We start from the raw sequence: 57,671 nt of genomic DNA, 5'->3' as shown, positions 1-57,671 counted from the left end.
TTGTAAGCGCTTTACAAAAGCTTATTATATTGGTTCGTACATGTCAATCTCTTATTTTATCAACCTTTAATTTGTACGAACCAATTAACACAAATTAAAACCCTCTGACAAATAAGCCAGAGGGTTTATGATTATGAATGAATATTGGCATTTTTAAATTCCTGCGTCAGAAGCGGAACCACTTCGAACAAATCGCCGACAATTCCGTAGTCCGCTATTTTAAATATTTCCGCTTCCGGGTCTTTGTTAATGGCAACAATGACCTTACTGTTTGACATGCCCGCCAAGTGCTGAATCGCTCCGGAAATGCCGCAGGCGATATACAAATCCGGCGTGACGACTTTTCCCGTCTGGCCGATTTGAAGAGAATAATCGCAATAGTCCGCGTCACACGCGCCGCGTGAAGCGCCCACCGCTGCTCCGAGCACCTCGGCAAGTTCTTTTAACGGTTCAAATCCATCTTTGCTTTTTACACCGCGGCCGCCTGCTACGATAATTTTCGCTTCTGATAAATCCACGCCGTCCGCCGTTTTTTTGACTACTTCTTCAATGACCGTCCGCAAATCTGCCGGAGGCGCCGCAAGCTCTTCGATATCACCCGTCCGGCTCGCGTCTTTTTCTAATGCCTGAATATTATTCGGACGAATCGTCGCCAAAATGAACGGATCAGTTGAAATCACCTGTTCAAAGGCTTTGCCGGAATAGATCGGTCTTGTAAAAACGATGTTGTCTCCGGTAACGCTTACATCCGTGCTGTCTGAAATCAGCCCCGTTTCAAACCGGGCCGCAAGCTTAGGTGACAAATCTTTTCCCATAGAAGTGTGGCCGAAAATGACCGCATCAGGCTTTTCATTTTCGATCAAATCCCCGAGAACCGCGGCATATCCGTCCGCCGTATACTGAGAAAGCCCCGGCGAATCGGCCGTAAATACTTTGTCGGCGCCGTACTGAATGAGTTCTGGTGCTGCATCAGCTGCGCCTTTTCCCATCAGCACGCCGATGACATCTCCTCCGCCGGAAATGGTTTTGCCTGCGGCTATGGCTTCAAAGGTGACGTTCCGTAAGGCGCCGTCACGAATTTCTCCGAGTACGATCACTTTTTTTCCCATTCTGACATCCCCCAGTTTCTTTAATATCGGTTTATACGACTTTGGCTTCTTTTCTCAGCAGTGACACAAGCTCTTTCGCCTGCTCAGCGGCTTCTCCTTCGATCAGTCTGCCCGCTTCTTTTTGCGGCGGCAGAAAACGTTCGATCGTTTTGAGCTTCGGTGCGGCATCATCTTCATCAATGTCGAGATCATCGAGCTCAAGTTCTTCCAGCGGTTTTTTCTTCGCCTTCATAATGCCCGGAAGCGACGGATAGCGCGGCTCGTTTAAGCCTTGCTGTGCCGTGATGACTAAAGGAAGTGAGGTTTTAATGATTTCGGTATCCCCTTCATTGTCTTTCTCTGCCACAGCTTCATCGCCGCTGATTGTCAGTTTTGTGATCGTTGTGACGCAAGGAATGTTCAGCAGTTCGGCAAGCCTTGGAGCCACTTGGCCTGAACCGCCGTCAATCGCGACATTTCCGCCGAGAATCAGATCATATTCCCGGTCCTTGAAATAATGATATAAGATAGTTGAAATGGAGTATTGGTCAGGATCGCTCAGATCATCTTCAATATTGATTAACACCGCCTGGTCACAGCCCATCGCAAGGGCGGTTCTCAGTTCTTTCTCCGCATCTTCTCCGCCGACGGTTACGGCGGTAACGCTTCCGCCGTGCTCTTCCTTCAGCTGAATGGCTTCTTCAATGGCGTATTCATCATACGGATTAATGATAAATTCGGCCCCGTCCTCCTGAATCTTTCCTGCTTCAATGACGATTTTCTCTTCTGTGTCAAACGTCCGTTTCATCAGTACAAATAGATTCATATTTTTATCCCCTTTATCTTCGCCCACCGAATTGAGGCTTTCTTTTTTCGAGAAATGCCTGAATGCCTTCTTTTGCGTCATCTGATGCAAATGCTTCCCCAAAGCGCTTTGCTTCAAGCTTTAAGCCGCCGTCATAAGAATAGATCTTATTTGAATAAAGGAGCTCAAGCAGATAAGCCATCGACTGCGGGCTTTTTTCCGCAAACTTGCCCGCGAGCGTTTTCGCCTTTTTCAGCAGCTCTTCCTCATGTTCGGCGCCTATCGTGACAAGACCGAGGCTGAGCGCTTCTTCTCCGGACACAGGTTCTGAAGTGCCGATCATTTCAAGCGCTTTCGCCGTACCGACGTACCGGGGAAGCCGCTGCGTCCCGGCAAAGCCCGGAATAATGCCGAGATTCAGCTCGGGCAGGCCTAGCTTTGCATCCAATGTAGCGATTCTGATATGGCAGGCCATGGCTAGCTCAAGGCCGCCTCCGAGCGCAGCGCCGTGAATCGCTGCGATCACGGGCTTCGGAAACCCTTCAATTCTTTCCATCAGCTGCTGGCCTTTATCCGCCATGGCAGAAGATTGCTCAAGATTTTCAAGCGACGTAAATTCCTTTATATCGGCGCCCGCCGAGAAAAATTTCCCCTCACCGCGAATGATGATGCTTCTGACGCTGTCATCTGTTTCACATCGGTCGAACAGACCGGACAACTCATCTAAAACCGCACCGGATAGCGCGTTGGCCGGCTGATGATTAATGGTAATCACCGCAACAGATTGTTCTACCGCCATCGAAAGGCTGTTCATCCGTCAACCCCCTTTAGTTTTGATGAATCCCTGACACCAACAGCTCCAATACCTTGTCTGACAAATCCGGAAGATCATATTTCTGATCGTTCATCACCCATGTTGTCACTGTTTCATCTATCGTCCCGAATATCATCTGCCGGGCGAGGCGGACGTCGAGATTGTCTTTCCATTCCCCCGACTTGATTCCTTCGGTCAAAATGGTGTCCAGCATGTTTAAATAACCTTTTAAAATATCATTGATTTTCAGGCGCAGCTTGATATTTGACTGTCTGAGCTCAAGCTGGGTCACAATCGCGAGGTGGCGGTCATTGCCGAGCAGTGTGAAATGCTGCTTAATAACGAGGGCGAGTTTTTCTTTTGCCGTCGTTTTTTCTTTCACTTCTTCTTCCATGCGTTCAATGAACTGGCCCATCTTTTCTTTAAAAAGAGAAATGAGTATATCCTCTTTGTTTTTGAAATATAAATAGATGGTGCCGTCCGCAACGCCGGCCTGCTTGGCGATTTTGGACACCTGTGATTGGTGATAGCCGTTTTCCGCTATGACTTCTACTGCTGCATCAATAATCTGCATATACTTTGGCCGTTTTTGGTTCAATGTCATCGTTCCTTCCTTCGATAAATGAATGACTATTCATTCATAACTTCATGATAAAAAGGAATCCGGATTTTGTCAAGTTTTTCTTTTAAGGCACCTTGTTTTCACGGGAAGCATCTTCTTCTTCGACTAAACGCCTTCTTAATATTTTTCCGACGGCCGTTTTCGGAAGCTCTTTTCTGAATTCGTAAAGCTTCGGGACTTTGTACGGCGCAAGCCGCTCTCTTGCAAACGCATCAAGCTCATCGGCATCTGCCTCGGCGCCTTTTTTCAAAACGATAAATGCTTTCACCGTTTCCCCTCTGTAGGAATCAGGGACGCCCGCTACGACGATTTCCTGAACGGCTTCATGCTCATAAAGCGCCTCCTCCACCTCCCGGGGGTAAATGTTGTATCCGCCGGCAATGATGATGTCTTTTTTCCTGTCGGCGATGTAGAAAAATCCTTCCTCATCCATATATCCCATATCTCCGGTAAACAGCCAGCCGTCTCTGATGACACGCGCCGTCTCCTCCTGCTTATTCCAGTATCCTTTCATGACCTGAGGGCCTTTTACGATCAGCTCGCCGTGTTCATACGGCCCCGCAAGCCCGCCTTTTTCTTCTGAATAGATTCCGGCGTCGGTATTGGGCCAGGGACAGCCGATGCTGCCGGGTTTATTTTTTCCCCAAATGAAGTTTGAATGGGTAACCGGTGATGCTTCGGATAATCCGTAGCCTTCCACAAGCTTTCCTCCGGTCACTTTTTCAAATTTCTGTTTGACCTCAACCGGCAGCGCCGCTGAACCGCTCGGACAGCTTTCAATGGAGGACAAATCATACTTATTCAGCTCCGGGTGATGCAACAGCCCGATGTAAATCGTCGGTGCCCCGGGAAAAACCGTCGGCTTCAGCCTGTCGATTGTTTTCAGGGTATCCAAAGGATTAAATTTAGGAAGAAGGATCATTTCACATCCCTGCATAATGGAAAAATTGAGCACGGCGGTCAATCCGTACACATGAAAAAAAGGCACGATGCCGAGCACCTTTTCGGCTCCCTTTTTCATTTTGTACATCCAGGCGGCGCACATTTCTGTATTGGCCTGAATGTTCCGGTGTGTGAGCATGACGCCTTTCGGATAGCCGGTTGTTCCGCCCGTGTATTGAAGCACGGCGATGTCATGCGCAGGGTCAATATCAAATGGCTCTGCCTCCTCCGCGCTTTCGTTTTTTAAAATATCCGCTAATTTGTGAATTTGTTCGCAGCCGTCATAATCAATATGCACCTGTTGTTTTTGCGTGAGCGTATACAGCATATTTTTCGGAAACGGCAAAAAGTCTTTTATACTTGTTGTAATAATGCGTTCGACGATTGATAACGTTTTCATTTTTATCACCTTCGGAAACAGCATATCAAGGGTGATGATCACGCGCGGCGCACTGTCTTTCAGCTGATACTCAAGCTCGTGTTCCGTGTAGAGAGGATTGGTCTGAACGACAATGCCCCCGGCAAACAATACGCCGTAAAAAGCGATGACCGACTGCGGACAATTGGGCAGCATAATGGCGGCTCTGTCACCTTTTTTCAGGCCTGTTTTGCGTAAAAAAGCGGCTAGCTTTAACGAATCTGTGAGAACGTCTTGAAATGTGAGTTTTTTTCCGAGAAAATAAATGGCGGTATGGTTCGGGAATTGAGCTGCGGAGTTTGTCAGATTGGATGGCAGGGTTTGATCGGTAAATTCAAGCTCATGCGGAATCTCTTCGGGATATTGAGAAAGCCATGGCTTTTCAGACTGCATAATACCTCTCCCTTCTGTTTTCCTATACGCTATTATTATAGCAGAAGGGTGATTGGAATGGGAAAGCGTTTCATGTGAAATTTCGAGTTTCAGGAGGTGTTGAGCTTGCTGGAAACGCTGCATTTTGAAGAAGGAGTTCCTATCCTGCGCCAGCTGCCGAAGCCGTTTACGTCGGCCGCCTTTTTGCTTCATCCCTTTGTCCGGATGCCTGATGGGTGGGAAGAGCAAAAGCGCAAACGGCCTTATGAACATATATATCCGAGTGATGAGGAGATCATCGCGATGGGCAGACCCGTTTCCTGGAAATCCGTCATGACCGTTTGCGGATTGCGCTCTGAAAAAGAGACGGCGCTTGCGCTTATGAGCGCTGTCATGGCACTTCGGGATGAATATGCACATCCTGAATCCGCCGAGCTGTTAAATCGGCTTCATCATCCCGATCTGTACTTGCCGAGCGATGATGTCACTTCGCCATTTTTGATACCGGGACTTTTGGATGTGTTCCGTTCAAAAGGCATAAAGCGCTGCACTTATTATGAGCCGGTCGAAGAGAAAGGCATATTTTCACTCAATCAAACGGCGGCTTCGGATGTATGCGGATTGCTGCGGGCTGACATGATCATTGCCGACGAAAAACGGCGCGCCGCTTTTATGAGCATATATGATTCTTTTACGACACTCTTTCTCATGGAAGATCAAGACATGCCGTCTGTCATCCGCGCCATGAGTTGGGAAGCCGTCATTTGCTCTGATACGGCCTGCATAAACTGGTATTCTCAATAAAAAAGGCCGCCGATTCTAGTTCGGCAGCCTTTTTTCAGTATTAAGATGTCATGACCAGATAAATAAGTCCGATGAACAGAAAAATTCCCGCTGCCGACAGCAGCACTTTCGCAAGCTTCTCCATTTTTCCCCGTCCCCTTAAATCCCGGCGGCCACCACGAATGACAGGCCGACTGAGATGACAAATGAAATAAAGCCGACAGCTCTGTTATCTTTTTCAATTTCTTTATCAATTTTAAACCGGGGCGTCAGAAATTCAAAGATAAAATAGCTGATTAAAAGCATAATAAATCCGTATACGCCCCAGCCGATCATTTGCAAAAGCGAATTATGCTGGGCGATGCTGTGCTGAAAGACATTTGCGATACCGAGAATTTTCCCTCCGGTCGCCATTGCCACCGCAAGATTGCCTTTTTGGATTTCCACCCAGTTTTTATAGGATGTCACCAATTCAAACACGGTCAGAAAAATGACGAGACACAAGACGGCTACACTGTAATAAGCCGCGATTTCAACAAGCTCATTTTCCCAAAAAGCATTCATGACGTTTACTCCCTTTTTATTTTAGTTCGACAATCGTTACGCCTGATCCTCCTTCTCCCGCTTCCCCGAACCGCGAGCTTTTCACGCTGCGGTGGTTTTTCAGAAGATCCTGCACCCCTTTTCGGAGGGCGCCCGTGCCTTTTCCGTGAATGATGGACACTCTCGGATAGCCGGCAAGCACCGCGTCATCTAAATATTTTTCGACGCGGCTGAGGGCGTTTTCGTAACGCTCTCCCCTGAGATCAAGTTCAAGGGATACGTGATAATCCTTCCCTTTTACGGCGGTGATTGCTTTTTCTTTTTTCGGTTCAGGAGCCGATTTGAGAAACTCAAGATCTTTTTCCTTCACCTTCATTTTGAGGATGCCGATTTGGACGTTCCATTCTTTCTCGCCGGTTTTCTCAAGCAGCGCCCCTTTTTGTCCGAATGTGAGCACCTTTACTTCGTCGCCCGGCTTCAGCTCGCGTTTTTTCTCTGTCTTTCTTTCCGGCTGCTTTGATTTTTCAAAAGCCGGCATCGCGTCTCCGAGACGTTTTTTGGCGTCAATCAGCTCGTGTTCCTTAAAGGATCTGTGTTCTTGCTTGATGGACCTGAGCTCGCGGATGATCTGTTCGGCTTCATTTGCGGCGGCTTCCAGTTTTTCCGCAGCTTTCTGCTCGGCTTCTTCCATCATTTTATCTTTTTGGGCGTTTAGCTCAATGATTTGCTGCTGAAGTTCTTTGTGCAGTTTTTCTGCTTCTTTTCTGATTGATTCGGTTTCAGAAAGCTCTTCATCCGCTCTTTTTTTGCTTTTTTCAAGCGATGCGATCATCAGATCGACTTCGTTATGTTCGGCGGTCATTTCTGACTTCGCCTGGCCGATGATATGCTCCGGAAGCCCAAGGCGTCTTGAGATTTCAAATGCGTTGCTTCGGCCCGGCACTCCGATCAGAAGCTTATAGGTAGGCGAAAGCGTTTCAATGTCAAATTCAACGCTGGCATTCATGACGCCTTGTCTGTTATATCCGTATGCTTTCAGTTCCGGATAATGGGTTGTCGCAAGCACTCTGGCGTTTGTCCGGTGAACTTCGTCAAGGATGCTCATGGCAAGCGCCGCTCCTTCCTGCGGATCTGTTCCGGCACCGAGTTCATCAAACAGCACAAGACTGTTTTCAGACACGTCTTTTAAAATATTGACGATATTGACCATGTGGGATGAGAACGTACTCAGACTTTGTTCGATCGACTGTTCATCGCCGATATCGGCAAACACATTGTCAAATACGGCTGCTTCCGATCCCTCATCAGCCGGTATGTGCAATCCTGCCTGCGCCATTATCGTCAGCAGCCCGAGTGTTTTTAACGTAACGGTTTTACCGCCCGTATTCGGTCCCGTGATAACGATCGTTGAGTAATCTCCGCCCAGTTCAATATCGTTGGCCACGACTTGATCTTGGGGCAGCAGCGGATGGCGTGCTTTTTTAAGACGGATAAAACCGTCTCCGTTCATGAGTGGTTTTGTCGCCTTCATCGCTTTTGCGTATCTCGCTTTAGCGAAAATGAAATCCAGTGTCTGCAGCACTTCCACATTTTGAGCGATTTCTTGTGTGTGTTCAGCCGTATGCTCCGTCAGCATCCGGAGAATCCGTTCGATTTCCTGTTTTTCTTTTACTTTCGCCTGCTGAAGCGAGTTGTTCATATCTACGATCGCCTGCGGTTCAATAAACAGTGTCGCACCGGATGAAGATGTATCGTGGACAATTCCGCCGTAGCTTGATCTGTATTCCTGTTTGACCGGGATGACAAAGCGGTCATTCCGAATCGTAACGATGGTGTCAGACAGCATTTTAGAAGCGGAAGATGAACGCAGCATCGATTCAAGCCGGTCTCTGACTCTTGATTCAAGCGTCCTGAGCTGCGTGCGGATTCCCCTTAAAGCAGGAGACGCATGATCAAGCACTTCACCATGGTCATCAATGCAGGAGTTAATCTCCCTTTCCAAATCGCCTAATGTAATCAGTTCTTCTGCATGGGCCTGTATCAGCGGAATGCCGACGCCGTCTTCTGTCATTTGGCTGATAAAATGCTTCATTTGGTTAACGGCATACAGCAGCCCGGACAATTCGGTGAATTCCGCCGGCGTCAGCACACTGCCGATTTCCGCCCGCCGTAAAGCGGATCTTATGTCGGTCAGACCGCCGAACGGAGCATGGCCTCTCAAGCGCATGACCGCGGATGCTTCTTCGACTTCATCCAGCTGTTTTTGGATGTCTGAGAGATCCGTCAAAGGTTTCAGCTGCAGAAGCTTCTCCCGGCCGAGCGATGAGGCGGCATGTGCGGTAATCTGTTCTTTTACTTTATGAAATTCAAGTGATGATAACACTTTTTGCTGCACGGTTTTGTGATCCTCCTTACTTAATCATTGCGCGTCAGAAATGCTTTGACCTCGTGTAGCGGCCGGGCGTTTAACACATGTTTTGTCTCCGTCCACCCTTTGCGCGCTGCGGTCACGCCCGTTTTCATATCATCGAGCATCTCGATATTATGGGCATCGGTATTAATGACCAAAGTCACGCCTTTTTCATTTGCTTTGATCAGATGCTCAGTCCGTAAATCAAGGCGCGCGGGGTTTGCATTCAGTTCAAGCGCCGTATTTGTTTTGGCGGCGAGTTCAATCAGCATGTCGATGTCGACTTCATAGCCGGCCCGTCTGCCGATCAGGCGTCCCGTCGGGTGGGCGATAATGTCCACGTGCTTATTCGTCAGCGCCTGTTCAAGCCGTTTCATAATGACATGCTCCGGCTGGCTGAAGCTTGAATGAATAGACGCGATGACAAGATCCATTTCCGACAGAACACTGTCATCATAATCAAGCGAACCGTCGGGGAGAATGTCCATTTCTACGCCTTTAAAAATATGAAAATTTTCAAATTCAGCATTTAACGCGTCAATTTCTTCCGCCTGTTTTTTGAGCCGTTCGGCCGTTAACCCGTTGGCTACCTTTAAATATTGGGAATGGTCGGTGATCGCCATGTACTGATAGCCTTTTGCCATACACGCTTCTGCCATTTCTCTGATGGAAAAAGCGCCGTCACTCCAGGCTGAGTGCATGTGGAGATCGCCTTTTATCGCTTTATGCTCCACAAGATCCGTTTCTTCCCGGTACGTGTCGACCTCCTGCCCGCTTTCTCTGAGCTCAGGAGGAATAAACGGCAGACCGAAGTGGGCGTAAAACGCTTCTTCGCTCGGGAATGTTTTGACGTCTCCCGTTTCCATGGTTTCTACTCCGTATTCACTGATCCGTTCACCGCGCTCTTTCGCCAGCTGGCGCATTTTAATGTTGTGATCTTTAGAACCGGTAAAATGATGCAGTGTGGTGGCAAACTGTTCCTCTGTCACAAGCCGGAAATCCACACTCGTCTCATATTCAAAGGTCAGGATGACTGATACTTTTGTATCCCCGCTCGCTATCACGTCTTTTACGTTCGGGAGGGAAAGAAGCTGTTCTCTGACAGCCTCCGGATGATCTGTAGCGATAATGTAATCGAGATCTTTTACGGTTTCCCGCGCTCTTCTGAGACTGCCGGCCCGGGAATATTTCTGAATATCCGTCAGCCGGGCCAAATGTTCTTCAATTACTGAAGCAATGCTGAGCGCATAGCCGATCGGAAACCGTTCCGGCTGTTTTCCGGCTTCTCCGAGAGCCTGGAGGATTTTCTCCTCCGTTTTTTTGCCGAAACCGGCGAGCCCCTGTACTTTTTGCTGCTCGCATGCTTCTTTCAGCGATTCCGCGTCATGAACGCCCAGTTCCTGATACAGCTTGGCGATTTTTTTGCCGCCGAGGCCCGGAAGCTTCAAAAGAGGAACCAAGCCTTCCGGAACTTCTTTCTGCAATTGGAGAAGCGTGCCGGACACACCTTCCTGCATATATTCACGAATGACGCCGTAGGTGCCTTTTCCGATTCCGGATAAAGACATCATGTCGTCGATTTCCGACAGGCTGCGGTCATCCTGCTCAAGCGCCGCTGCCGCTTTTCGGAAGGCTGATATTTTAAACGGGTTGTCCCCTTTCAGTTCCATATAGACCGCAATCGTTTCAAGCAGCCTGATGATATCTTTTTTATGCATACTGTTAACCCCCAGTCGTTTCCTGCTTCTCATCATACAAATTTTTCTCCTCCGGCACAACTGACGCAGAGCTTGAAAAAAACTTCTCCGGTCAAGAGAAGTTTTTTATGCCCCGTACTGGGCCCACAGTTCTTGCAGGAGCCCTGACAGATACGGCGTATGATGTGTGATGATATTTGCAAGCGTCGATTGTGCGAGCATATCCTGAAGCGCGCTTACCGGCAGTACGGATGCGACGTATAACAGGATAAACGCAAATAAATAGACTTCCAGAAATCCGAGCACCCCGCCCAGCAGTTTATTGATCTGTTTAATGACCGGAATGCCGGCGATAATATTAAGCGCCGCTCCGATAATCCGAAGCAGAATCTTTGCGATGATAAACAAAATGACAAACGCGATCGCGTTGTAATAAGCCGTCTCTACGTTTCCTTTAATAAAAGACAGAGCCGCCTGCCCGCCGGAAAAATCAGGCGCGGGTATAAAGCTCAGATGCGGGGCCAGGTTTTTGTAAAAAAGCGCCGCAAACGCAATCGAGAGGATGAAACTCGTTAAATATATAAATTGGAGGATAAATCCTCTTTTTAATCCAAGCAATGTGCCCATTAAGAGCAGAACTAAGATGATGATATCTATCATATGGTGTTCATTCCTTTTCTTTAAGCTGCCGCTCCAGTATTTCATATTTTTCTTGCAGTTTCATATAATCATGCACGACATTGACCGCAGTCAATACAGCGAGCTTATTTATATCAAGATATGGATTTTTCTCGTTGATTTCTCTCATTTTATCATCAACCACTCCGGCCACATGGCGCATATGCGCTTTGCTTTCTTCCCCGATAATGGTGAAGTGCTGGCCGTAAATGTTTACTGTCGTTTTGGTTTTTTTGCCGTCAGACAACGTTTCTCCTCCATTCCGCGAGAATCCTAGTTCCTATCATACCACGATTATCGTTTGAATGGAAAGACGAGCCTCGGGCTGTTATGATACACTGGTATATACAGTGAAAAGTGCCAAAAAAGGAGATTATATCGTGTCCCATTCTGTTATAAAAGTATCCGCTTCCGCTATGGAACAAATGAAACAATCCTATGCCGGCTCCCTTACTCCCGCCGTTCCGAAGGGCGCCGTCTTCCAGGCTAAGCCTCCGGGCTGTACCATTACAGCCTACCGCTCGGGCAAGGTTCTCTTTCAAGGAAAAAACGCCGGCACAGAAGCGGCCCGCTGGGGAACGGCTGAGGCGCCGAAAGCAAAGAAAACCGTCAAAAAAGCGGCCGACCCGCTCTACGCTCCCCCGGCGGGCATTGCCTCCATGTCAGTGATCGGCTCTGATGAAGTCGGAACAGGCGATTACTTCGGGCCGATAACGGTTGCCTGCGCTTACGCCGACAAATCAAAGCTTTCTTTAATGAAAGAACTCGGTGTGAAGGATTCGAAGGATTTAAAAGATCCGCAGATTATTGAAATCGCCAAACTGTTAATTAAAACCATTCCTTACAGCCTGCTTGTGTTAAAAAACGAAAAATACAATCAGATGCAGGAAAAAGGCATGAGCCAAGGAAAAATGAAGGCGCTCCTTCATAATCAGGCGATTTCCAATCTGCTGAGAAAAATGAACGGCGTTAAACCGGAAGCGATTCTGATTGACCAATTCGCAGAGCCCGGCATTTATTTTAAGCATCTTTCCGGACGGGATATCGTAAAAGAAAAAACGTTTTTCAGCACGAAAGCGGAAAGCATACATCTTTCCGTCGCCGCAGCCTCTATCATTGCGCGATATTCTTTCTTAATTGAAATGGATAAGCTTTCCCGTGAGGCTGGGATGACGATTCCGAAAGGCGCGGGGCCGCATGTCGATGAAGCTGCCGCCAAGCTGATCATCAATAAGGGAGAAGGTGCGCTCAGAACGTTCACCAAACTTCATTTTGCCAATACGCAAAAAGCGAAACGCCTTGTTGAACGGAAGCGGTCATAATAAAAAAGCTTGCAGAGTGATCTGCAAGCTTTTTCTTTATCCTCTTAATACGGCCTGATACGTTTCTTCCAGCGCTTTCAGCACGTTTTCATGAACTTTTGTCACTTCTTCTTCTGTCAATGTTTGTTCAGGGTTAACATATTGGAGCGAGAAGGCGACGGATTTTTTGCCTTCTTCCATATGCTCACCTTCGTACACATCAAACACGGTGACTTCTTTCAGCAGCGCGCCGCCGGCTTCTTTGATCACGGCTTCAAGCTGTCCGCTTGTAACGGTTTTATCTGCCACAAGCGCAATATCGCGCGTGACGGACGGGTACTTCGGAATCGGCGTATACACGACAGGTTCTGTTTCCTCGGTCAGAAGCGCGTGCAGATCAAGCTCGAACACATACGTTTCTTTGATATCCAGCTCTTTTTCCATTGCCGGATGCACCTGGCCGATAAATCCGGCAAGCGAACCGTTCAATAGAATGTTTGCCGTCCGGCCGGGATGCATGTTTTTGCGTTCTGACTGGACAAATTCAACCCGGTCTGACACATTCAATTGATGCAGCAGGCCTTCAACGATTCCTTTGGCGACGAAGAAATCAACCGGCTTTTTCTCACCCTGCCATAAATTTTTGCGCCACAATCCGGTTACAGCTCCGGCAACCCGTTCTTTTTCAATCGGTTTTGTGTTTTCTTCTTTCGTCAGAAATACAGAACCCGTTTCATATAAAGCAACGGAATCAGTCTGTCTGGCCAGATTGTATGAAACGGCTTCAAGAAGATTCGGCACGAGGCTGTGTCTGAGAATGCTTCTTTCTTCGCTCATCGGCAGAGCAAGCATCGTGTTGAATGATTTTTCGATCGCAAAAGCGGCCGCTTTTTTATCATTCGTTAATGAATAAGTGGTCGCTTGTGAAAGACCCGCTCCTTCAAGGAAACGTCTCACTTTCCGGCGTTTTGCCTGATACGGTGTCAAGCCGCCTGTCGTGCCGGCCGTTTCCGGAAGCGTGGACGGAATATTGTCATACCCGTACAATCTCGCCGCTTCTTCAATCAGGTCTTCTTCTATTCTAATATCTCCCCGGCGCGACGGCACCGTTACGACGAGAACGTCTTCAGCTTCACCGACTGCAAACCCGAGGCGCTTGTAAATGCTGATGATTTCTTCTTTAGCGATTGTCATGCCGAGCACGGCGTTCACTTTTTCAACAGACACGTGAATATTGTTTGCTTCAATTTTCAGATGGTTTTCTTCAACCGTGCCTGAGAGCACTTCTCCGCCGGCATATGCCTGAATGAGACTGCAGGCCCGTTCAGCCGCCAGCAAAACGCGGGCCGGATCAATGCCTTTTTCATATCTGGCGCTCGCTTCGCTTCTCAATCCGAGGTCTCTCGACGCTTTGCGGACGGTCTGTCCGTCGAAATAAGCGGCCTCCAGTAAAATCGCAGTGGTGTCTTCACGGACTTCAGACTCAGCTCCGCCCATGACTCCCGCAACGGCTTGCGCTTTTTTTCCGTTTGTGATGACCAAATGGCTGCTTGACAGCTTTCGCTCTTGTTCATCCAGCGTTACGATGGTTTCGTTTTCCGCCGCTTTTCTGACGACGACCTCTTTTGAACCGAACCGGTCGTAATCGAAAGCGTGAAGCGGCTGTCCGTACTCAAGGAGGACGAAGTTTGTAATGTCCACGACGTTGTTATGCGGGCGGATGCCTGCATTCATCAGCTTCGTCTGCATCCAAAGCGGTGACGGGCCGATTTTGACGTTTTTAATGATTTTTGCGGCATAATGCGGATTGGCCTGCGTATCTTCAACCTTAACGGAAACAGCATCCGCCGCTTTTCCTGCCGCTTTTTCATATGAAGCCTCCGGAAGCTTTACCTCTGCGCCGAGGATAGCCGCAACTTCATAAGCCACGCCTAGCATGTTCATCGCGTCGGCGCGGTTCGGCGTTAAACCCAATTCTAAAATCGCATCATCAAGCTGAAGGGCCGCCATTGCGTCAGCTCCCGTTTCAGCATCATTCGGAAAAACGAAAATGCCTTCCGCATATTCTTTCGCCACGAGCTTGCTTTCAATGCCGAGCTCCTGAAGGGAACAGATCATGCCGTGAGACGCTTCGCCGCGCAGCTTGGCTTTTTTAATTTTGAAATTGCCGGGAAGCACGGCTCCGACCGTTGCAACGGCAACCTTCTGTCCTTTCTCAACATTCGGGGCGCCGCAGATAATCTGCACGGGTTCCTCCGCACCGATATCAACAAGGCATTTGTTGAGTTTGTCGGCATTCGGGTGCTGTTCGCGCTCAAGCACGTGTCCGATGACAACGCCTTTTACGCCCTCCCCTTTATACTCGATACCCTCAACTTCAATACCGGCTCTCGTAATTTTTTCTGCAAGCACGGCCGGATCGATTCCCTGCAAGTCAACGTAATCTTCTAACCATTTATAAGAAACAAACATGTGTATCCTCCTCTTACGCCTGTTTAAACTGCGAAATGAATCTGACATCATTGGTATAGAAATGGCGGATATCTTCAATGCCGTACTTCAGCATCGCGATACGTTCAACACCCATTCCGAAAGCGAAACCCTGGTATTCCTCAGGATTGAATCCAGCCATCTTCAGCACGTTCGGGTGAACCATGCCGGCGCCGAGAATTTCGATCCAGCCTGTTTTTTTGCAGACGGAGCAGCCTTGTCCGCCGCACTTAAAGCAGGTCACATCCACCTCGACAGAAGGCTCTGTGAATGGGAAAAAGCTCGGACGGAGCCTGATTTCACGGTCTTGGCCGAACATTTTTTTGGCGACCAATTCAAGCGTGCCTTTCAGGTCGCTCATGCTGATTTTGCGGTCGACGACGAGACCCTCGATCTGCATGAACTGATGGGAATGTGTCGCGTCATCGTTGTCGCGGCGATACACTTTACCGGGACAAATGATTTTGACAGGGCCTTTTCCTTTATGCTTTTCCATCGTGCGCGTCTGCACCGGTGACGTCTGCGTTCTCATCAGCATTTCTTCTGTAATGTAAAAGCTGTCCTGCATGTCGCGGGCAGGATGTTCCTTCGGCAGGTTCAGCGCCTCAAAGTTGTAATAATCCGTTTCCACTTCAGGGCCTTCTTCGACGGTATATCCCATGCCGATAAATAAATCTTCAATTTCTTCAATAACGACCGTCAGCGGATGGCGTCCGCCGATGTTTACCTGACTGCCCGGCAATGTGACGTCAATCGTCTGGCTGCTGAGTTTTTTATTCATCTCTTCTTGTTCAAGCTGTTCATTTTTCGCCGTAATGGCTGCTGCAATGCGCTCTCTCACTTCATTGGCGAGCGCTCCCATTTTCGGGCGCTCTTCGGCGGACAGTTTGCCCATGCCGCGGAGAACTTCTGTAATCGGCCCTTTTTTTCCGAGATATTGCACCCGAATGTCGTTAACTTCTTTTAATGAACCCGCCGCTTCTACTTTTTCTGCAGCTTCCAGTTCGAGCTGTTTAAGCTTCTCTTCCATCATGCATCCTCCTTTTATGTAAACCAAACCGTTCTATGCCTTTTTCAGAAAACAAAAAAACCCGCCCCTTGAGAGAAGGGACGAGTTGTGGCCGCGGTACCACCCTTTTTAAGGCAGACTTCATCTGCCGACAGCTTCATTGACATAACGGAAACGATCGTTCCGGTTCACCTTTACGCGCGTTTGGCGCGGTCCCGGTGACAACTCGAGAGGTGAAAATCAATTTTTGTGCTGCGATAAAAATGCTTTCAGTCAGCGGCATTTTCTCCCTGGAAGGCAGTGTGTGCAAAAATTGACGTCCTCTGTCACGGTTTTTACATTATTGCTATCTATTATAGTGAAATCCAAGGCTTTTCGCAACCTATCCTCTGAGATGATAAACGAGGATGGCGGCCGCTACCGCCACATTCAGCGATTCCGCCTGCCCGTACAGCGGAACGTACAGGTTGAGATCCGTTTTTTGCAGAAGGCCGGCGTCCACTCCCGCCCCCTCGTTCCCGACGATTAACGCGAACGATTCTTCAGGCTTCACACTTTGATAAGCCGCACCGTTTTCAAGCGCCGTGCCGTAGATCGCGACGCCTTGTGATTTCAGCTCAACGGTAAACTCATCAAGCGGACGTTTCAAAATGGGAATATGAAAATGAGAACCTTGTGCTGAACGCAGCGTTTTTCCATTGTACGGGTCTGCTGTTCCCTCACCAAGGACAACGGCGTCGATTCCCGCCGCATCTGCCGTTCTGATCATTGTTCCTAAATTCCCCGGATCCTGCACGGCATCAATCAGAAGCAGCCGCTTCAGCTGATCAGGCTGCCTATCCGGCATATGGCAGACCGCGGCGATCCGCTGCGGCGTTTCTGTTTCCGTCACGGCTGAAAACGCGTCTTCGCTCAGCACGTAGCACGGAATGCTCATGTCCAGATCGGCCGGGATGGCGCTCTCATCGTTTACGAGAATTTCTTTTACCGTTCCCTTTGATTTGAGCGCTTCTTCTGCCAGATGCTCTCCTTCTATCAGAAATGTATTCGTTTTAAGTCTCTCTTTTTTTGTGTGAAGTTTTTTCCAGTCCTTCACTTTTTGGTTTTTTGCAGAGTCGATTCGTTTCACTTTATGTCTGTGCTCTCCTTTTTTCATGCATGTTGTTATTATATCTTAAGAACAGCACATAATAAACCGCGTGCGCGGTAAGAATATGCGTATCACATTCAGAAAAAGGAGCGGTTGTAATGGATCTTAATTTACGCAACGCCGTTATTGCCAATGTAACCGGCAATAACCAGGATCAGCTGGAGCATACGATCGTTGACGCCATCCAAAGCGGTGAAGAAAAAATGCTTCCGGGCCTCGGCGTCTTATTCGAAGTTCTTTGGCAGCATGCGTCGGACTCAGAAAAAAATGAAATGCTCAAAACACTTGAAGGCGGATTAAAACCTGCGCAATAAGCATGAACCGGGTGATGGGACACCCGGTTTTTTTTGTATAATAATGGCGAGGGGGATCGCCATGCAGTTACAGCCGGAACTGGCAAAGAAATTGATTGCCGAAGTCAAACATATGTACAGCCGCGAAGTGATTATTGCCGATACAAAAGGGATGATCATCGCGGGCACCAACGAGGCGCGCGCCGGATGGTTTCATGAAGGCGCACTGATCTGCGCGCGCGAAAAACGGAATGTCATCATTACGAAAGAAGATGAAAAACGGCTCGAGGGCGTAAAAGCAGGACTGAACCTCCCCGTTTTTTCAGGCCATGAAGTGATCGGAGTATTCGGCCTGACAGGAGACCCTGACGATATCCTGCCTTTCGGAGAATTGCTCAGAAAAATGACGGAGCTGTTTATTAAAGAAACGCGCCATATGGAAGAAGCGCAGTGGCGTGCGAGAATGCTTGAATCCTTTATGGTTGATTGGCTGCAGCTGAAAGAATGGTCTCCGGGCTTTTTAGAAAAAGCAAAGCTCATCGGCGCAGACCTTCATGCATACCGCCGGATCATACTCATTCAAGGCCGTTATGAGCAATATAAAGCGGAGGAGCTCGGGCGGCTCTGGCAGTACGAATGCCCTGAAGACCTGTTTGTCCGCTGGGGAAATGAACGCATTCTCATTAATCATGAAGCAAATTCGGCTTCCAAAACACAGCTCATTAAAAAGATCGGCGCCGTTTTTGGGCAGCCTGTCACCGCCGGCATCGGACGGATCGTTCCGGGAGAGCGCCTCACGGAATCATACGAACAGGCAGATAAAGCACTTTCAGCCGGAATCGGTGACAAGCAGGCCGTCTTTGAAGAAGATTTAAAACTGGATATGTGTCTTGCCGATATCACACCCCGCACGAGGTCGGAATTTTCACGGCGGGTTCTCGAGCATGTACTCGGCCGGGAAGAACTTCTGGATACGCTGCGCGCCTTTTTCGACCGGCAATTATCGTTAAAGCGCACCGCCGACGACATGCATATTCATATCAACACATTGCGCTACCGTCTTTCCAAACTGGAATCACTGACAAATATGAAGCTGGACCGCCCTGAAGACATAGCGGCTTTTTATTTGGCGCTGCGCTTTTTAGATCAACATACAAAAAGCACGTAATCATATCAACATTTTTCATATGTTTCTCCATAGTGTGCGGAATCGTTTTTCTTTACAATTAAATGAAAACGCTTTTCTTATCAGGGAGGTTGGGAGAACATGATTTCACGAGAGGCAAAAGAAGCGTTCATCCGGACGGTCGGGAAGGAGAATTATGATGATTCGGCGGCGGGCCGTCTTGTGTATTCTTATGATGCGGCTCCTCAGCTGCAAGCCATGCCGGATGCGGTAATCGCCCCCCGCAGTGCGAATGACGTGTCCCGTATATTAACGATTTGCAGCAGGCATGACATTCCGATCGTGCCGAGGGGTTCAGGCACAAACTTGTGCGGCGGCACATGTCCGTCTGAAGGCGGGCTTGTGCTTTTATTCAAACATATGAACCGCATTCTAGAAATCGATGAAGAAAATTTGACGGCAACCGTCCAGCCGGGCGTGATTACGCAAGATATGATCCGTGCGGTTGAACAAAAAGGTTTATTTTATCCGCCTGATCCGAGCAGCATGAAAATATCGACAATCGGCGGGAATATTAATGAAAATTCCGGCGGGCTGCGCGGTTTGAAGTACGGCGTCACCCGGGATTATGTCCTCGGCCTTGAAGCCGTATTGGCTTCAGGCGATATCATCCGCACAGGAGGAAAGCTGACAAAGGATGTCGCCGGTTATGATCTGACCCGGCTTTTCGTCGGATCAGAAGGGACGCTCGGCGTTGTGACGGAAGCGACTTTAAAGCTGGTTCCGAAGCCGGAAACGAAAAAAACGCTGCTTGCACTCTATGAACATATTGAAGCGGCTGCGGAATCGGTTTCTGCCATCATCGCTGAAAAAATCATTCCGGCGACACTCGAATTTCTGGATCAGCCGACACTGCAGGTCATTGAAGATTACGCCAAGATCGGGCTTCCGACCGACGCAAAAGCGGTGCTGCTGATCGAACAGGACGGTGACACCGAAACGGTCAGACGAGATATGGAAAAAATCGAAGCGATTTGTAAAAACGGAGCCGCCGTATCCGTCCAAACGGCTGAAACCGAGGAAGAGGCATTCGCGCTTACAGAGGCCAGACGGTCCGCATTATCAGCCCTTGCCCGGCTGAAACCGACAACGATTCTGGAAGATGCGACCGTGCCGAGATCACAAATTGCCAGCATGGTCAAAGCCATTAACGAGATTGCAGAAACATACGGCCTGTCCATCTGCACATTCGGCCATGCCGGAGACGGCAACCTCCATCCGACATGCACCACCGATATCCGAAATACAGAGGAGATGGAACGTGTCGAAAAAGCTTTTGCCGCCATTTTTGAAAGAGCGATTGAGCTGGGCGGGACGATAACGGGTGAACACGGGGTCGGCATCGTAAAAGCGCCGTATTTAGAAATGAAGCTGAAAACAGAAGGCATCACCGCCATGAAAGCGATCAAACAAGCGCTTGATCCCCAAAATCTGCTGAATCCGGGAAAAATATTCGCCAATTCATCAAGGAAACGCGTGGTGGTGATGAAATGACAACGGCTAAAGAGCAGCAACAAATTCAAACAGAATTCAAAAACCGCATGGATGAAGGTGAATTGCTGAACTGTATGCGCTGCGGCTTCTGCCTTCCTTCCTGTCCGACCTATATTGAATCGGGATTTCAAGAATCCCATTCGCCGCGCGGCCGGATCGCCCTGATGAAAGCCGTCACAGACGGACTGATCGAGCCGGATGAAGATGTCGAGCGCTCACTTTCGCTGTGTCTCGGATGCCGGGCATGCGAGCCCGTTTGTCCGGCAGGGGTCAATTACGGACAGCTGCTTGAAGAAGCGAGGGATATCATTCATCAAAATAAAAAACATAAGCCGGGCGTGCGTCTCTTGCGGAAAGCCGCCTTCACCGGGCTTTTCCCTCACCAAAACCGCATGCAGACAGCCGTGAATCTTCTCGGAATATACCAAAGATCGGGACTGCAGACCGCCGTCAGAAAAACCGGTATGCTGCGCGTTTTGCCTGAACATCTGCGCACAATGGAACAAGTGCTCCCGCCCGCCCCGAAACGGAAAGACATGAAGGAAAGGCCGCGTTTTCTTCCTGCCGCGGGTCCCGTCCAAAAACGGGCCGCTTTTTTCTCGGGCTGCTTAATGGATACGATGTTTTTAGCGACAAATCATGCGACAACGGCGCTTTTACAGGCGGCCGGGTGTGAAATCGCGGTCCCGGACGGCCAGGCGTGCTGCGGCGCGCTTCACGGGCACAGCGGAGAAAAAGAGATGGGAAAAGAACTGGCCAAGCGGAATATCGCGGCTTTTGAGGCGCTTGACGCTGATTATATCATTACAAACGCCGGCGGATGCGGCGCCTTTCTTCAGGAATATCCGCATTTACTGAAAGATGAACCTGGATGGGCGGAACGTGCCGAACAATTCGCCCGGAAGCTCAAAGACTTTTCATCCGTACTGGTTGATCTGAAGTTCCATCAAAAAAACCTGCGGGCGCAGTCTCCTCATATCGTCACATATCAGGACTCCTGCCATCTCCGCAATGTGATGCATACGTCAGAGGAACCGCGCACGCTTTTGAAAAGCATTAAAGGGGCTGAGTACAGAGAAATGGAAAAGGCCGACAGCTGCTGCGGGTCGGCGGGAATTTATAATATAACAGAGTCAGAGATGTCTATGAAAATATTAGACAGTAAGATGAAAGCCGCCGGAAAAACGGAGGCGGCCGTCATCGTGACAGCCAATCCCGGATGCCTTCTGCAAATGCAGCTCGGCATTTTACGCGAAGGATTAACAGGCCGTGTCCGCGCGGTTCATTTGGCGGATTACCTTTTGGAAGCGGCGGATTTGTCATAAGATGAAAGCAGAGAGACCGATCGGCTCTCTGCTTTTTTATGATGCTGCAATGTTCGGACGGCCGCGGATTTATCCGGGTATTGAAGCTTCCAGTCTGGCACTCGGATCACGCCATACATTCGCCCATTTTTTCACAGCCGCAATGATAATCACAAGCCCGAGAATGAGCATGATAATGGATAAAACGCCATTCAGCACGTTGTATCCCGCCGCTTCGGGGTTCAAATACACATACCGCACCATCCAATAACCCGCATAGTTGACGGTCACGTACAAATAAGCGAGAGGAATCAGGCATGTCAGCATATAGCGCCGCTTATCGGCTATTTTTAATACGACGGTCGCACCGATAATTAAGCCGACAGACGCCATAAGCTGATTGGATACGCCGAACAGCGCCCAAATGGAGCTGATGTCGCCCGAATACAGAAGATAGCCCCACAGCAGGCAGGCGAGCGCGCTTGAGAAAATCGAGCCCGGCAGCCAGTCTGTTTTTTTCAGCGGCTTATAGACCTCTCCGAAAAACTCTTGAATCAAGTACCGGGCGACACGGGTTCCCGCATCAATCGCCGTTAAAATAAACACCGCTTCAAACATAATGACGAATTGAAAAAAGTATGAAGCCAAATGACTGAAAAACGGAATCTCCGTAAAGATATACGTCATTCCGACGGCAAGCGTAACAGCGCCGCCCGTTCTTCCTTCCAGACTGAGCCCGATTTCTTTACTCAATTCAGGCAGATGGACGACATTCATCCCGAGGGTGCGGAATATTTCAGGCGTGCTGTTTATAGCAAAATAGTCGGCGGGCTCAAGAGCGGCAGCTGCAATGAGCGCCATAATTCCAACGAGACATTCCACAAGCATTGCTCCGAAAGCAACCGGCTTTATATCACTCCATTTATCCAGCATTTTCGGCGTTGTGCCGGAACCGACAAATGCATGAAAGCCCGAAATGGCGCCGCAGGCAATCGTTATTGAAATAAACGGCCAGACAGGACCCGCGATCACCGGCCCTCCGCCGTGAATAAACTCCGTTACGGCCGGAAATTTAATGGCGGGATTGACGAAAAAGACGCCTGCGATCAAAGCGGCAAAAACCCCGATTTTCATAAAACTGCTTAAATAGTCACGCGGAGCCAGCAAAAGCCAAACCGGAAGCGCCGCGGCGAAAAACGCATAAACAGGAAGCGCCACTGCAAGCGTTTTCGCATCCAGTGTCAGCATGTCCCCGAGAGCCGTTGTCTGCAGCCGCGGCCCGATGACAACACCGGCCATTAACAAAAGAAACCCGACAGTTGATGCGAGTTTGAGATTGCCCGTTTTTTTATAGTAGACGCCGACCCCCATCGCGATCGGAATCGTAATCCCCACCGCAAACGTTCCCCACGGGTTTTTCTCAAGCGCGTGCAGCACAACCATGGACAGCCCCGCCATCGTGATCGTAATGATAAACAGCATGGAAAGACCCGTGCAAAAGCCCGCCACCGGGCCAAGCTCTTCTTTGGCGACTTCAGAAAGCGTTTTCCCGTTTTTCCGCATTGATGCAAACAATACGACAATATCGTGCACGGCTCCTCCGATCACCGCCCCGATTAACAGCCATAAAAGCCCGGGCAGATAGCCGAACTGAGCTGCCAGAATCGGTCCGACAAGCGGGCCGGCAGCGGCGATTGCCGCGAAGTGGTGGCCGAATGACACCCACTTATTCGTCGGCACATAATCTTTCCCATCCTCAAGCACATGGGCCGGAGTCGGTGTCTGATCATTGATTTTTAATACTTTGACCATCATAAAGGTACCGTAAAGCCGATAGGCGATCGCCAGAATACATATAGACGCTATGACGATTGTAATCGCATTCATTTAATCCCAGCCCCTTTTCTCTTTTTCTAAATATTATCACAATTATCAGATAACAGTAGATGATTTTTGCGTAAAAAAAAGCCGGCGGCGCAGCCCGGCTTTTCGGAACGCTATTTTCCTGATAAACGGATGACATTCCAGGACAGCGGCTTAAAATGAGCCGTTATTCCTTCGGCGTTTGCGGAAGACGTCCCGTTGGAGTGAGGCGTGACTTCATTTCTGTTTTTTTGATTGGTCGCTTTCATATCCTGATGCTCCAGCACGATATGCTCAATGATGCGGTAATCTTCAAACCCTCTCAGTTTGATCTCCGTTTCCATCAGTTCCTTGCTTTTGTTGACGGCAAAAATGGTCAGTGCTTCATCCTCTTCATGGTAAACGGCCGCGGCATCAACATACGGCACATCCGTAAAATCCGCTGAGTCGTATTTCGGGGAGGTGATCAGCAGCTTCATTGAAGTCCCTCTCCCGTAGACAGAGGCGTGCATGTAAGGGTAAAAGATCGGCTGTCTCCATGCTTCTCCGCCCTTTTCAGTCATAATAGGCGCAATTACGTTGACAAGCTGGGCGAGACAGGCGATCTTTAGTCTGTCCGCATGCTGCAGCATCGTAATCAGCAGTGAACCGATCAACAGCGCATCTTCAAAATTGTAGATGTCTTCGAGAATCGGCCGGGCCGTAATCCATGGCTCCACTTTTTTATCCGCTTCATTTGAGTGATACCACACATTCCATTCATCTAAAGAAAGGTGAATCGTTTTTTTGCTGCGTTTTTTCGCTTTCATATAATCACATACGGCTGTGACGGATTTAATAAAATGGTCTAAATCCATCGACTTCGCCAAATAGTTCTCAAGATCATTTTCATGGTTGCCGTAATACGTATGCAGTGAGATGTAATCCACATGCTCATACGTATGCTCAAGCACCTCGGCCTCCCACTCAATGAAGGACGGCATGCCGCTGTTTGAGCTTCCGCAAGCCACCAATTCGATCGTCGGGTCCGTCCATTTCATCACCTTTGCCGTTTCAGCGGCGAGCCGTCCGTATTCATGCGCCGTTTTATGACCGATCTGCCAAGGGCCGTCCATCTCATTTCCTAAGCACCATGTTTTGATGCCGTAAGGTTTTTCATATCCGTGCGATTTTCGTAAGTCGCTCCAGTATGACCCTTCAGGATGGTTGCAGTATTCGACGAGGTTCCGGGCGGCATCGATCCCTCTCGTCCCGAGATTGACCGCCATATTCACTTCGGCGTTCACTTTTTTCGCCCACGTTAAAAATTCATTCGTCCCTACTTCGTTCGTTTCTGTCGCCTGCCATGCCAAATCTAGCCTCCGCGGGCGGTCCTTCACCGGCCCGACGCCGTCTTCCCAATTGTAGCCCGAGAGAAAATTCCCTCCCGGATAGCGGATGAACGGCACTTGCAATTCCTTGATTAACTCCTGCACGTCTGTTCTGAAGCCGTCCTTGTCGGCTTTCGGGTGTCCGGGCTCATAAATGCCTTCATACACCGCCCGGCCCATATGTTCTATAAATGATCCGTACATCCGTTTGTCCACTTCACCGATGATATATTCTTTATCTGCTGTAATCCCCGCTTTTTTCATTATATTTCCTCCCTCTCTCTATCCCTTCACTCCGCCTACTGTGAGTCCGGAAATGAAGTATTTTTGGAAAAACAAGAATATGATGATCACCGGCAGTATCGCAAAAACGGACCCGGAAATCAGCATGTCATAGTTGTTGCCGTACGGACTCAGCAGCCCTGAAAGTCCGATTGGAAGCGTAAACATTTCTTTCGACCGAAGCACGATCAGCGGCCATAAAAAGTTATTCCAGCTGTTTAAAGATTGAAGAATGATCATTGCCCCGAATGCCGGTTTCATGAGCGGCGCCATAATTCTGAAAAAAATGCCGAATTCGGTGCAGCCGTCCATTCTCGCTGAATCAAGCAGATCCTTCGGAAGTCCGAGCGCATATTGCCGGAAAAAGAACACGGCGACAGGTGACACAATAAACGGCAGAATCACTCCCGTATAAGAATCGATCAAATGAAGACCCACCGTCAATTTGAACAACGGGAGCATCATCACTTCAAGAGGCACCATCATAATGATCAGCACAAGAACGAAAATAATATTTCTGCCTTTAAATTCGTAGACACCGAGTCCGTAGCCGATCAAAGAGGAAAAAAACAGCGTGAGAACCGTGGTGAGAACGCCGAGAAGCAGGCTGTTAAAAAACCATTTGAAATAAATGCTCCCCCCGTTGAACAAATAGGTGTAGTTATCAAGGCTCATCACATCCGGATCAAGGCGCAGATTCAGCCCGATGCGCATCAGCTCAGATGACGGCTTTAAAGAACCGAGCAATAGGCAGATCATCGGAAAGATATACAACAGGCTCAGCATGATAAAAAACAAGGTAAACGCGACTCTGTACACGGAAAACATGTGATTGTTACGCACCGCTTATCCCTCCCCTTTAAACGAACCGGACAGTTTCAGTGAAACAAGACTGACTAGTAAGATGACAAGCAAAAGGACAATTCCGATTGCGGCCCCGTACCCCATTTCGTTGTATGCAAGCCCCTGCTGATATAAATAACCGACAAGCGTGAGGCCGATATTGCCCGGGGAATTATTCTGCCAAAGCACATAGCTTTCCTCAAACATTCTGAAACCGCCGATAATACTGATCGTTAACACATAAACGGACACCGGCTTTAAAAATGGAAGGGTAATATGCCGGAACTTTTTCCACGTACTCGCCCCGTCAATTTCAGCCGCTTCATACAATTCTTTCGGCACGTTTTGCAATCCCGCCAGAAAGTAAAGAATGTTAATCCCCATCCACCTCCATGACGCAAGCAGTACCATTAAAAACATGCCGGTACCTTTGTTGTTGAGCCAGTTTTGGGGTGATGCGCCAAGCTTCATCATCAGCTCGTTTGCAAGCGACGTATTCATTTCTCCGAACATCAGACGGAAAATAATCCCCGCTACGATCGTCGATGTTAAAGCCGGTACAAACAGAGCCGATTTAAACACATTTCTGAACCTGACGAGCTTCGAATTCAGAATCACCGCCAAAAGAAGCGGCACCGGAATCAGCACGATCAGCGTCCAGAAGGTATATTCCAATGTGTTAAATAATGCCGTATAAAAGGTTGGATTAAGAAGAGCGGTATAATTGGAAAACCCGACAAATGTAATTTCTCCCGGCAGTATCCGTTGAAAGCTCATGATAAACACGCTGATAATCGGATACAAAAAGAAAACGAGAAACGAAATGATAAATGGCGCCGTAAAAAGATAAGGCGCCGCTTTTTTTGAATACAGCACATTGCACCGGCGCGGCTTCTTCCGGACTGCAGAAACGGTTTGCGCTGTCTCTGTCTTTACAGGTCTCATAAAAGCTCCCCCGCTTTCACTGTTAAATAGGGCGGCTTCTCCTATTTCTCTAATTGCTCTGCCGCCTCGTCCAAGGCTTCCTTAGGTGTTTTTTCCTGCGTCTTCAGCGCATCGAACAGCACTTGTCTGACAACGAGATCAGCCGCTTTAGAGAAGTCTTCATGCAGATAAATCGGATTGATCTCATCTTTTATTTCAAGGAGCGAGGAAAAAATTGACGTACCGTTCCGGAAGAAATCCGTGTACTTGTTTTTCTCCTTCAATTCTTTTGAATCCCACACGTCCCAGCGGAGCGGGTCAAAGCCGAGCACCGTCCAAAGCTTTATATTCCCTTCCTTCGAACCTTTCGCAAAACCGAGAAATTCTTTCGCGAGCTTCAGATGTTCAGCCTGCTTCGGCACGACGGTGGCTGTTCCGCCTAAACCCGCTGATCTGTCACCGCCTTCTTTCCAGGCCGGCATAGGGTAAATCGCCATTTTTCCTTTTAAATCAGGCATATAATCGATAAACCGTCCCATGTACCAAATGGGCATCAGCACTGAGGCTGCCCCGCCCTGATTCATAAAACCGTAGTATTCTTCGCTGTGATGGCCGCCGCCGGGAGCCGGCAGAAGGGTTTTATCATTTACCATGTCCTTTACATAATTCAGTGTGTCTGTATTCGTCTTGCTGTTCAGAATCAATTTTCCGTTTTTGCTGTAGTAGCCTGACCCTTGCTGCGAAATCATGGATAGAAATGTGGCGGAGTCGTTTGTTTCAACCGTTCCCATCGGTTTCCCAGCGGCTTCACGCACTTTTTTCCCTGCCCGCCGGTAATCTTCCCATGTTTTAATGGAGGCGGGATCAACGCCCGCTTTTTTCATGATATCCATGTTGTAAAACATGACGGTCGTCCCCACATGTGTATCAAGGCCGTACAATTTTCCGTTTTTGCTGTATAAGGCCAGACGCGCTTCCACAAACTTATCGCGGTCTTTTTCAATCAGCGGCGTCAGATCGGCAAGCGGGATATCCTTACCCTTCAGAAAGTTCGAGAACCGGCTTAATTCCACGTCTGCTATATCGGGAAGCCCCTCACCCGCGATCAGTGAAACCGATAAATTATCATGCATTTGTCCATAAGGATAAACAACGGTATTCAGCTTGATTTTGCGATCCGGATATTTCTGATTCCATTCTTTGACCATTTCCTGATAAAACTGTTCGTGCAGACCGTTAAATGTCCAAAACGTCAGCTCTGTTTCTCCCGGCCGGCCGGCAGTCCGTTCTTGTGAACAGCCGGCGGTAAACAAGAAGAGCATCATCAGCACCAAACATACAGCGGTCGTTTTTTTCATGTCATTACCCCTTCCACTTTAGGCCGTGCGGCTATTGATGCAAATGATGTGCAAAGAGCGCTGCATTTTCATTTATGATGGTTAAACCGGTATAACGGTCTCGCAGTGTGTGCGCATGCTTAAGCGCATCGCTGACAAGGTCCTGTTTTACACCGATCTCATCGAAACAGGCGGGACCTCCCGCAGATGCGAGCCACCCGGCAATTGTCTTGCCGTCGGGAAGCCCTTCATATGCAGATTGAATCGCCTCGCGAAAGTGCGGCGGCAGTTCAGCAAGCTTTTCGTGACAAGCCAGTTCTTTGTAAATATCACTCAGCACCGCGCACGCACAGCCAACCTTCGCACCGTGGAGAATCGGAGGCTGTTTTGCCTTCAGCATTTCCATCTCAATCCAATGCGAGATGTGATGTTCTCCTCCTGAGGCGGGGCGGGAGTGGTCAAGCGCAAGCATGACAAGACCCGAAACGATCAGCGCTTCCATCAGCATCTGAATGCCGGCCTCCGTTCCCATGGCAATGTCAGCGCGGTGATCAATGCACTGCCAAAGCGCGTCTTTCACAAGCTTCGCCCCGGCTTCTGAGTACGGCTCACCCGCAAGCCTGCGGGAAATCTCCCAATCTGCCAGCGATGTTATTTTTCCGAGCATGTCTCCGAAGCCCGCGGCTGTCATTGAACGGGGCGCTTCTTTTAATACATTCGTATCCGCAAATAAGGCGATCGGCGCTTTCGTTTGAATCGTCGTTTTGATTCCGTTTAATATGAGCGGCGCTCCCGCCGACGTAAAACCGTCGACTGACGGAGCGGTGGGGAATGAGATAAACGGCAATCCGCGCTGGCAGGCGGCAAACCGCGTAATGTCGTGAATCGTTCCTGCACCGGCCGCAATGATGACATCCGTCTCTTCCGCGAGATTGATCAGCGTATAGACCAATGTCCTCTCATCAGCCGCGGCGGCCCCGGCTTCATGCTCCGGAATAATGACTTTTGACGCTTTGATCCCGCCTGCCCTCAATTCGTCCGCAAGCAGACGCCCCGCCGCCTCGTACGTGTTCCGGTCACAGACGATGACCGGATGATTCCAGCATTTTTTTTGCAGAAATCTGAGAAGCTCTTCTTTTGCATTCGCCCCGATCACGATATCTTCTATTTGAATCGGTGAGCGGCTGGCCCCTTCCTTGTCAAACTCGGATTGAATGTCCTCAGGAGAACGTTTCATAAAAGGGTTCCCTCCTTCGCTAATTCTGTCAGGTCTTTAATAGAATCAAGGACGATGTCAGGTTCATATAGACGGGGCTCCCCAAGTTTGGCCGACCCCGTCAGAACCAATACGCTTTTCATCCCGTACAGGCTGCCCATTGCGATATCTGATTCGAGGCTGTCTCCGATAATGGCGCATTCCTCAGAGGGAAGTCCGAGCGCTTCACATGCCGCCTCAGCCATCAGCCAAGACGGTTTGCCGATGACAAGCTCCGTTTTTGCTCCGGCGGATGCTTCAATGGCCCCGATCATTCCCGCGACATCCATGGCATGGCCGCCTTCATTCGGAAAGGAGCGGTCCCGGTTCGTGGCGATGATGCGCGCGCCGGAGGAAGCCGCCTTAAAAGCGAGATTCAGATCCTCATAGGTGACGGTTTCATGCAGGGAGATGACAAGCCAGTCTGCCGCCTGCGGGTTTTGCGCCAGGGCGACACCCGCTAAAGCGAGTTCATCAGTCAGCCCTTTTTCTCCTAACACCCACGCCTTTGACAAAGGATAATGCTTCTTTAAAAATGATGCCGTCACACTGGAGGACAGCACGATGCTCCGTTCATCCGTGCGGATACCGGCACCCAGCAGTTTCTTTCGGCACATTGCTCTTGATAGATTGCCGCGGTTGCTTAAAAAGACAACGGCTTTGCCCAGTGACTGAAGGGTATGAACGGCTTCTTTTGCGCCGTCAATCAGCTCCCGCCCCCTGAATACGGTTCCGTCTAAATCAATCAGAAACCCGGCTGCGTCAAGTTTGGCCATAATAAGCATTCGCCCCGTGTTTTCTGTAAAAATGCTTATCATGCAGCACTCTGTCGATCGGACTGAGCTGTTTGTTCAGCATAAGAGAATGGTAGGCCATTTCCGCTACCGTTTCGAGCACAACGGCGTTATGCAGGGCATTCAGCGCGTCCGTTCCCCAGCAGAACGGGCCGTGGCTGTGGACGAGGACACCCGGGTTTTGTTCATACGGTTCGTTTTGAAAAGTTTCGGCTATGACTTTGCCTGTATGATATTCGTAATCTTTCACAATTTCTTCTTCATACATTTCCCTCGTGCAGGGTATAGCGCTTTCAAAGTAATCCGCGTGAGTCGTTCCGAGAGCGGGTATGTCTCTTCCGGACTGTGCCCAGCTCGTCGCCCAGCGGGAGTGCGTATGAACGATTCCACCGATAGACGGAAACGCTTTATACAGATAAAGATGGGTCGGCGTGTCAGAAGACGGTTTCAGCGAGCCTTCGAGAATGTCTCCGTCCTCATTCAGGACGACCAGTTTGTCAGCGGTCAGCTCACTGTAATCGACACCGCTCGGTTTAATGACGATTCTCCCGCTCTCTCTGTCAATGCCGCTGACATTCCCCCATGTAAACGTGACAAGGTTATGTTCCTCAAGCTTCAGATTGGCAGCGAGCACTTCTTCTTTTAACGCTTCAAGCATGGCGGCTTCCCCCTTTCGCAAAATCACGGTTTTTAATGGCTTTCAGGCGTTTCATGACATTGTTTTCTTTGCCGAAGTAGTGAACGAGCTCTTTATATTCCGCATATAAGCTGTCATAAATCTCAGCTCTTTTTCGATCCGGGACATAAGAGCCGTCTTTTAATTTCCCCATATGCGCACATGCTTCAGCAATATTGGAGTATCCCCCGTTTTCCCGTCCCGCGGCGAGCGCTCCGAAAATCGCGGAGCCCAGTGCCGGCGCCTGCGGAGACCCGGATAATTGAATGTCCATATTTGTGACGTCTGCATAAATCTGCATGACAAACGGATTTTTTTCGGCGATTCCTCCGGCTGCGTAAAGCTCCTCGACCGGAACGCCGTTTTCCCGAAACGTTTCGATAATCATCCTCGTTCCGAACGCCGTCGCTTCAATCAATGCCCTGTAGATTTCTTCCGGCTTCGTGTGCAGCGTCATGCCGAGCATCATGCCCGTCAAATCGGCGTCCACCAAGGTTGACCGGTTTCCGTTCCACCAGTCAAGCGCGAGAAGGCCGCTTTCCCCCGGAACAAGTTCAGCTGCTTTTTTGCTGAGCAGCTCGTGAATGTCTATGTGTTTATCCTCAGCTTCCTTCTCATAGTCTCTCGGAACGCACGTTTTGACGAACCATTCAAAGTGGTCGCCGACACAGGACTGTCCCGCTTCATATCCCGCATATCCGGGCAAGATGCCGTTATTGACGACCCCGCACATACCGGGGACGATATGTTCTTCCTCGCCGAGCAGCACATGGCAGGTAGACGTTCCCATAATCATCAGCATTTTCCCCGGCTCTGTAATACCGACCGCGGGCACTGACACGTGGGCGTCGACATTGGCGACGGCAACGGCCGTCCCCGGCAGAAGCCCGGTCAGCTCCGCCATTTTTTCGGTCAAACCTCCTGCCTTTTCCCCGACTGAATAAATGGTGCCGCTTAATTTATCTTTTGTAATCGTTTTCATTAACGGGTTGAGCTTTTCAAAAAAATGATCCGGCGGATACCCCGTCTCCTCATTCCAGATTGCTTTGTAGCCGGCCGTGCAGTTGCTTCGCTTCAATGAACCGCACAATTGATAGACGATCCAGTCTGCCGCTTCCACAATCCGATCTGCCGCCTTGTATATATGCGGCGCTTCTTCCGCGATTTGCATGATTTTCGGGATCATCCATTCAGAAGAAATTTTACCGCCGTATCTTTTAAGGAATGTTTCTTTTGTGTCTTCGGCAATCGTGTTCAAACGGTCTGCATGTTTTTGAGCCGCATGATGCTTCCACAGCTTCACATAACTATGAGGCTCCCGTTCAAATTCCGGCAGCATACAAAGCGGCTGCCCCGCGCCGTCTATCGGCAAAATCGTGCAGGCGGTAAAATCAATTCCTATGCCGATCACGTCTTTTGGATCAGCGCCCGCCTCTTGAAGCAGGTTCGGAATCGCCGTTTCCAGAACTTCGATATAATCGGCAGGATGCTGAAGCGCCCAGTCCCGAGGGAGTTTTTCACCCGTCTTCGGCAGCGTGCGGTCGATGACGGCATGAGTATATTCTTTTACCGCAGACGCGATTTCTTCGCCCGTGCGGACATTGACAAGCACCGCCCGGCCGGACAATGTGCCGAAATCAACACCAATCGTATACGCCATATCAATTCCCTCCCAGCCGGTATAATACGTCATTCCATTTCAGCTCTTTTTTCAGCTCATGTATTTCGGTATTGCGGGAAATAAAGATGCTTTCAATGCCTGCCATCTCAGCCCAGTCAAGCATCTGTTCAGCCGTAAGCCGGAAGGACATACAAGTATGGTGGGCGCCTCCCGCCAAAATCCATGCTTCTGCAGCTGTTTTCAGCGATGGCTCCGGCTTCCACAGCACCCGCGCCACAGGGAGATTCGGCATATCATGATCAATTTCCCTGCCTTCCGCTTCATTCAGAATGAGACGGAATCGCCCGCCGATATCAATGATGCTGGCGATGATGGCTGAACCGCCGATTCCGTTAAAGACCAACCGGGCCGGATCTTCCTTCCCTCCGATTGAGAGAGGATGGACTTCGATTTTCGGCTGATCAAGGGCGATCGTCGGACATACTTCAAGCATATGTGATCCGAGAATCATCGCACGCCCCGGTTCAAAATGGTACGTATAATCTTCCATGAAGGAGGTTTGTTCTCCGTCCGCCATTATTTTCATCATTCGCACAAGGGCAGCCGTTTTCCAATCGCCTTCGCCGGCAAATCCGTAACCTTTCTCCATGAGACGCTGAACGGCAAGACCCGGAAGCTGCTTCATTCCGTGCAAAACTTCAAAGGAGGTCGAAAACGCTGTATATCCGCCCCGTTCGAGAAAGGCCGTTAATCCGAGTTCAATTTTCGCCTGTTCTTTAATGGAAGCAACTTTTGCTTCATCCCGTTTTGTTTCGCCGCTGATGACATACAATTTGTCGTATTCCTCATAAAGCGCCTCAATTTCTGCGCCGGTGACGTTGTTCATCACCTCGGTAAGATCGCCGATTCCGTACCCGTCAACCTGCCAACCGAATTGGATGTGGGCGCCGACTTTGTCTCCGTCAGTAACCGCCACATTCCGCATATTGTCGCCGAACCGGGCTACTTTAATATTCCTGCTTTCATTCCAAGCGGCAGCAGTGTTCATCCATTGCGAAATGTCATGTTTGACTTCCTCATCATCCCAATAGCCTGCGATGACTTTTCTCGTCTGCCCCATTCTTGACTGGATATACCCGTATTCCCGGTCTCCGTGAGCGGATTGGTTGCTGTTCATAAAGTCCATATCAATCGTTTCCCACGGGATGTCTCGGTGATATTGGGTATGCAGATGAAGCATCGGCTTTTGAAAAGCGGAAAGACCTTCAATCCACATTTTCGCAGGGGAAAATGTATGCATCCACGTCACGACCCCGGCACAGTTTTCTTGATACTGCGCTTCCCGCAAAACCTCTCTGATCGTTTCAGATGACGTGACAACCGGTTTATGCCTGATCTTGTATCTTGATGACACCCCGCTGAGGCCGTCACATATTCCCTTTGCGTGTTTATCGACAAGCTGCAGCGTTTCCTCTCCGTATAAGTGCTGGCTTCCCGTTACAAACCAAAATTCATATTCTTTGTTCTGAAGCACATTCATTTCCCCTTCCTATCAAAATAAAGCGCTTGCATTCTTAAAAATATACGTACGAATATAAATAACAAAACTTCTATCCTTTTATTTGTACGAACAATTTTATTATAGTTAAGGAGGAATCAAACTGTCAATCTTTTATTGCAAGTAAAAAAGCCGGACACACATGCCCGGCTGATCAATTAATAGGAAGGCCAGCCTGAACTCCAATCGATATCATTGATGAGCATCTTCGGAATTCCGCTGTTTTCGGCATCATACGCATGACGCACTAAAATATTCCCGTTCACAATGTCTTGACCGCCCGGGCCTTTCCAGCGGTCATTGCCGGAGTCAAGAATCGTCCCTCCGCCTTCTGACATGCTTTTCCCGCTTTTATCGAGATATGGGCCGGTGATGCTTTTGGATCTTCCATAAGCGATTTTGTACGTACTATTCACGCCTGAACAGCATTTATCAAACGACACCATTAAGTAATAGTAGCCGTTCTGGTAGGTGATGGCCGGCGCTTCCAAAGCTCCGCCGTTATTCGGTCTGGCAGCGATGGAATAAAGTGATCCCGTCGGTTTCATTGTATTTTTATCAAGCTTTGTCAGCTTAATGCCGCTCCAAAAAGAACCGAAGGCAAGCCAAGGGTTTCCGTCTTTATCAATTGTCAGCTCCGGATCAATTGCATTGTAGTTATTGGCGCTTGTTGAACGGATGACGAGCCCTTCGTCCTTCCAGTTTCCCGAACTGAGGCTTGTAGATGATGCAAGACCGATCGCGGAGGTATTTTTGCCGAATGAAGAAACGGCATAATACAGCCAATACTTTCCGTTAAAATATTGAACATCGGGGGCCCATTGATTCAGCCCGTAATTCGGCACATAATTGCCCCACCATGACAGCGGGGAAGTAAAGATTGATTTCTGAACGGTCCATACGCCGCCGCTGCCCGCCTTTAAGACGCGAAGCCCCCTCTCCCCTTCCAAACCGGTTCCGAAAGCGTACCACGTGTTTCCTTCCTTCGCCATTGTCGGATCGTGTAGCAATTCATTTGATGCCCCCCAAAACGCGGCAGATGCCGGAGATGAAGACATCAGCAGCAGACCGGCTGTAACGGCTGCGCATGAAAAGCGGATCATGCGTCTGAATCTGTTTTTCATTTGTAAACCCTCCCTTTTTTAAAGCGCTTTCAAAAACATGTTGTCAGATTTTTGCTATGTCTTCTCTTATTGTAGACGCAGGGTTCATATTTGTACAGACAAAAAAAAGAATCTGCTTAAAAAAGCAGATTCTTCCGTATCTTTATTGATAAGTAATACGGTCAACTGTTTCCCGGTCTAATTTTTTAATCACTTCTGTGATCAATTTTACCGTATTCTCATAATCATCCCGATGCAAAATAGCGGCATGAGTGTGAATGTAGCGCGTCGCGATCGTAATGGACAGCGCCGGCACTCCGTTTGCGGTTAAATGAATGGAACCTGAATCCGTGCCCCCTCCGGCAATGGAATCGAATTGATACGGAATTCCCGCTTCTTCCGCCGTGTTCACGACAAGGTCGCGCAGCCCTTTGTGAGATACCATTGACGCGTCATACAGAATAATTTGCGGCCCTTCGCCGATTTTGCTTTGCGCCTCTTTTTCGGAAATTCCCGGTGTATCTCCGGCAATTCCGACATCCACACCGAACGCGATATCAGGCTGGATCGTATGTGCCGCTGTTTTCGCCCCGCGCAGCCCGACTTCTTCCTGAACCGTTCCGACCCCGTATACTTCATTCGGATGATCGCTGTTTTTCAGTTTTTTTAATACATCGATGGCAATCGCACAGCCGATACGGTTGTCCCATGCTTTCGCCAATAAATGTTTTTCATTGTTCATCACTGTAAATTCAAAATACGGCACAATCTGGTCACCCGGAAGAACGCCCCATTCCATTGCTTCTTCACGGCTGGACGCCCCGATATCGATGAACATCTCTTTAATATCGGCGGCTTTTTTTCTGGCGTCAGGAGGCAGAATGTGAGGCGGTTTCGAACCGATGATCCCCGTGATGTCCCCTTTTTTTGTCACGACGGTGACGCGCTGGGCCAGCATGACCTGAGACCACCAGCCGCCGACGGTTTGAAAGCGGAGAAAGCCTTTATCAGTGATTTGCGTCACCATAAAACCGACTTCATCTAAATGCCCTGAGATCATGATTTTCGGACCGTTTTCTTTGCCCGTTTTTTTGGCGATTAAGCTTCCCAGCCGGTCTGTTGTGACATCATCAGCAAATGGTTCTATGTATGATTTCATCACTTGTCTTACTTCTCTCTCATTTCCCGGTATCCCTTTTGCATCCGTTAACGCTTTCAGCATGGTGAGCTTTTCATCTAATTTTGTCATCAATAAACCTCCTTTTTTTCACTACCCTTCTTATTATACAAAACCAATGCTGAAGCATACGATTAATTCGCCTGAAAAACGGGTAAATGTTTTTATCTATTTCTTCTTAAAAAATGAAACCTTTTGTTTTGTTTTTCGTATTACATCAGATCATGACAAAGGTGAGGAGGTGCCTTCACACATATGGCCATTACAGTATTGAGGATTGTCTTGCTTGCACTTCTTATTTATTTTATTTACATGGGCGTCAAATTCTACGCAAACCCGAAAAGAAGGCTCAGACTGGCGCAATCAAAAGAGAATTTTTATTTTATTGACGAACAGAAAAACACGCGAAAAAATCTCCAGCTTACTTATAAAGGAGTGCTCTTTGAAGGAGAAAAGCATATCCCTTCCAAAGATCATCCGCTGTTTATTCATACGATATTTGTATGGACCGAAAATCCGGAAAAGCTGAACCGCTTTTCTGCAGGTGATTTTGAAGAAGTCGAAAAAAAGGTATTGGAGCGGTATCCGAATTGCAAGATTGATTGGGACCAGCCCATCAAAAAAGCGAAAAAAGCAGGCGAGCGATAAGCTCTCCTGCTTTTTATTCTTTATACACCAAATACATCAGCACAAGGGCGGCTTCAGTGAGAAAAAGCAGCGGCACCCCGTATAAAAAGGATTTGTGTTTCGTCTTATGCCTGAAGGTGCGCATGCCGATCCATACGCCGAGTGAGCCGAACATGGCGGCTGTGAGCCATATTCGTTTCTCTGATATTCTCCACCTGTGCGCCTTTGCTCTTCTTTTATCAGCGCCCATGATCCAAAAGCCGTATCCGTTTATCAATACGGCGTAAATGAAGAGAGCCATTGATTGTCACCCTTTACGTAAAAAAACCGCTCCCGGAAAGAGAGCGGCTTTTTCAACTTACTTGTCTAACTGAGCTTTAGCAGCATCAGCAAGCTGATTGAAAGCAGTAAGGTCGTTTACAGCAAGATCAGCAAGCATTTTGCGGTTTACTTCGATGCCTGAAAGCTTAAGACCGTGCATTAAACGGCTGTAAGAAAGACCGTTCATACGTGCAGCAGCGTTGATACGAGTGATCCAAAGCTTACGGAAATCACGTTTTTTCTGACGGCGGTCACGGAATGCATAGTTTCCTGATTTCATGACCTGCTGGTTTGCTACTTTGTATAATCTATGTTTTGAACCGAAATAACCTTTTGCTAATTTAAGAACCTTTTTACGACGCTGACGCGACACAGTTCCGCCTTTTACTCTTGGCATTATATTTCCCTCCTAATTGTTCCTTGTCCGATTACTTGATGTTGGCAAGCTGTTGTTTGATGCGTTTGAAGTCTCCTGCGCTCACAATAGCACCCTTGCGAAGCTTACGCTTTTGCTTTTGGGATTTGTTGGCGAATAAGTGACTTGTGTATGCATGAGAACGTTTTAACTTCCCAGAACCTGTCTTTTTAAAACGTTTAGCAGATCCGCGGTGAGTTTTCATTTTTGGCATGGGATTTCCTCCTTATTGCTTTTCGTTTTTCGGCGCGAGCATTAAGAACATGCTGCGGCCATCCATTTTTGGTTTTGTTTCGACTGTCGCAACTTCCGCACATGCTTCAGAGAAACGGTCCAATACGCGCTGGCCGATTTCTTTATGAGTGATTGCGCGCCCTTTAAAGCGGATAGAAGCTTTCACTTTATCGCCTTTTTCAAGGAATTTAATCGCATTGCGCAATTTCGTGTTAAAGTCATGCTCATCGATCGTCGGACTTAATCTAACTTCTTTTAAGTTAATGATTTTTTGATTTTTGCGTGCTTCTTTGTCCTTTTTCTGCTGCTCGAATCTGAACTTACCGTAGTCCATGATGCGGCAGACAGGCGGTTTTGCATTTGCTGCAACTAACACAAGGTCAAGATTTGCGCGGCCGGCGATTTCAAGTGCTTCCTGACGGGACTTGATGCCGAGCTGATCGCCATTTTGTCCGATCAGACGAACTTCACGTGCACGGATACCCTCATTAACCAATTGATCTTTGCTAATAATGAGCCACCTCCATAGTTTCTTCGAATTGATTCACAACGCTTGTTGACTGCATTCTGCAGGCAAACAAAAAGTGCGGGCATGACAACACACCCACACTACGAACATCTGCATAAATAAAAATGTACGGTCAACCTGCCAACTACATGAATGTGTCAATCAGGTGAGAAGCGGGTGCCTCTGCTTGTGATTTATATTCAATTCAATAACTATTCTACACAATACCGGATCATTAGTCAAGAATGACTTCTCCGGATCAACTTTTTCATTTTAACACGATGCCGGGGCGAGCGCAAGGAAAAATGTGAAATTTCGTTCTTTGCCGCACGCGGACGTGCCAACACAATAAAAAAACCCGGGTCTATGACCCGGGTTTATCCTCCGATGAGCTGAACGAATACCGGAATGACCAGCACCGTCACCACTCCTACGACGACAACCGCGATACTTGCCATTGCCGCTTCTACTTCTCCCATCTCAATACCGACCGCAACACCGAGTGCGTGTCCGGATGTGCCGAGAGCCAGTCCTTTAGAGATCGGGTGTTTCACTTTAAACAATTTTAAGAATAGAGCGCCCAGAGCATAGACGATAACGGCGTTGAAAATAACGGCGAAAGCGGTGATGTCGGTGATGCCGCCGATTCCTTTTGACAGCGGAAGGGCAATTGCCGTTGTCGCCGCCTGCGGAAGCATGCTTTTCATAACGGCCGCGTCAAGATGAATGCCTTTTGCGATCAAATAGACAATCGTGACTGAGCAGATAGAGCCGACAATGATAGAAGACATGATCTGCCACCAGTATTTTTTCAGTTTGTCACGCTGTTTGTATAAAGGGATCGCAAAAGCGATCGTCGCGGGCTCCAGGAAGAATTTAATAATGTCTCCCCCGCTTTTATAATCTTCATATGAAAAACCGCCGAGCTTCAGAAAAAGGATTCCAAGCACCATCGCGACAAACAGCGGGGTGAAGAGGAAAAAGCCTCTCGTTTTTTTAAATAAATACGTGCCGATGCCAAAGGCCGCAAGTGAAACGACAATACCGAAATATGGACTCATCCGATTTCCCTCCTAATGCTGCACAAGTTCTTTTTCCTGATTGGAACGGCGCACCGTTTGTTTTTCAGGAGCTGCCTTCTGACGTTTTTGGCTGACAGACAAGATCAGCTGAGAAAAAAGGCCCGTCGCCCCTAACAGAATGATGGTAGCGAGTAAGATGACGAGTGCGATCTGCACGCCGTACTGCTGCATGACGCCAAGTGAATTCATCACGGAGATGCCCGACGGGACAAATAAAAATCCGATGAGTGACGTTAATGATGTTCCCAGCGTTTCTACTTGTTCAAGCTTAATCACTTTCAGGCATAAGAGGACAAATAATAACACCAAACCTACTACGGAAGCGGGTATAGGAATGGGGACAATCGCTGCAATCCCATTAGATATGAGCATAATTACGGCAAAAATAAATGCTTGTGTCAGAAATCCGTACACTTTTTTCGCACTCATTTTCTTCACCTCTTTCTCTTTGTTAGGTTCATTATAAAAGAGAAATCGCCTTTTAAAGCGCTTTCATAACAAACGGCTGAATATTCATTCTGAAATGCAAGAAACGGCTGCTGAAATGCAAAAGCCGCCTCATATAATATGAAGCAGCTTTTTTAAGTCCTTGGCGTATGTACGGCTGACGGGAATTTTAGAGCCGTCTTTTAAGATAAGATTGTACGTCGAATTAAACCACGGATGAATTTCCGTAATATGCTCCGTATTCACGATGAACGCGCGGTGCACTCTCAAGAAACCCGTATCAGGCAGTTTTTTCTCAATGACCGCCAAAGTTTCATGAACGGAATAAGACGCGGCAAACGTTTTAACGGAAACGTGTCCGTCCTCCATGCCGGCGAAAATAATGTCCTTCGTATCTAAAATGACAATAGATTCACCGGCTGATACAGCCAGTTTATGCGCTCCGGCTGCGGACGGCTGCTCTGAGACGGCTCCTGCCCTGTCCCGCTTCACTCTTTTAAACTTTCTGATCGTCTGGCGCACTCTTTCTTCATCAAAAGGCTTCGTTAAATAATCGAGCGCGTCGACTTCAAAGGCTTTTAAAGCAAATTGGTCATACGCCGTCGCAAAAACGACGGCCGGCGGATTTTTCATGTTTTTCAGCCGTTTGGCAATGTCAAATCCGTTTTCTCCTGACAAATCAACGTCCAAAAACAGCAGATCCGGTTTTTGATCCATCATACTGTCAAAAGCGGATTCAATATTTTCAGCTTCGTTTATGTCACTTACTTCATTCGTCCGTTTCAGCAAATAAGCTAATTCATCTCTTGCCAGCATTTCATCATCAACGATTAACACCTTCAGCATGTTCTTCTCCTTTAGTCATCAGTTTCAAAGGCAGCTCAAATGATACGTCCGTACCTTTGCCGGCCTCACTTTCCAATCGCAGGGCTGCTTTGGGGCCGAACAGCCCGATCAGCCGTTGATTTAAATTGTAAAGCGCGGTTCCCGTCCCTTCTTTAGACGGCAGCGGACGGTTTCCGAGCACGGACAGCAATTCCGGATCAATTCCCCGCCCGTTATCTCCAACCCGCATTAAAACCGACTGACCGGCGGATACCACGCTGACATTGACGGCACAGCTGTCCTGCTTTCTTGAAAATGCATGGCGGAGCGCATTTTCGACGAGAATCTGCAGCACAAAAGGAGGAATTTCGATGTCCTCCAAACCGCGTTCGATTTCAAGACTGATTTTATATTTCCCGGGAAAACGGGCCTGCTCCAATGATAAATACGCCTGCAGATGGTTCAGTTCTTTAGAAAGCGGGATGAGCAGCTGCCTTGCCCCCTGCAGATTGGAACGGAAATAGACGCTCAGCTGCAGCAGAAGCTTTCGGGTTTTTTCCACATCCGTACGGCAAAGAGCAGAAATCGTATTGATCGCATTAAACAGAAAATGCGGATTGACCTGTGCCTGAAGCGCCTTTATTTCTGCGTCTTTCAGCAATTTGCTCTGCAGTTCCGCCTCGCCGAGTTCAAGCTGGGTGGAAAACAGCATGGCGAGTCCTTCTGCAAGCTCTTCTTCAACCCGGCTTAAACCTGACGGGCTTTTAAAGTACATTTTCAACGTCCCGATCGTTTTGCCGTTTGACGTCAGCGGCAATACGATCGCCGCATGCAGCGGACAGGGATCGTGCGTGCATTCAATTTCTTCCTTCGATGTCGCTTTCATAATATGACCCGTTTTAATGACACGTTTTGACAATCCGGTGATCAGGCTTTCAGACGGAATATGATGGTCGGCACCCGCGCCGACGTGCGCCAAAATCTTTTCGTTATCCGTAAGCGATACCGCGTCCGTTCCTGTTTGCCTGTGAATGATGGCGGCGACGCTTTTGCATGAGCTTTCATTCAGCCCCTGGCGGAAAAACGGAAGCGTCTGGTCTGCAATCATCAGCACCCTGTGGGTTTCAAGGGCTCTCGCCCGTTCTTCCTTCCGGATAATCGACTGAATGATCGAAAGAAAAATAAAAGTCCCTGACCCGTTTACCAATATCATCGGGATGCCGATGATGCTCACAAGCGTCCAAGCATCAGAAAACGGCTTGGCCATCAAGAGGATGAGCAGCATTTGCAGCGATTCCATCCCGAGTCCGACAAGCGCGGCCACCCGCGGTGTCGGCATCGCATAGCGTTTTCTGAAATACCGTCCGATCCAGCCGGACAAAATGCCCGCTAAAACGGATGAGACGGCACAGCTGACTGCGGTCGCGCCGCCGAGTGATAAACGATGCAGGCCGGCCAGTATGCCGACGCCGATCCCCACATACGGGCCGCCTAAGAGTCCGCCGATTTCAACGCCCATAATTCTTGTATTGGCAATTGAACCGGACGGATTAATTTGAAACACCCAGTCATTATTCATGATTGTATTCCGCTGAATTTCTATTCCCGTATAGTTGCTGATGATACTGAACAGCGAGAAAATTGAAATCAGCACCGCTTTGCCTTTATAGCTCTCAGGCTGCTGGAGCGCCTGTCTGAACAATCTGGTATGAGCCAGAACAAATCCCAATATGACGATAATTCCGACTCTTTCCAGCATCATGATGATCAAATGCAGCATACTTTTCACCTGTTCTTTCAAATTTAATTTTATCACGTTTTAGAGCCTGAGACAGAATCTGACACAAACCTGCCTGTTTTTTTCAAATCATCTGAAAACAAATCTTTCACAGTCTATATATCTATTGTAGAATAAACGGGAGCCTTGCGGCAGAGAGTTTCAGAATATAACAAAGAGGAGAAGATCATGAAAGCCGTATTTTTTGATTTGGACGATACACTGTTATGGGATGAAAAAAGCGTCAGAACAACATTCAGGGAAACATGTTTACAAGCGGAAAAAAAATATGGCCTTGACCCGCATACATTTGAAGATGCGGTTCGGAAAGCGGCACGGGAATTGTATATGTCATACGAAACCTATCCTTATACGGTCATGATCGGCATTAATCCGTTTGAAGGATTGTGGGCGAATTTTTCCGAGCCGGTCAGCGAAGGATTTAAACAGCTGAATCGGATTGCGCCGGAATACAGACGAAACGCCTGGACGAACGGCTTAAAAAGCGTCGGTATAGACGATGCGGCTTACGGCGAATATTTGGCGGAGTTTTTCGCGGCGGAACGCAGACAGCGTCCGTACGTGTATGATGAAACGTTTGCGGTGCTTGATAAGCTGAAAGGTGTTTATGAATTGCTTCTGCTGACAAACGGCGATCCCAGCCTGCAGAAAGAAAAACTCGCCGGCGTTCCTGAGCTTGCGCCTTATTTTAATGAAATCGTCATCTCAGGCGCTTTCGGAAAAGGGAAACCCGACGCCTCCATATTCGAACATTGCCTCGGCCTCCTGAACCTGAAAAAAGAAGACGCCATTATGGTCGGAGATAACCTCAATACTGATATATTGGGAGCGAAACGGGCAGGCATTACGACAGTCTGGGTAAACCGGACGCAAAAGAAAAATGATACGGACATTGCGCCTGATTACGTGATCAGCGATCTTCACGAGCTGTTTGCGATTATAGAGAAACAAAAAGAAAGATAATTTTATACGCAAAAAAACCCCATTCTGAATGAACGGGGTTTTTGTATTTCCGGTTATTTTTTCGCTTCGGCTACAGCCTTTTTCACAAAATCGTCCAATGAGACGGTTTCTGATTTCTGCTCGCCGTATTTCCGGACGTTTACCGCGCCGTTTTCCGCTTCTTGGTCACCGACCACAAGCATGTACGGGATTTTTTGCATTTGCGCTTCACGGATTTTATAGCCGATTTTCTCGTCCCGGCTGTCAAGCTCGACACGCAGGCCTTCACGCTGCAGGCGCTCCTGCACTTTTTTCGCATAGTCAAGATGCACGGACGGTGATACAGGAATGACTTGGAACTGCACCGGCGCAAGCCATGTCGGAAGGGCGCCTTTGTGCTCTTCGATTAAGAAAGCAACGAAACGCTCCATCGTTGACACGACACCGCGGTGAATAACGACAGGGCGGTGCTGTTTGCCGTCTTCTCCGACGTAAGTGAGATCAAAGCGTTCCGGAAGAAGGAAGTCAAGCTGTACAGTTGACAATGTCTCTTCTTTGCCGATCGCTGTTTTCACCTGTACGTCAAGCTTAGGGCCGTAAAACGCCGCTTCGCCTTCCGCTTCATAGTAGTCATGGCCGATTTCGTCCATTGCCGCCTTCAGCATGGATTGCGCTTTGTTCCACATCTCATCATCATCAAAATATTTTTCCGTATCTTCAGGATCGCGGTAAGACAGGCGGAATGTGTAATCACTCAGGCCGAAGTCTTCGTATACGTCTTGAATCAAACGGACCGTGCGGATGAATTCTTCTTTAATCTGGTCAGGGCGGACGAAAATGTGCGCGTCATTTAACGTCATGCCGCGTACGCGCTGAAGACCTGAAAGCGCCCCGGACATTTCATAACGATGCATCGTTCCCAGCTCTGCGATGCGGATCGGAAGCTCGCGGTAGCTGTGAATGTCCTGTTTGTAAATCATCATATGGTGAGGACAGTTCATCGGACGGAGCACGAGTGTTTCATTGTCCATTTCCATCGGCGGGAACATGCCTTCCTGATAATGTTCCCAGTGGCCCGATGTTTCGTACAGGTCTTTGCTTCCGAGAACAGGCGTATAGACGTGCTCATAACCGAGGCTCAGCTCTTTATCCACAATGTAGCGCTCGATCACGCGGCGGATGGTTGCGCCTTTCGGCAGCCAGAGCGGCAGGCCTTGTCCGACTTTTTGAGAGTTGGCGAACAATTTTAATTCTTTGCCCAGTTTTCGGTGGTCACGTTCTTTCGCTTCTTCAAGCATCCGCAAATGCTCTTTCAGGTCATCCTTTTTAAAGAAGGCCGTGCCGTAAATGCGCTGAAGCATTTGGTTTTTGCTGTCGCCGCGCCAGTATGCGCCCGCAAGGCTCAGTAGCTTAAATTCTTTAATTTTGCCTGTAGACGGCACGTGCACGCCGCGGCACAGGTCAAAAAATTCGCCCTGCTCATAAATGGAGACCGTTTCGTCTTCAGGGATGGCATCCAGCAGTTCAAGCTTCAGATTATCGCCGATTTCCGCAAACATGGCTTTTGCTTCATCACGGCTCACTTCTTTTCGGATAATCGGCAGATTTTCACCGACGATGCGTTTCATTTCTTTTTCAATCTTCGGAAGGTCATCCGGCGTCAGCGCCTGCTCCATTTCAACGTCATAATAGAACCCGTTTTCAATGACGGGGCCGACTCCGAATTTCACATCTTTATAAATGCGTTTAATCGCCTGGGCCAATAAATGCGCCGTGCTGTGCCGCATGATGTTCAAGCCTTCTTCTGTGCCTTCTGTAATGATTTCTACGGCACCATCCTCTTGAATCGGCGTTCTTAAATCAATTTCCTGTCCGTTCAGTTTTCCGGCTAAAGACTTTTTCTTTAATCCCGGACTGATGGATGCCGCGATATCTTCTGTTGTTGTTCCTTTCGGAAATTCCTTTACCGCTCCGTCCGGAAATGTGATGTTGATCATATCTGACATCTTCGTCACTCCTTTTTTTATGCAAATCAAAAACCCCGCCCCCTATGAAAGGGACGAGGTTAAATAAACGGAATCGTGGTTCCACCCTTTTTTCCGCGCGGCCGATTGTTTCGGCACCTGCGGCTCTAAACTCTGTAACGGGAGTTCCCGTCAGCTATTACTGGCGCTTCTTCCGGCGTTCACAGCTGAAGTTCAAAGGCGGTAAAGACAATGATCCATAGCTGGAAAGCTTTCAGCCTGGGCTCTCCTCTCTTATAAAGCCGGTATCAATGCTTCATGTCCTTATCAATACGTGTAGCAATCATTAATCTTTTATGTATTATAAAATGTCTGTGAGAAAAATGCAACTCGGTTTTCCGTCTGATTTCGCAAAGACAGCCTTGCCGCTTACACAAGGCCGTCCGTGCGGCTATCCTTCCGTCTTCTCGGCTGCAAATGCGCCCAGCGGAAAAAGGCGCACCCTCTCCTGAAACACGTTTTGAATCGTTCTGGACATCATATGCTCCGGTTTGTCCGTATACAGTTCTACCGTCTCAGGCGCAATGGAGATCAGCGGCGCAAGGAGATGGGAATCTATATACATCGGGTGCTCCCGCACAAACCGTCTGTCTATGTATTTTTTCTGTTCCCGTTCTGACAAATAGCGCAGCTCCCACAGCGTAAAAGCCCGGTCATGTACGATGCGGACTTTCTTCATCCGCGGCGGATTGGATGTCACATAATCTCTCAGAGACTGGATAAAGTTTTGATATTCCTGTTCCATCCGGTATTCATCTATCGCAGCCTCCGCGTATTCTCTGAGCCGCTCATAATACCTGCCGAGCCGGAACGTCTGAAACGAACGCACGGAAAAAACACCCGCATCAAGTGAAATCGTCCGGAGCGCATCTGAAATAAACTGTGTGCGCGGCTCTTTCTTCGGCTCGAACGGATGATCATCAAGCTCTCCTTCCATAATGCTGTGTGCAAGCTGAAGGATTTGCTGCTGTTCATCCTGATCGGTGAAGCAGTATGCGTCCTCAATAAGCGAAAGCATATGCTCGTCTTCTTTGCATTCCAAAAAAAACCTGACAAGTATCGGCTCAATAAAGCGCTGAACGCAAAAAGCCGTTTCAGACCTTGCGATTCCGACTTTTTTTATGCCTTCACGGACAATAAAATGTCTCCGGTCGTCCGATTGCTGAATGAGATGTAAAAAAGCGGCGGTATCGTGGTCATCTTCAAAGATCACTTCAAGCATATTTGTCCCCCCTTACGGCATCTGTTACAAGTATATGGGGGATGTTTTTAAAATAGACGTAAAGGTTAGCTTTCACCGCCGAACAAATGGCGCACCTTCTTTTTAAATATAACGGGAAGCGATAAAAATACGATGTAAAGACAGATCACGCCGAGTACGGTCAGCACATTGCCGGACATAAAGCTCGCGCCGAGCACATTCAGGACGATCGTCCCCGGAATGATGCCCGCTGCGGTCGCCAAAAAATACGTCATCGGCCTGACTTTCGATAGGCCCGCGGCATAGCTGATCACATCAAAGTTAACAGGCAGAATACGCAGGATAAAAATATAAAAGAAGCCATTGGTTTTCATCTGCTTTTGAATGGCTTCCATTTTTCCATGACGGCTTTTCTCATTAAAGGCAAACAGCCCCGCCGCAAAAAAAGACGCGGCGGCGGCGCCCATTGAGCCCGCCAGCGTATACACGGTGCCGAAAAGCGGGCCGAACGCCAATCCTCCGGCGACGGAAACGATTGATACGGGAAACAGCACAAAAGGCCTGACGATGGAAATTCCGATAAACACAAGCGGCGCAAAAACACCGAACGATAACACCCACAGCCGGATCTCCTTAGGCGACAGATTCAGATATTTGCGGTTTGCCCACAGCAAAAGGCCCGCTCCCGCCGCAGCCGCAGCCCAAGTGACAGCCTTCTTATTCCTCATTCCCTCAAATCCTTCCCATTGGACGCCGGCATCATGAACGGCGGCGGTTTTCCCCGTCAAGACGGACGGGCGAAGCCAAATATAAAATCCGCTCCATCAGTCTTGCCGCTTTTACTTCTTCCTTTTCTCCCCGCTGTGAATACGTAAAATGATGCTTCAGCTCGTCTGGTGAAAAATTAGACGAGAAGAAAGTGGGAAGCTGCTGGCTCATTCTGTGCTGAAGCACGGTGCCGATGACTTCATCTCTGACCCAGCTTGTCATTGATTCCGCTCCGATGTCATCAAGCATCAGTACGGGCGTCGTTTTCACCATATTCAGTTTCGCCTCCAACGACTGATCCTGGAGCGAGTTTTTCAGCTCTCTGACAAATTCGGGAACATATACAATCATTGATGAATACTCTTTTTCCGCCAGTTCGTTAGCAATGGCGGCTAAAATAAATGTCTTTCCGATTCCGAATTTTCCGTACAGATACAGCCCTTTGCCTTTTCCCGTTTCATTATAGCTCTTCAGAAAATCCGTCACATGCTGGAAAATGCCGACTCTGCTCGGATCGGTAATGTCGATCTGCTGAAACGTCGCGCCGAGAAGATCCTGCTGGATATACATGCTCTTCATCAGGGACTTTTGCCTTTTCTGACGGTCGAGCTTTCTCTTTTCCGGACATTCGTAATATTCAATATCGATGGAACGCCCGTTGATCACAAGCTTCGGATGATAGCCTTCAAGCAGGCTGTTCGTCCGGCTGTCTTTCGAGCAGAAGGCGCACTGTTTGCTTTGCTGAACGAATTCGTACAGTTTATTTAACCCTCTGTCAATCATGCTTTGATTGATTACATCTTTCTGTTCCTTCAAAAAAGCCTGGACGTCTTCGTCGGCCATGACTTGCTGCTGCATTCGTTCCAGGCGTTTTTGAAAGTCAGGTCTTTTCGTCACGCCTTCTAAGGATCGGCTGATCGGTTCCATTCAATATCACCCCGCTTCTCTGTCTCAATAGGCAGAGTATTTTTTCAGTTTTTTCATTTCTTCCATCATTTTTTTCTTCTGTTCTTCAAGATCCTGCGCGGAAAGAGCCGGCTGTTCTTGTTTCTTCCCGGTTTCTTCTTCTTTCATCCAATCAGGGCGCTTTTCTTCCCGGACGGTTTTTTTGCCGCGCGCCGCGCCGTTTGTTTTGCCGTCCGCCCAATCAAGATATTGCCTGTGCTCTTCTATTGCGAGTTTCATTGCTTCCCGTACCGTTTTGACTTTTTTTCTGGCCCAGTGGGCGGCGATTTTTTGGATATAGTTTTTAGACAGCTTCATATCCGTTTTCAGCATGACATAATAAATCAGCACATTGGTGACGCCGGGCTCAAGCTTTTGTTCGAACATAATATCGGCGATAATCTGCAAGTCGGCTTTTGACGGCTCGGTCCCGTCCGCAATGTCCTGAAGAAGCTTTCTCGGTGATATGGTCTCAAGCTGTGCGATGAGTTCGCCGTTCAATGAATCGTCCTTTTCCGTCCGGTTTTCTCTCAAGGTGACAGGCTGTGTTTTATCAATCAGTTCCGGAAGCTTACCGCTTCTTTCAATTTGGTACCAGTCGCTGGCCGCTTTCCTCAGCGCTTCGGCCGTTATCGTATCCTGTTCATTAATTGCGGTCATGACGACGTGCTGCATGGAGATAGGATCTATTCCGTATAAATATGAAAGCTTTTTAATGCTCTCCCGCACGTCCTGCGTGATTGATTTACGCGGTATCATCGTTTCTGACAGTCCCGCCATGAAAAGCTCAAAATCAAATACTTCCTCCGTCACCGTATAGGAAGGCGCTTGTCCGACAGACGCCGTCTCATAGTCCTCGGGGAGCTTCATCGCCTCTTCCATATCAGGCGTCATTTTCCATTCACTCGGCTGAAAAGAGGCAAAAGCGTGATTAAACGGACGGGTAATTTCCCTTGCGCCCGCGCCGACGGAAGGGTGCGTGTAAAATTGTCTCAGCTGCTGGTATTTCGTTTTACCGACTCTGTTATAAAGAAAGACATTCAGCATGCCGTCTTCAAAAAAATCATTCGGTCTGAGCGGGGGCAGCAGCTCATAAATAAACATCCGCTCTTTCTGCTCGGACTCCCGGATATACACTTTCAGCAGCCCGATTCCTTCAAGCTTTCCCTGTTCATGATGAATCTTTTTTAAATTTGACTGCATCATGCCCATCAGCTGCCTGTGCGTGGATTCCGCTCCCCACAAGCGGTTCTGCTCAAGCTCCCCCCATAAGGTCATATAAAGGGAGAATGCAAAAGAACCGATCAGCGGCTGGTACAGATGTGTCAAAACCTGTCTGTCGACATCCTGAAGAAGCGAACGGCTTTTGACCGTATAAGGATCTACAGGCAATACGTCATTCCAATAGTCAGCCATGATTCTCAAACCTTCCGATATGTTTCTACTCTCATTTTACACCGTTTCTGCGATCTATCAAATGCCAATTTTGCTCATGAGAAAAGAGCCAGACACAATCTCTTAGCTCTCTCAGCGTTCTTTCTTTATTAAATCTTTCAATTCATCGATAAACACGTTTATATCCTTAAACTGCCGGTAGACGGAGGCAAAGCGGACATAAGACACCTCATCGATTTTCGCCAGACGGTCCATTACCATTTCTCCGACAAGTTCGCTTTTGACTTCAGATACACCTTGGTTTCTCAGCTCTTTTTCAATGTCAAAGCACATGTCTTCCAATGTTTTTAAAGGAACGGGCCTTTTTTCACAAGCTTTAATTAACCCGCGCAGCATTTTTTCACGGCTGAATTCTTCCCGGACGCCTTCTTTTTTCACGACGATCAGAGGCATCTCTTCAAACTTCTCAAATGTAGTGAAGCGGTAATGGCAGGCTTCGCATTCCCGCCTTCTGCGGATTGATTTCCCTTCGTCCGCAGGCCGTGAATCAAGTACGCGGGAACCGTTGTGCTGGCATGAAGGACATTTCAAATTGGATCAGCTCCCATCTGTTTCGTTGCTGTAATGCGGTTCGCAAGCTTCCGGTAAATGCCCGCCAACGTTTCTAGGATGAGCCTATTTGTTGGGAGAGCCGATAGACCGGCCTTATCTTTTCTATTTTACAAAAAAAATGCTTAAAGAAAAAGCAATGCTGTTTTTTTACATTAGAAAAGGAGCATCAGCTTCAAAGCGCGTAATGGCTTTTTCAGCTTAGCTCCCTTGTGTTTGCGTTTTGAAAATTACAGTACTTTCGCTTGTGCCTGTTTAATCTGTACAGGCCCCATTCCTCTCGGTATTTCAATGTTTTCTCTTGTATCTGCATGTAATGCGTCCGCAATGTAATCCGCAGCCACATTAGGATCCAGGTCTCCACAAGTATAAACATCAATGCTTGCATATCCGTGTTCAGGAAAACTGTGAATCGTTAAATGTGACTCAGAGATAATAACGACTCCGCTTACGCCTTGCGGTGCAAATTTGTGAAATGCGACCTCGCGCACCTCAGCTCCTGATTTCAAAGCAGCATTTACAAACGTTTTTTCAATAAAATCCATGTCATTGAGCTTATCAAAATCGCATCCCCACAGCTCGGAGATGACGTGACGCCCCATTGTTTCCATAATCATGGACCCCCCTTAACAAGAATTAAAAAAGTGAATTTCCGAGAACTGACCCGGCCATTTACCACGGGGGAAAGTTAGTCCGGAGAGGTCCTAACCCTTTAAGTAATTCCGAAGCAGTCACGAGCAAGAAGTTCACGAAAGATAGTATACTGTGTTTAAGTTTATTTTGCAAGGTGTGTTTTTTGCGAATATGCCGTTAAGGGTTTTTTTCTAACAAATGTCCATGATCTTTAGTCTACACAGCTGACGGGTGTTTCATTCGCGCGGCGACGTGACGGATTAGATCAACGACCCGGCAGGAATATCCCCATTCATTGTCATACCAGGCGAGCACCTTTACTTTTCGGTCTTCCATCACCATCGTTGTCAGACCGTCGATGATCGCAGAGTGTGAATTCGTATTATAATCCGAAGAAACGAGCGGCTCATCCGAATAATCAAGAATTCCGTACATCGACGTTTTTGCGGCTCTTTGGAAAGCGGCGTTCACTTGCTCGGCCGACACATCTGTTTTCAGATCGCAGACAAGGTCCACTAATGACACATTCGGAACGGGAACACGCAAAGCGAGACCGTGAAGTTTTCCTTTCAAATGAGGCAGCACGAGCGACAGCGCTTTGGCGGCGCCAGTAGAAGTCGGAATGATGGATTCTCCGCACGCTCTCGCCCTCCGCAGATCTTTATGCGGATTGTCGATATTTTTTTGATCATTCGTGTAAGCGTGAACAGTCGTCATCAGGCCGCTTTCAATCCCGAATTCCTGATCAAGCACTTTGACGACTGGCGCAAGACAGTTTGTCGTGCAGGATGCATTTGAAATAATGACATGTTCATCGGGATTGAACTGCTCTTCATTTACTCCCATGACAATGGTAACGTCTTCATTTTTGCCCGGAGCCGTTAAAATGACTTTTTTCGCCCCTGCTTCAATATGGCTCATCGCTTTTTCTTTTGAATTAAATTTCCCCGTTGCCTCTACGACGATGTCTATTCCGCATTCTTTCCACGGAAGCTCTCTCGGGTCCCGGCGGTTGAACAGCATAATATGTTTTCCGTTGACGATCAGGCTGTCGTCGGAGGTCTCAACTTCTTGATCATATTTGCCGTGAATTGTGTCATACTTTATCAAATGAGCAAGCGTTTCCGGGGGATAGCTTGCATTAATGGCTGTTATTTGAATTTGATCATCTTCCATTGCTTTTCTGAACACCATTCTTCCGATTCTTCCAAACCCGTTGATTGCTACTTTTACCTTCATGCTCAGGTCACCCCTTTTTAATATGCCACTCTAATTTACCTTTATTTATATATAGTATAACACATTAAAAGAAATCCGCCAGTACAACTTGATAAAAATCCACCCTTATACCGATCAATATGTTGTTCAATCGGTTTTTTTGCATATAAAATGATCTTTCTTCCATAAAAAAAGCAGGATCAGCGTCTCAGGCTGCCTGCTTTTTTCTTATATTTGTCCCGGTTCTTTAAATTTGTCATTTAAAATGCTGTCCTCTAAAACGGAAGACACCTCGCCGTACCGTTTAGCAATATGCATCGCGCCCCAGTCGCACAGCGCGTTTAAAATTCTTTCCAGACTGTGCCCGTATTCACTCAGCTCGTATTCCACTTTCGGCGGCACCTGATTGTACACGATCCGGTTGATGACGCCGTCAGCTTCCAGCTCCCGCAATTGCTGTGTCAGCATCTTCTGGGTGATGTCCGGCATAAGCCGCTTCAATTCGCTTGTCCGTTTTTTCCCGCGCATGAGGTGGCAGAGGATCACACACTTCCATTTTCCGCCGATCACTTCAAGCGCCGCCTCTACGGATATATTGTATTTTTTCTTCAGCAACGGTAATTCCTCCTCATCTATAGGAACTAAAAAGTGCCTATGGCACTTAAAAGTACGTTCTTTTCAATGACACTTCTATCGATCATAATGACATTTGCCGGCTGAAAAGGAATGTACTCTTATACTTATATCGTTTACCCGGCATCATTTCAACCATACATTATCGTTCAAGGAGGAAAACAGATGTCTTCACATCGCCAAAGCTATTTACCAGCGCTGCTGGCATTAGCCGTCAGCGCTTTTGCGATCGGCACAACCGAATTTATCAGCGTCGGGCTGCTGCCGCTTATATCTCAAGATCTGCATATACCTGTGACAACGGCGGGACTTACCGTTTCCATGTATGCTCTGGGCGTGACATTCGGCGCGCCGGTTTTAACGTCTCTCACATCCGGCATGTCGCGGAAAACGCTGCTTCTCTGGGTGATGTTAATTTTTATCGCCGGAAATACACTCGCAGCGAGCGCTTCCTCAATCGGCATATTACTGGCGGCACGGGTTATTTCGGCTTTTTCCCACGGCATTTTCATGTCAATCGGGGCAACAATCGCCGCCAATATCGTGCCGGAGCATAAAAGAGCAAGCGCGATTTCCATTATGTTTACGGGGCTGACGGTGGCTACGGTGACCGGCGTTCCGTTCGGCACCTATCTCGGCCAGCAATTCGGATGGAGGATTGCATTTGCCGTGATTGTGGCGGTAGGAATCATCGCATTCCTCACAAACGCGCTTCTCGTTCCGTCACATTTGCGCAAAGGGACGAAAACCGCATTTGCCGAGCAGGTCAAACTCGTCACAAACGGCCGGTTATTGCTTTTATTTATGATTACGGCGTTAGGCTACGGCGGAACGTTTGTCGTGTTTACGTATTTATCCCCGCTTCTTCAGGAGGTAACCGGTTTTCAGAAAGAAACCGTCGCGGCCATCCTGCTCGTTTACGGAATTGCGATTGCCATCGGAAACATGATTGGCGGCCGTTTATCAAACCGAAATCCGCTGAAAGCCTTGTTTTATATGTTCATTGTCCAGGCGGCTGTGCTGTTTGTTCTGACTTTTACCGCGCCGTTTAAAACAGCCGGGCTGATCACCATTATTTTCATGGGGCTGTTGGCGTTTATGAATGTGCCGGGGCTTCAGGTATATGTCGTGATGCTGAGTGAACGTTTTGCGCCAAGCGCCGTTGATACAGCATCAGCCTTAAATATCGCGGCATTTAATGCCGGGATCGCGATCGGCTCGTTTGCCGGCGGAATCATTACAGACTCAATCGGAATCATTCATACCGCTTGGATCGGGGCGCTGATGGTGCTCAGCGCGGTCGTATTAACCGGATGGAGCAGGAAGCTTGAAAAGCGGGATCGCACTGCCCTTGAAAGGAGGTGAGTTTTTCTTCAGCGCATTTTGATTGTTTCAACAGACAACTAATAGGAGGAATATATACATGACAACACATTTACAAGCAAAAGCAACATTGCATAACGGAGTAGAAATGCCTTGGTTCGGCATCGGAGTTTTCAAAGTAGAGGAAGGCGCGGAACTCGTCAACGCGGTGAAAACGGCATTGGTGCACGGCTATCGTAGCGTTGATACCGCCGCGATTTACGGAAATGAAGAAGGTGTCGGCGAAGGCATCCGCCAAGGGCTGCAAGAAGCGGGATTAAAACGTGAAGACATTTTTGTCACGTCAAAAGTGTGGAATGCCGATTTAGGATATGAAGAAACGTTAAAAGCGTTTGACACAAGCTTAGAAAAACTCGGTTTAGATTATTTGGATTTATATTTGATCCATTGGCCTGTCGAAGGAAAGTACATCGATGCGTGGCGGGCGCTCGAAACCCTCTACAGGGATGGACGCATTAAGGCGATCGGGGTCAGCAATTTCCAAATTCACCATCTGAAACATCTCATGAAAGAGACGGAAATCAAGCCGATGATCAACCAGGTGGAGTACCATCCTCGTCTGACACAGAAAGAACTGCTTGCTTTCTGCACTGAACAAGGCATTCAGCTTGAAGCGTGGTCGCCATTGATGCAAGGTCAGCTGCTTGATCACACCGTCTTACAGGAAATCGCTGAGAAGTACGGCAAATCAGCCGCCCAAGTGATTTTGCGCTGGGATTTGCAAAACGGTGTCATCACCATTCCGAAATCAACGAAAAAACACCGTATTGAAGAAAATGCAAATGTCTTTGATTTCGAACTGTCAGCTGACGATATGAAGCGGATTGATGATCTGAACGAAAATCTCCGTGTCGGTCCTGATCCTGACAATTTTGATTTTTAACCAGAAAAACACCGTTCGGCTTTCCGAACGGTGTTTGTTTATGCCCAGCCGCTCAATACTTCCTCAAGCTGGTGCTTTGTATATTCAAGACTGCCGCTGTTATCAATGACGGCGTCAGCTTTTTTTGTTTTATCCGCTAAAGGCATTTGCGACGTTATCCGGCTCATCGCTTCTTCTTCTGTAAGGGAATTCCGCTCTATCAGCCGTTTAAGCTGAATGTCTGCCGGTACGGTGACGACGAGCACCTTGCCGACAAGATAATCAAGCCCGCTTTCATACAAAAGCGGTATATCCAAAACGACGAACTGCTCTTTTCGCGCAACGGCTTCATCCCGCTGTTTCAGCATTTCCGCACGCACCGCCGGATGAACGATCTGATTCAGCTTCAGACGCTTCTGTTCGTCAGTGAAAACGATAGAACCGAGTTTTTTTCTGTCAATATCGCCATTTTCCAGCAGGATGTCTTTTCCGAATGCTTCCACAATTTGTCCGTAAGCCGGCATTCCTTTTTCCACCGCCTGTTTTGCGATGGCATCCGCATCAATGACTGTTATTTTTTTGTCGATCAGCATACGCGCTACCGTGCTTTTGCCGCTTGCGATGCCTCCCGTTAAACCGATGACCAAGCTCAAAAAGCCCACTCCTTCTTACATTTTCCAAATCCCGATGATAATCAGCAGGACTCCCGGCAAAAATGTCATTTTATCTATCCAATTCCATCTTGAAAGCAAATGCCCCGCATTTATGCCGAGTGAAACAAACAGCGAGCTCATCAGCCCGACAGTCACGCTCATCATAACCGGAGAAAAGCCGAGAATGGCCGCTCCCAGCCCGGCGCCAAACGCGTCAATGGATAAGGCGATACCGAGCAGAAACGCCTCGACTCCATTAATGGTTCCGGATTGATCAATATCGGCGCTGGTCGGTTTTTTCAAAATATGAATGACGATGCCGAGCGATTTCACTTCAAGATTAAGTAACGTTTTTTCATGCAATAAGTAATCCGGCTCTTTAGCCGGTTTGAAAAATTGCCAGATGACCCATGCCCCGATTCCGATTAAGATCAGTCCGCCCAGTTTCTCCGTGACGGATACGGGAAAAATCTTTGTCAGAAAATGGCCGATCAGCATGGATATAAACATCACAGAGGCTGAACAGCAAGCGATCACGGCAATCGCTTTGAACGGGATTTTCATTTTTCTCAAACCATACGTAAACCCGACTGAAAAACTGTCCAAGCTGACAGCAAAAGCCAAAAGCAGCAAAGAAACAATCTCCATATCCGTTTCTCCCTTTCTCTTGATCGGCAATTGTGACATATGCCTATTGGGTGAATCACAATATATATATGGAGAAAGGTCATCAACTGTGTTAGAAAAAAGTCATTCTGCTGCCGCCTGCTTGAACCGCTTCAGTTTATGATTTTTTTTGGCAGCGGGCGCAAAAATGCGTACCCCTTCCGCCGACCACGATTTTAGAAATCATCGTGCCGCACGATTTGCACGGTTCATCCTTTTTGCCGTATACGTAATGTTTGAGCTGAAACATTCCAATTTCCCCTTGAGAATTGATATAAGACCGGACGGTGCTCCCGCCCGCGTCAATCGCTTCCTGAAGGGTGTCTTTAATTTCTGTATGAAGCGTTTTTATCTGCCCGTCTGACAGACTGTTCGCTTTTGTCTCTGGATGAATACGCGCCCGGAATAAAGCTTCATCGACATAAATATTGCCGAGGCCGACGACCGCTTTTTGGTCGAGCAGGGCTGTTTTCACCGCGCGGTTCGTTTTTGCAAGCCGCTCTTTTAAATAAGCAGCGGTAAATGCTTCATCATCGGGTTCGGGCCCGAGCTGTGAAAGCGGTAATGCATTCTGTTCCTCTCCCGGCGCAAACAAATGCATCGTGCCGAATTTCCGGACATCCCGGTAGCGGAGCTGTGTTCCGTCCGTCATGTGAAACACGACGTGCACATGTTTATCGTCAGGCTCATCGGCCTGATGAAGACCGTATTTCCCCTCCATCCGCAGGTGGGACACCATGACATAATGATCCAGATGGAAAAGCAAAAACTTTCCCCTTCTTCCGATGGATCGGATTGTTTCTCCTGCAATCTGCCGCGCGAATTCCTCCGGCTCGGCGGGTTTTTTGATGATATTCGGCCATCTGATATCCGCCGATTCAATCGTTTTCCCCTTCACAAGACCGGTCAGAGTGCGCCGGACCGTTTCAACTTCTGGTAATTCCGGCACAATCATCACTTCCTTTTTCTCTGTTTATTTTGCATCGTACCAAGACGGCCCTGAAGCATAATCCGCCTTCAGCGGCACGTCTAATGCCAAAGCATGCTCCATCACTTCAGGAACCAGCTTCTCTAATATTTCAATTTCTTCCTTAGGCGCTTCAAAAATCAATTCATCGTGCACCTGAAGCAGCAGTCGCGCCTTCAGGTTTTTTTCTTTCAGCTCAGCTGCCATGTCAATCATGGCTTTTTTAATAATATCGGCGGCGCTTCCCTGAATCGGCGTATTCATGGCCGTCCGTTCCGCAAAGCTCCGCAGGTTGAAGTTGCGGCTGGTCAGC

At 48.3% G+C, this 57,671-nt stretch carries 56 protein-coding genes and 1 other annotated feature (1 of these 57 only partly in view); of the genes, 10 read left to right on the top strand and 46 right to left on the bottom strand.

Annotation, left to right across the window (positions count from 1 at the left end; translation table 11 throughout):
• Window positions 1-131: 131 nt before the first annotated feature.
• From D5S11_RS06715 to D5S11_RS06695, 5 genes are all read right to left on the bottom strand, one after another.
• Window positions 132-1,109: an electron transfer flavoprotein subunit alpha/FixB family protein gene (locus D5S11_RS06715; protein WP_020954260.1), complete on the bottom strand. Its 978-nt coding sequence runs from the start codon at window positions 1,107-1,109 to the stop codon at window positions 132-134.
• Window positions 1,110-1,140: 31 nt separating this feature from the next.
• Complete coding sequence (locus tag D5S11_RS06710; RefSeq protein ID WP_032866571.1) at window positions 1,141-1,914, bottom strand: electron transfer flavoprotein subunit beta/FixA family protein; 774 nt, start codon at window positions 1,912-1,914, stop codon at window positions 1,141-1,143.
• Window positions 1,915-1,927: 13 nt separating this feature from the next.
• Window positions 1,928-2,707, bottom strand: coding sequence for an enoyl-CoA hydratase (locus D5S11_RS06705; RefSeq protein WP_032866568.1), 780 nt, complete (start codon window positions 2,705-2,707; stop codon window positions 1,928-1,930).
• A 13-nt stretch (window positions 2,708-2,720) separates the two neighbouring features.
• A complete protein-coding gene (locus D5S11_RS06700; protein ID WP_007408119.1) occupies window positions 2,721-3,305 on the bottom strand; it encodes a fatty acid metabolism transcriptional regulator FadR in 585 nt (194 codons plus the stop codon).
• Window positions 3,306-3,393: 88 nt separating this feature from the next.
• Window positions 3,394-5,082 carry an AMP-binding protein gene (locus D5S11_RS06695; RefSeq protein ID WP_047936002.1) on the bottom strand — a complete coding sequence of 563 codons (1,689 nt, stop codon included), beginning with the start codon at window positions 5,080-5,082 and terminating at the stop codon, window positions 3,394-3,396.
• A gap of 105 nt (window positions 5,083-5,187) precedes the next feature.
• Here D5S11_RS06695 and D5S11_RS06690 point away from each other — a divergent pair, with 105 nt between their 5' ends.
• Window positions 5,188-5,865 (top strand): DUF2711 family protein, encoded by a 678-nt coding sequence (locus D5S11_RS06690; protein WP_007408117.1) that lies wholly within the window; start codon window positions 5,188-5,190, stop codon window positions 5,863-5,865.
• 138 nt (window positions 5,866-6,003) lie between these two features.
• Here the strand turns inward: D5S11_RS06690 and D5S11_RS06685 are convergent, their stop codons facing one another.
• The 5 genes from D5S11_RS06685 to zapA form a co-directional block, all read right to left on the bottom strand.
• Window positions 6,004-6,408, bottom strand: coding sequence for a DUF350 domain-containing protein (locus D5S11_RS06685; RefSeq protein WP_003152541.1), 405 nt, complete (start codon window positions 6,406-6,408; stop codon window positions 6,004-6,006).
• Between the two features lie 16 nt (window positions 6,409-6,424).
• The gene (locus tag D5S11_RS06680; protein ID WP_108724796.1) at window positions 6,425-8,782 is read right to left on the bottom strand and encodes an endonuclease MutS2; all 2,358 of its coding nucleotides are present in this window, start codon (window positions 8,780-8,782) and stop codon (window positions 6,425-6,427) included.
• 20 nt (window positions 8,783-8,802) lie between these two features.
• Window positions 8,803-10,515, bottom strand: coding sequence for a DNA polymerase/3'-5' exonuclease PolX (gene polX, locus D5S11_RS06675; RefSeq protein ID WP_053104030.1), 1,713 nt, complete (start codon window positions 10,513-10,515; stop codon window positions 8,803-8,805).
• Window positions 10,516-10,620: 105 nt separating this feature from the next.
• Entirely contained in the window at window positions 10,621-11,154 is a 534-nt protein-coding gene (locus D5S11_RS06670; protein ID WP_003152534.1) for a CvpA family protein, read from the bottom strand.
• A gap of 7 nt (window positions 11,155-11,161) precedes the next feature.
• A complete protein-coding gene (gene zapA, locus D5S11_RS06665; RefSeq protein WP_007408114.1) occupies window positions 11,162-11,419 on the bottom strand; it encodes a cell division protein ZapA in 258 nt (85 codons plus the stop codon).
• A gap of 133 nt (window positions 11,420-11,552) precedes the next feature.
• Here zapA and rnhC point away from each other — a divergent pair, with 133 nt between their 5' ends.
• The gene (gene rnhC / locus D5S11_RS06660; protein WP_042635405.1) at window positions 11,553-12,494 is read left to right on the top strand and encodes a ribonuclease HIII; all 942 of its coding nucleotides are present in this window, start codon (window positions 11,553-11,555) and stop codon (window positions 12,492-12,494) included.
• A 36-nt stretch (window positions 12,495-12,530) separates the two neighbouring features.
• Here the strand turns inward: rnhC and pheT are convergent, their stop codons facing one another.
• The 3 genes from pheT to D5S11_RS06645 form a co-directional block, all read right to left on the bottom strand.
• The gene (pheT, locus tag D5S11_RS06655; protein ID WP_108724795.1) at window positions 12,531-14,945 is read right to left on the bottom strand and encodes a phenylalanine--tRNA ligase subunit beta; all 2,415 of its coding nucleotides are present in this window, start codon (window positions 14,943-14,945) and stop codon (window positions 12,531-12,533) included.
• A gap of 13 nt (window positions 14,946-14,958) precedes the next feature.
• Entirely contained in the window at window positions 14,959-15,993 is a 1,035-nt protein-coding gene (pheS, locus tag D5S11_RS06650) for a phenylalanine--tRNA ligase subunit alpha (protein ID WP_003152530.1), read from the bottom strand.
• A gap of 361 nt (window positions 15,994-16,354) precedes the next feature.
• Entirely contained in the window at window positions 16,355-17,101 is a 747-nt protein-coding gene (locus D5S11_RS06645; protein WP_108724794.1) for a TrmH family RNA methyltransferase, read from the bottom strand.
• Between the two features lie 119 nt (window positions 17,102-17,220).
• Here D5S11_RS06645 and sspI point away from each other — a divergent pair, with 119 nt between their 5' ends.
• From sspI to D5S11_RS06625, 4 genes are all read left to right on the top strand, one after another.
• Window positions 17,221-17,436, top strand: coding sequence for a small acid-soluble spore protein SspI (sspI, locus tag D5S11_RS06640; RefSeq protein ID WP_003152527.1), 216 nt, complete (start codon window positions 17,221-17,223; stop codon window positions 17,434-17,436).
• Window positions 17,437-17,497: 61 nt separating this feature from the next.
• Window positions 17,498-18,583 carry a CdaR family transcriptional regulator gene (locus tag D5S11_RS06635; protein WP_108724793.1) on the top strand — a complete coding sequence of 362 codons (1,086 nt, stop codon included), beginning with the start codon at window positions 17,498-17,500 and terminating at the stop codon, window positions 18,581-18,583.
• 99 nt (window positions 18,584-18,682) lie between these two features.
• Window positions 18,683-20,095, top strand: a complete 1,413-nt coding sequence (glcD, locus tag D5S11_RS06630) for a glycolate oxidase subunit GlcD (protein WP_020956174.1) — start codon at window positions 18,683-18,685, stop codon at window positions 20,093-20,095.
• The gene (locus D5S11_RS06625) at window positions 20,092-21,420 is read left to right on the top strand and encodes a (Fe-S)-binding protein (protein ID WP_039063380.1); all 1,329 of its coding nucleotides are present in this window, start codon (window positions 20,092-20,094) and stop codon (window positions 21,418-21,420) included. Before glcD ends, D5S11_RS06625 begins: the two co-directional genes overlap by 4 nt.
• A gap of 69 nt (window positions 21,421-21,489) precedes the next feature.
• Here the strand turns inward: D5S11_RS06625 and cstA are convergent, their stop codons facing one another.
• From cstA to D5S11_RS06565, 12 genes are all read right to left on the bottom strand, one after another.
• Window positions 21,490-23,286, bottom strand: coding sequence for a carbon starvation protein CstA (cstA, locus tag D5S11_RS06620; protein WP_106080218.1), 1,797 nt, complete (start codon window positions 23,284-23,286; stop codon window positions 21,490-21,492).
• Window positions 23,287-23,396: 110 nt separating this feature from the next.
• Window positions 23,397-24,896 (bottom strand): arabinosylfuranosidase ArfA, encoded by a 1,500-nt coding sequence (gene arfA / locus D5S11_RS06615; protein WP_106080219.1) that lies wholly within the window; start codon window positions 24,894-24,896, stop codon window positions 23,397-23,399.
• An 18-nt stretch (window positions 24,897-24,914) separates the two neighbouring features.
• On the bottom strand, window positions 24,915-25,742 hold the full coding sequence (araQ, locus tag D5S11_RS06610) for an arabinooligosaccharides ABC transporter permease AraQ (protein ID WP_007612991.1): 828 nt from the start codon (window positions 25,740-25,742) through the stop codon (window positions 24,915-24,917).
• Between the two features lie 18 nt (window positions 25,743-25,760).
• Window positions 25,761-26,702 (bottom strand): arabinooligosaccharides ABC transporter permease AraP, encoded by a 942-nt coding sequence (gene araP, locus D5S11_RS06605; RefSeq protein ID WP_108724792.1) that lies wholly within the window; start codon window positions 26,700-26,702, stop codon window positions 25,761-25,763.
• Between the two features lie 41 nt (window positions 26,703-26,743).
• On the bottom strand, window positions 26,744-28,039 hold the full coding sequence (gene araN / locus D5S11_RS06600) for an arabinooligosaccharides ABC transporter substrate-binding protein AraN (protein ID WP_012118143.1): 1,296 nt from the start codon (window positions 28,037-28,039) through the stop codon (window positions 26,744-26,746).
• Window positions 28,040-28,070: 31 nt separating this feature from the next.
• The gene (locus tag D5S11_RS06595) at window positions 28,071-29,255 is read right to left on the bottom strand and encodes a sn-glycerol-1-phosphate dehydrogenase (RefSeq protein ID WP_106080220.1); all 1,185 of its coding nucleotides are present in this window, start codon (window positions 29,253-29,255) and stop codon (window positions 28,071-28,073) included.
• Window positions 29,252-30,058, bottom strand: a complete 807-nt coding sequence (locus tag D5S11_RS06590) for a sugar-phosphatase AraL (RefSeq protein WP_371833771.1) — start codon at window positions 30,056-30,058, stop codon at window positions 29,252-29,254. Before D5S11_RS06590 ends, D5S11_RS06595 begins: the two co-directional genes overlap by 4 nt.
• Complete coding sequence (araD, locus tag D5S11_RS06585; RefSeq protein WP_020956179.1) at window positions 30,036-30,725, bottom strand: L-ribulose-5-phosphate 4-epimerase; 690 nt, start codon at window positions 30,723-30,725, stop codon at window positions 30,036-30,038. Before araD ends, D5S11_RS06590 begins: the two co-directional genes overlap by 23 nt.
• Window positions 30,718-32,403, bottom strand: coding sequence for a ribulokinase (araB, locus tag D5S11_RS06580; RefSeq protein WP_007408100.1), 1,686 nt, complete (start codon window positions 32,401-32,403; stop codon window positions 30,718-30,720). The genes araD and araB overlap by 8 nt, the downstream gene beginning before the upstream one ends.
• Before the next feature lies 1 nt (window position 32,404).
• The gene (gene araA, locus D5S11_RS06575; RefSeq protein ID WP_042635733.1) at window positions 32,405-33,898 is read right to left on the bottom strand and encodes an L-arabinose isomerase; all 1,494 of its coding nucleotides are present in this window, start codon (window positions 33,896-33,898) and stop codon (window positions 32,405-32,407) included.
• Between the two features lie 182 nt (window positions 33,899-34,080).
• The gene (abnA, locus tag D5S11_RS06570) at window positions 34,081-35,046 is read right to left on the bottom strand and encodes an arabinan endo-1,5-alpha-L-arabinosidase AbnA (RefSeq protein ID WP_015387871.1); all 966 of its coding nucleotides are present in this window, start codon (window positions 35,044-35,046) and stop codon (window positions 34,081-34,083) included.
• Between the two features lie 142 nt (window positions 35,047-35,188).
• Window positions 35,189-36,274, bottom strand: a complete 1,086-nt coding sequence (locus D5S11_RS06565; protein WP_085342250.1) for a M42 family metallopeptidase — start codon at window positions 36,272-36,274, stop codon at window positions 35,189-35,191.
• A 183-nt stretch (window positions 36,275-36,457) separates the two neighbouring features.
• Between D5S11_RS06565 and D5S11_RS06555 the strand changes: the two genes are divergently transcribed.
• A complete protein-coding gene (locus D5S11_RS06555; protein ID WP_007408095.1) occupies window positions 36,458-36,850 on the top strand; it encodes a hypothetical protein in 393 nt (130 codons plus the stop codon).
• A 13-nt stretch (window positions 36,851-36,863) separates the two neighbouring features.
• Here D5S11_RS06555 and D5S11_RS06550 read toward each other — a convergent pair whose 3' ends face one another.
• The 8 genes from D5S11_RS06550 to D5S11_RS06515 all read right to left on the bottom strand — a co-directional run bounded on the left by D5S11_RS06550 (window position 36,864) and on the right by D5S11_RS06515 (window position 42,441).
• The gene (locus D5S11_RS06550; RefSeq protein WP_015240352.1) at window positions 36,864-37,130 is read right to left on the bottom strand and encodes a DUF1294 domain-containing protein; all 267 of its coding nucleotides are present in this window, start codon (window positions 37,128-37,130) and stop codon (window positions 36,864-36,866) included.
• Between the two features lie 57 nt (window positions 37,131-37,187).
• The gene (rplT, locus tag D5S11_RS06545; RefSeq protein ID WP_007613019.1) at window positions 37,188-37,547 is read right to left on the bottom strand and encodes a 50S ribosomal protein L20; all 360 of its coding nucleotides are present in this window, start codon (window positions 37,545-37,547) and stop codon (window positions 37,188-37,190) included.
• 31 nt (window positions 37,548-37,578) lie between these two features.
• The gene (gene rpmI / locus D5S11_RS06540) at window positions 37,579-37,779 is read right to left on the bottom strand and encodes a 50S ribosomal protein L35 (protein WP_003152493.1); all 201 of its coding nucleotides are present in this window, start codon (window positions 37,777-37,779) and stop codon (window positions 37,579-37,581) included.
• Window positions 37,780-37,791: 12 nt separating this feature from the next.
• Window positions 37,792-38,313, bottom strand: a complete 522-nt coding sequence (gene infC, locus D5S11_RS06535) for a translation initiation factor IF-3 (protein WP_071543361.1) — start codon at window positions 38,311-38,313, stop codon at window positions 37,792-37,794.
• Window positions 38,314-38,371: 58 nt separating this feature from the next.
• Window positions 38,372-38,502, bottom strand: a sequence feature (ribosomal protein L20 leader region).
• A gap of 182 nt (window positions 38,503-38,684) precedes the next feature.
• Window positions 38,685-39,368, bottom strand: a complete 684-nt coding sequence (lrgB, locus tag D5S11_RS06530) for an antiholin-like protein LrgB (RefSeq protein WP_007408093.1) — start codon at window positions 39,366-39,368, stop codon at window positions 38,685-38,687.
• 12 nt (window positions 39,369-39,380) lie between these two features.
• Window positions 39,381-39,818 carry an antiholin-like murein hydrolase modulator LrgA gene (gene lrgA / locus D5S11_RS06525; protein ID WP_007408092.1) on the bottom strand — a complete coding sequence of 146 codons (438 nt, stop codon included), beginning with the start codon at window positions 39,816-39,818 and terminating at the stop codon, window positions 39,381-39,383.
• Window positions 39,819-39,947: 129 nt separating this feature from the next.
• Window positions 39,948-40,682, bottom strand: coding sequence for a LytR/AlgR family response regulator transcription factor (locus tag D5S11_RS06520; RefSeq protein WP_007408091.1), 735 nt, complete (start codon window positions 40,680-40,682; stop codon window positions 39,948-39,950).
• The gene (locus tag D5S11_RS06515) at window positions 40,660-42,441 is read right to left on the bottom strand and encodes a sensor histidine kinase (RefSeq protein ID WP_007408090.1); all 1,782 of its coding nucleotides are present in this window, start codon (window positions 42,439-42,441) and stop codon (window positions 40,660-40,662) included. The genes D5S11_RS06520 and D5S11_RS06515 overlap by 23 nt, the downstream gene beginning before the upstream one ends.
• 186 nt (window positions 42,442-42,627) lie before the next feature.
• Here D5S11_RS06515 and D5S11_RS06510 point away from each other — a divergent pair, with 186 nt between their 5' ends.
• Window positions 42,628-43,422 carry an HAD family hydrolase gene (locus D5S11_RS06510; protein ID WP_015240354.1) on the top strand — a complete coding sequence of 265 codons (795 nt, stop codon included), beginning with the start codon at window positions 42,628-42,630 and terminating at the stop codon, window positions 43,420-43,422.
• 53 nt (window positions 43,423-43,475) lie between these two features.
• Here D5S11_RS06510 and thrS read toward each other — a convergent pair whose 3' ends face one another.
• The 9 genes from thrS to D5S11_RS06465 all read right to left on the bottom strand — a co-directional run bounded on the left by thrS (window position 43,476) and on the right by D5S11_RS06465 (window position 52,809).
• Complete coding sequence (gene thrS / locus D5S11_RS06505; RefSeq protein ID WP_007613029.1) at window positions 43,476-45,407, bottom strand: threonine--tRNA ligase; 1,932 nt, start codon at window positions 45,405-45,407, stop codon at window positions 43,476-43,478.
• Window positions 45,408-45,816: 409 nt separating this feature from the next.
• Entirely contained in the window at window positions 45,817-46,647 is an 831-nt protein-coding gene (ytxC, locus tag D5S11_RS06500; RefSeq protein ID WP_015240356.1) for a putative sporulation protein YtxC, read from the bottom strand.
• 65 nt (window positions 46,648-46,712) lie between these two features.
• The gene (locus D5S11_RS06495) at window positions 46,713-47,354 is read right to left on the bottom strand and encodes a TVP38/TMEM64 family protein (protein WP_012118156.1); all 642 of its coding nucleotides are present in this window, start codon (window positions 47,352-47,354) and stop codon (window positions 46,713-46,715) included.
• A 31-nt stretch (window positions 47,355-47,385) separates the two neighbouring features.
• Window positions 47,386-48,321, bottom strand: coding sequence for a primosomal protein DnaI (gene dnaI, locus D5S11_RS06490; RefSeq protein WP_012118157.1), 936 nt, complete (start codon window positions 48,319-48,321; stop codon window positions 47,386-47,388).
• A gap of 24 nt (window positions 48,322-48,345) precedes the next feature.
• Window positions 48,346-49,755 carry a replicative helicase loading/DNA remodeling protein DnaB gene (gene dnaB / locus D5S11_RS06485; protein ID WP_012118158.1) on the bottom strand — a complete coding sequence of 470 codons (1,410 nt, stop codon included), beginning with the start codon at window positions 49,753-49,755 and terminating at the stop codon, window positions 48,346-48,348.
• A gap of 111 nt (window positions 49,756-49,866) precedes the next feature.
• Window positions 49,867-50,325 (bottom strand): transcriptional regulator NrdR, encoded by a 459-nt coding sequence (nrdR, locus tag D5S11_RS06480; RefSeq protein WP_003152473.1) that lies wholly within the window; start codon window positions 50,323-50,325, stop codon window positions 49,867-49,869.
• 248 nt (window positions 50,326-50,573) lie between these two features.
• Window positions 50,574-50,954 carry an adenosylmethionine decarboxylase gene (gene speD, locus D5S11_RS06475; RefSeq protein WP_003152471.1) on the bottom strand — a complete coding sequence of 127 codons (381 nt, stop codon included), beginning with the start codon at window positions 50,952-50,954 and terminating at the stop codon, window positions 50,574-50,576.
• A gap of 238 nt (window positions 50,955-51,192) precedes the next feature.
• Window positions 51,193-52,215: a glyceraldehyde-3-phosphate dehydrogenase gene (locus tag D5S11_RS06470; protein WP_007408083.1), complete on the bottom strand. Its 1,023-nt coding sequence runs from the start codon at window positions 52,213-52,215 to the stop codon at window positions 51,193-51,195.
• 207 nt (window positions 52,216-52,422) lie between these two features.
• A complete protein-coding gene (locus D5S11_RS06465) occupies window positions 52,423-52,809 on the bottom strand; it encodes a winged helix-turn-helix transcriptional regulator (protein ID WP_003152469.1) in 387 nt (128 codons plus the stop codon).
• Window positions 52,810-52,992: 183 nt separating this feature from the next.
• Between D5S11_RS06465 and D5S11_RS06460 the strand changes: the two genes are divergently transcribed.
• Both D5S11_RS06460 and D5S11_RS06455 read left to right on the top strand, forming a co-directional pair.
• The gene (locus tag D5S11_RS06460; protein WP_047936011.1) at window positions 52,993-54,192 is read left to right on the top strand and encodes an MFS transporter; all 1,200 of its coding nucleotides are present in this window, start codon (window positions 52,993-52,995) and stop codon (window positions 54,190-54,192) included.
• Window positions 54,193-54,250: 58 nt separating this feature from the next.
• Window positions 54,251-55,093, top strand: coding sequence for an aldo/keto reductase (locus D5S11_RS06455; RefSeq protein WP_007408081.1), 843 nt, complete (start codon window positions 54,251-54,253; stop codon window positions 55,091-55,093).
• Window positions 55,094-55,131: 38 nt separating this feature from the next.
• Here the strand turns inward: D5S11_RS06455 and coaE are convergent, their stop codons facing one another.
• From coaE to polA, 4 genes are all read right to left on the bottom strand, one after another.
• Entirely contained in the window at window positions 55,132-55,725 is a 594-nt protein-coding gene (gene coaE / locus D5S11_RS06450; RefSeq protein ID WP_032871712.1) for a dephospho-CoA kinase, read from the bottom strand.
• Between the two features lie 15 nt (window positions 55,726-55,740).
• On the bottom strand, window positions 55,741-56,373 hold the full coding sequence (ytaF, locus tag D5S11_RS06445; protein ID WP_047936014.1) for a sporulation membrane protein YtaF: 633 nt from the start codon (window positions 56,371-56,373) through the stop codon (window positions 55,741-55,743).
• A 136-nt stretch (window positions 56,374-56,509) separates the two neighbouring features.
• Window positions 56,510-57,340 carry a DNA-formamidopyrimidine glycosylase gene (gene mutM, locus D5S11_RS06440; RefSeq protein ID WP_021494431.1) on the bottom strand — a complete coding sequence of 277 codons (831 nt, stop codon included), beginning with the start codon at window positions 57,338-57,340 and terminating at the stop codon, window positions 56,510-56,512.
• A 24-nt stretch (window positions 57,341-57,364) separates the two neighbouring features.
• Window positions 57,365-57,671: the 3' end of a DNA polymerase I gene (gene polA / locus D5S11_RS06435; protein WP_047936015.1), read on the bottom strand. Its footprint extends 2,333 nt past the window's final position; 307 of the gene's 2,640 nt are visible here — the last part of the coding sequence; the start codon falls outside the window, past its right edge; the stop codon is at window positions 57,365-57,367.

It is taken from the genome of Bacillus sp. L75 (genome assembly GCF_003676355.1).
GTDB classification, from domain to species: domain Bacteria; phylum Bacillota; class Bacilli; order Bacillales; family Bacillaceae; genus Bacillus; species Bacillus velezensis.
Note: the sequence above shows the minus strand (reverse complement) of the source record. Positions and strands in the feature narration are given on the sequence as shown.

Excerpts from the sequence above, each read along its gene's own strand:
- D5S11_RS06715 (WP_020954260.1), bottom strand. The coding sequence starts at position 1,109 with ATGGGAAAAAAAGTGATCGTACTCGGAGAAATTCGTGACGGCGCCTTA.
- D5S11_RS06710 (WP_032866571.1), bottom strand. The coding sequence starts at position 1,914 with ATGAATCTATTTGTACTGATGAAACGGACGTTTGACACAGAAGAGAAA.
- D5S11_RS06705 (WP_032866568.1), bottom strand. The coding sequence starts at position 2,707 with ATGAACAGCCTTTCGATGGCGGTAGAACAATCTGTTGCGGTGATTACC.
- D5S11_RS06695 (WP_047936002.1), bottom strand. The coding sequence starts at position 5,082 with ATGCAGTCTGAAAAGCCATGGCTTTCTCAATATCCCGAAGAGATTCCG.
- D5S11_RS06685 (WP_003152541.1), bottom strand. The coding sequence starts at position 6,408 with ATGAATGCTTTTTGGGAAAATGAGCTTGTTGAAATCGCGGCTTATTAC.
- polX (WP_053104030.1), bottom strand. The coding sequence starts at position 10,515 with ATGCATAAAAAAGATATCATCAGGCTGCTTGAAACGATTGCGGTCTAT.
- D5S11_RS06670 (WP_003152534.1), bottom strand. The coding sequence starts at position 11,154 with ATGATAGATATCATCATCTTAGTTCTGCTCTTAATGGGCACATTGCTT.
- pheT (WP_108724795.1), bottom strand. The coding sequence starts at position 14,945 with ATGTTTGTTTCTTATAAATGGTTAGAAGATTACGTTGACTTGCAGGGA.
- pheS (WP_003152530.1), bottom strand. The coding sequence starts at position 15,993 with ATGGAAGAGAAGCTTAAACAGCTCGAACTGGAAGCTGCAGAAAAAGTA.
- sspI (WP_003152527.1), top strand. The coding sequence starts at position 17,221 with ATGGATCTTAATTTACGCAACGCCGTTATTGCCAATGTAACCGGCAAT.
- D5S11_RS06635 (WP_108724793.1), top strand. The coding sequence starts at position 17,498 with ATGCAGTTACAGCCGGAACTGGCAAAGAAATTGATTGCCGAAGTCAAA.
- glcD (WP_020956174.1), top strand. The coding sequence starts at position 18,683 with ATGATTTCACGAGAGGCAAAAGAAGCGTTCATCCGGACGGTCGGGAAG.
- D5S11_RS06625 (WP_039063380.1), top strand. The coding sequence starts at position 20,092 with ATGACAACGGCTAAAGAGCAGCAACAAATTCAAACAGAATTCAAAAAC.
- cstA (WP_106080218.1), bottom strand. The coding sequence starts at position 23,286 with ATGAATGCGATTACAATCGTCATAGCGTCTATATGTATTCTGGCGATC.
- arfA (WP_106080219.1), bottom strand. The coding sequence starts at position 24,896 with ATGAAAAAAGCGGGGATTACAGCAGATAAAGAATATATCATCGGTGAA.
- araQ (WP_007612991.1), bottom strand. The coding sequence starts at position 25,742 with ATGTTTTCCGTGTACAGAGTCGCGTTTACCTTGTTTTTTATCATGCTG.
- araP (WP_108724792.1), bottom strand. The coding sequence starts at position 26,702 with ATGAGACCTGTAAAGACAGAGACAGCGCAAACCGTTTCTGCAGTCCGG.
- araN (WP_012118143.1), bottom strand. The coding sequence starts at position 28,039 with ATGAAAAAAACGACCGCTGTATGTTTGGTGCTGATGATGCTCTTCTTG.
- D5S11_RS06595 (WP_106080220.1), bottom strand. The coding sequence starts at position 29,255 with ATGAAACGTTCTCCTGAGGACATTCAATCCGAGTTTGACAAGGAAGGG.
- D5S11_RS06590 (WP_371833771.1), bottom strand. The coding sequence starts at position 30,058 with ATGCTTATTATGGCCAAACTTGACGCAGCCGGGTTTCTGATTGATTTA.
- araD (WP_020956179.1), bottom strand. The coding sequence starts at position 30,725 with ATGCTTGAAGCGTTAAAAGAAGAAGTGCTCGCTGCCAATCTGAAGCTT.
- araB (WP_007408100.1), bottom strand. The coding sequence starts at position 32,403 with ATGGCGTATACGATTGGTGTTGATTTCGGCACATTGTCCGGCCGGGCG.
- abnA (WP_015387871.1), bottom strand. The coding sequence starts at position 35,046 with ATGAAAAACAGATTCAGACGCATGATCCGCTTTTCATGCGCAGCCGTT.
- D5S11_RS06565 (WP_085342250.1), bottom strand. The coding sequence starts at position 36,274 with ATGACAAAATTAGATGAAAAGCTCACCATGCTGAAAGCGTTAACGGAT.
- D5S11_RS06555 (WP_007408095.1), top strand. The coding sequence starts at position 36,458 with ATGGCCATTACAGTATTGAGGATTGTCTTGCTTGCACTTCTTATTTAT.
- D5S11_RS06550 (WP_015240352.1), bottom strand. The coding sequence starts at position 37,130 with ATGGCTCTCTTCATTTACGCCGTATTGATAAACGGATACGGCTTTTGG.
- rplT (WP_007613019.1), bottom strand. The coding sequence starts at position 37,547 with ATGCCAAGAGTAAAAGGCGGAACTGTGTCGCGTCAGCGTCGTAAAAAG.
- rpmI (WP_003152493.1), bottom strand. The coding sequence starts at position 37,779 with ATGCCAAAAATGAAAACTCACCGCGGATCTGCTAAACGTTTTAAAAAG.
- lrgB (WP_007408093.1), bottom strand. The coding sequence starts at position 39,368 with ATGAGTCCATATTTCGGTATTGTCGTTTCACTTGCGGCCTTTGGCATC.
- lrgA (WP_007408092.1), bottom strand. The coding sequence starts at position 39,818 with ATGAGTGCGAAAAAAGTGTACGGATTTCTGACACAAGCATTTATTTTT.
- D5S11_RS06520 (WP_007408091.1), bottom strand. The coding sequence starts at position 40,682 with ATGCTGAAGGTGTTAATCGTTGATGATGAAATGCTGGCAAGAGATGAA.
- D5S11_RS06515 (WP_007408090.1), bottom strand. The coding sequence starts at position 42,441 with ATGCTGCATTTGATCATCATGATGCTGGAAAGAGTCGGAATTATCGTC.
- D5S11_RS06510 (WP_015240354.1), top strand. The coding sequence starts at position 42,628 with ATGAAAGCCGTATTTTTTGATTTGGACGATACACTGTTATGGGATGAA.
- thrS (WP_007613029.1), bottom strand. The coding sequence starts at position 45,407 with ATGTCAGATATGATCAACATCACATTTCCGGACGGAGCGGTAAAGGAA.
- ytxC (WP_015240356.1), bottom strand. The coding sequence starts at position 46,647 with ATGCTTGAAGTGATCTTTGAAGATGACCACGATACCGCCGCTTTTTTA.
- D5S11_RS06495 (WP_012118156.1), bottom strand. The coding sequence starts at position 47,354 with ATGAGGAATAAGAAGGCTGTCACTTGGGCTGCGGCTGCGGCGGGAGCG.
- dnaI (WP_012118157.1), bottom strand. The coding sequence starts at position 48,321 with ATGGAACCGATCAGCCGATCCTTAGAAGGCGTGACGAAAAGACCTGAC.
- dnaB (WP_012118158.1), bottom strand. The coding sequence starts at position 49,755 with ATGGCTGACTATTGGAATGACGTATTGCCTGTAGATCCTTATACGGTC.
- speD (WP_003152471.1), bottom strand. The coding sequence starts at position 50,954 with ATGGAAACAATGGGGCGTCACGTCATCTCCGAGCTGTGGGGATGCGAT.
- D5S11_RS06470 (WP_007408083.1), bottom strand. The coding sequence starts at position 52,215 with ATGAAGGTAAAAGTAGCAATCAACGGGTTTGGAAGAATCGGAAGAATG.
- D5S11_RS06460 (WP_047936011.1), top strand. The coding sequence starts at position 52,993 with ATGTCTTCACATCGCCAAAGCTATTTACCAGCGCTGCTGGCATTAGCC.
- D5S11_RS06455 (WP_007408081.1), top strand. The coding sequence starts at position 54,251 with ATGACAACACATTTACAAGCAAAAGCAACATTGCATAACGGAGTAGAA.
- ytaF (WP_047936014.1), bottom strand. The coding sequence starts at position 56,373 with ATGGAGATTGTTTCTTTGCTGCTTTTGGCTTTTGCTGTCAGCTTGGAC.